This window comes from Azonexus hydrophilus (assembly GCF_905120355.1).
Taxonomy (GTDB): domain Bacteria; phylum Pseudomonadota; class Gammaproteobacteria; order Burkholderiales; family Rhodocyclaceae; genus Azonexus.
Window position 1 is genome coordinate 53799 of sequence record NZ_CAJHOB010000007.1, and the last position, 55801, is coordinate 109599.

58 protein-coding genes, 1 tRNA gene and 1 pseudogene (2 of these 60 only partly in view) are annotated in these 55801 nt (G+C 61.9%); 26 read left to right on the plus strand and 34 right to left on the minus strand.

Features of this window, described 5'->3' with window-relative positions; all coding sequences use genetic code 11:
* The 19 genes from JYJ39_RS07010 to guaB all read right to left on the minus strand — a co-directional run.
* Positions 1-985: the 5' portion of a hypothetical protein gene (locus JYJ39_RS07010; protein ID WP_205203171.1), read on the minus strand. 1589 nt of this gene lie to the left of the window's left edge; only the first 985 of its 2574 coding nucleotides appear in the window; its start codon is at positions 983-985; the stop codon falls past the left edge of the window.
* Between the two features lie 4 nt (positions 986-989).
* The gene (locus tag JYJ39_RS07015; protein WP_205203172.1) at positions 990-1223 is read right to left on the minus strand and encodes a hypothetical protein; all 234 of its coding nucleotides are present in this window, start codon (positions 1221-1223) and stop codon (positions 990-992) included.
* On the minus strand, positions 1198-1716 hold the full coding sequence (locus tag JYJ39_RS07020) for a hypothetical protein (RefSeq protein WP_205203173.1): 519 nt from the start codon (positions 1714-1716) through the stop codon (positions 1198-1200). Before JYJ39_RS07020 ends, JYJ39_RS07015 begins: the two co-directional genes overlap by 26 nt.
* Positions 1713-2228, minus strand: a complete 516-nt coding sequence (locus tag JYJ39_RS07025; protein ID WP_205203174.1) for a virion core protein, T7 gp14 family — start codon at positions 2226-2228, stop codon at positions 1713-1715. The genes JYJ39_RS07020 and JYJ39_RS07025 overlap by 4 nt, the downstream gene beginning before the upstream one ends.
* Before the next feature lie 10 nt (positions 2229-2238).
* A complete protein-coding gene (locus tag JYJ39_RS07030) occupies positions 2239-2445 on the minus strand; it encodes a hypothetical protein (RefSeq protein ID WP_205203175.1) in 207 nt (68 codons plus the stop codon).
* A 2-nt stretch (positions 2446-2447) separates the two neighbouring features.
* Positions 2448-2672 (minus strand): helix-turn-helix transcriptional regulator, encoded by a 225-nt coding sequence (locus tag JYJ39_RS07035; protein WP_205203176.1) that lies wholly within the window; start codon positions 2670-2672, stop codon positions 2448-2450.
* Between the two features lie 524 nt (positions 2673-3196).
* The gene (locus JYJ39_RS07040; RefSeq protein ID WP_205203177.1) at positions 3197-6067 is read right to left on the minus strand and encodes a hypothetical protein; all 2871 of its coding nucleotides are present in this window, start codon (positions 6065-6067) and stop codon (positions 3197-3199) included.
* Positions 6064-6255 (minus strand): helix-turn-helix transcriptional regulator, encoded by a 192-nt coding sequence (locus JYJ39_RS07045; RefSeq protein WP_205203178.1) that lies wholly within the window; start codon positions 6253-6255, stop codon positions 6064-6066. Before JYJ39_RS07045 ends, JYJ39_RS07040 begins: the two co-directional genes overlap by 4 nt.
* A 108-nt stretch (positions 6256-6363) precedes the next feature.
* Positions 6364-6546: a hypothetical protein gene (locus tag JYJ39_RS07050; protein ID WP_205203179.1), complete on the minus strand. Its 183-nt coding sequence runs from the start codon at positions 6544-6546 to the stop codon at positions 6364-6366.
* A 380-nt stretch (positions 6547-6926) separates the two neighbouring features.
* The gene (locus JYJ39_RS07055; protein WP_205203181.1) at positions 6927-7184 is read right to left on the minus strand and encodes a helix-turn-helix transcriptional regulator; all 258 of its coding nucleotides are present in this window, start codon (positions 7182-7184) and stop codon (positions 6927-6929) included.
* A gap of 117 nt (positions 7185-7301) precedes the next feature.
* On the minus strand, positions 7302-7673 hold the full coding sequence (locus JYJ39_RS07060) for a hypothetical protein (protein ID WP_205203182.1): 372 nt from the start codon (positions 7671-7673) through the stop codon (positions 7302-7304).
* A gap of 19 nt (positions 7674-7692) precedes the next feature.
* Entirely contained in the window at positions 7693-7914 is a 222-nt protein-coding gene (locus JYJ39_RS14185) for a DUF4224 domain-containing protein (RefSeq protein ID WP_205203183.1), read from the minus strand.
* Positions 7914-8168: a DUF4224 domain-containing protein gene (locus JYJ39_RS07070; protein WP_205203184.1), complete on the minus strand. Its 255-nt coding sequence runs from the start codon at positions 8166-8168 to the stop codon at positions 7914-7916. Before JYJ39_RS07070 ends, JYJ39_RS14185 begins: the two co-directional genes overlap by 1 nt.
* 14 nt (positions 8169-8182) lie before the next feature.
* A complete protein-coding gene (locus tag JYJ39_RS07075) occupies positions 8183-8782 on the minus strand; it encodes a hypothetical protein (RefSeq protein ID WP_205203185.1) in 600 nt (199 codons plus the stop codon).
* A 79-nt stretch (positions 8783-8861) separates the two neighbouring features.
* Positions 8862-9197, minus strand: coding sequence for a type II toxin-antitoxin system HicB family antitoxin (locus JYJ39_RS07080; protein WP_205203187.1), 336 nt, complete (start codon positions 9195-9197; stop codon positions 8862-8864).
* Positions 9194-9448 (minus strand): type II toxin-antitoxin system HicA family toxin, encoded by a 255-nt coding sequence (locus JYJ39_RS07085; RefSeq protein WP_205203189.1) that lies wholly within the window; start codon positions 9446-9448, stop codon positions 9194-9196. The genes JYJ39_RS07080 and JYJ39_RS07085 overlap by 4 nt, the downstream gene beginning before the upstream one ends.
* A gap of 95 nt (positions 9449-9543) precedes the next feature.
* Positions 9544-10899 (minus strand): tyrosine-type recombinase/integrase, encoded by a 1356-nt coding sequence (locus JYJ39_RS07090; RefSeq protein WP_205203191.1) that lies wholly within the window; start codon positions 10897-10899, stop codon positions 9544-9546.
* Between the two features lie 217 nt (positions 10900-11116).
* Entirely contained in the window at positions 11117-12751 is a 1635-nt protein-coding gene (gene guaA, locus JYJ39_RS07095; RefSeq protein ID WP_240189579.1) for a glutamine-hydrolyzing GMP synthase, read from the minus strand.
* A gap of 77 nt (positions 12752-12828) precedes the next feature.
* A complete protein-coding gene (gene guaB, locus JYJ39_RS07100) occupies positions 12829-14292 on the minus strand; it encodes an IMP dehydrogenase (protein ID WP_205203193.1) in 1464 nt (487 codons plus the stop codon).
* Between the two features lie 65 nt (positions 14293-14357).
* Here guaB and JYJ39_RS07105 point away from each other — a divergent pair, with 65 nt between their 5' ends.
* From JYJ39_RS07105 to JYJ39_RS07115, 3 genes are all read left to right on the plus strand, one after another.
* Entirely contained in the window at positions 14358-14873 is a 516-nt protein-coding gene (locus JYJ39_RS07105; protein WP_205203195.1) for a DUF4124 domain-containing protein, read from the plus strand.
* A 95-nt stretch (positions 14874-14968) separates the two neighbouring features.
* Positions 14969-15319, plus strand: a complete 351-nt coding sequence (locus tag JYJ39_RS07110; RefSeq protein ID WP_205203197.1) for an ArsC family reductase — start codon at positions 14969-14971, stop codon at positions 15317-15319.
* Positions 15316-16218 carry an Hsp33 family molecular chaperone HslO gene (locus tag JYJ39_RS07115; RefSeq protein WP_205203199.1) on the plus strand — a complete coding sequence of 301 codons (903 nt, stop codon included), beginning with the start codon at positions 15316-15318 and terminating at the stop codon, positions 16216-16218. The genes JYJ39_RS07110 and JYJ39_RS07115 overlap by 4 nt, the downstream gene beginning before the upstream one ends.
* 19 nt (positions 16219-16237) lie before the next feature.
* Here JYJ39_RS07115 and JYJ39_RS07120 read toward each other — a convergent pair whose 3' ends face one another.
* Both JYJ39_RS07120 and JYJ39_RS07125 read right to left on the minus strand, forming a co-directional pair.
* Entirely contained in the window at positions 16238-16747 is a 510-nt protein-coding gene (locus JYJ39_RS07120) for an OmpA family protein (RefSeq protein WP_205203201.1), read from the minus strand.
* Positions 16744-17262 carry a MarR family winged helix-turn-helix transcriptional regulator gene (locus JYJ39_RS07125; protein WP_240189580.1) on the minus strand — a complete coding sequence of 173 codons (519 nt, stop codon included), beginning with the start codon at positions 17260-17262 and terminating at the stop codon, positions 16744-16746. Before JYJ39_RS07125 ends, JYJ39_RS07120 begins: the two co-directional genes overlap by 4 nt.
* Positions 17263-17533: 271 nt before the next feature.
* Between JYJ39_RS07125 and JYJ39_RS07130 the strand changes: the two genes are divergently transcribed.
* Positions 17534-18331 carry a 4-hydroxy-tetrahydrodipicolinate reductase gene (locus JYJ39_RS07130; protein WP_205203203.1) on the plus strand — a complete coding sequence of 266 codons (798 nt, stop codon included), beginning with the start codon at positions 17534-17536 and terminating at the stop codon, positions 18329-18331.
* Here the strand turns inward: JYJ39_RS07130 and JYJ39_RS07135 are convergent.
* The 5 genes and pseudogenes from JYJ39_RS07135 to istA all read right to left on the minus strand — a co-directional run bounded on the left by JYJ39_RS07135 (position 18279) and on the right by istA (position 23810).
* On the minus strand, positions 18279-19685 hold the full coding sequence (locus JYJ39_RS07135; protein WP_205203205.1) for an FAD-binding oxidoreductase: 1407 nt from the start codon (positions 19683-19685) through the stop codon (positions 18279-18281). The two genes, JYJ39_RS07130 and JYJ39_RS07135, sit on opposite strands and share 53 nt — an antisense overlap.
* Complete coding sequence (gene rimO / locus JYJ39_RS07140; protein WP_205203207.1) at positions 19669-20988, minus strand: 30S ribosomal protein S12 methylthiotransferase RimO; 1320 nt, start codon at positions 20986-20988, stop codon at positions 19669-19671. Before rimO ends, JYJ39_RS07135 begins: the two co-directional genes overlap by 17 nt.
* Positions 20989-21206: 218 nt before the next feature.
* A pseudogene (locus JYJ39_RS07145) lies at positions 21207-21530 on the minus strand (IS3 family transposase); the annotation flags it as partial.
* A 56-nt stretch (positions 21531-21586) separates the two neighbouring features.
* A complete protein-coding gene (gene istB, locus JYJ39_RS07150) occupies positions 21587-22321 on the minus strand; it encodes an IS21-like element helper ATPase IstB (RefSeq protein WP_014236597.1) in 735 nt (244 codons plus the stop codon).
* The gene (gene istA, locus JYJ39_RS07155) at positions 22311-23810 is read right to left on the minus strand and encodes an IS21 family transposase (protein ID WP_205203209.1); all 1500 of its coding nucleotides are present in this window, start codon (positions 23808-23810) and stop codon (positions 22311-22313) included. The genes istB and istA overlap by 11 nt, the downstream gene beginning before the upstream one ends.
* 496 nt (positions 23811-24306) lie before the next feature.
* Between istA and JYJ39_RS07165 the strand changes: the two genes are divergently transcribed.
* The 9 genes from JYJ39_RS07165 (at position 24307) to JYJ39_RS07205 (ending at position 37379) form a co-directional block, all read left to right on the plus strand.
* Entirely contained in the window at positions 24307-24876 is a 570-nt protein-coding gene (locus tag JYJ39_RS07165) for an Hsp20/alpha crystallin family protein (RefSeq protein ID WP_205203212.1), read from the plus strand.
* A 92-nt stretch (positions 24877-24968) separates the two neighbouring features.
* Positions 24969-27818 (plus strand): heat shock survival AAA family ATPase ClpK, encoded by a 2850-nt coding sequence (gene clpK / locus JYJ39_RS07170; protein ID WP_205203214.1) that lies wholly within the window; start codon positions 24969-24971, stop codon positions 27816-27818.
* Between the two features lie 16 nt (positions 27819-27834).
* A complete protein-coding gene (cls, locus tag JYJ39_RS07175; RefSeq protein ID WP_205203216.1) occupies positions 27835-29265 on the plus strand; it encodes a cardiolipin synthase in 1431 nt (476 codons plus the stop codon).
* Positions 29266-29292: 27 nt separating this feature from the next.
* Complete coding sequence (gene ftsH / locus JYJ39_RS07180) at positions 29293-31176, plus strand: ATP-dependent zinc metalloprotease FtsH (RefSeq protein ID WP_240189581.1); 1884 nt, start codon at positions 29293-29295, stop codon at positions 31174-31176.
* The gene (gene trxC, locus JYJ39_RS07185) at positions 31173-31613 is read left to right on the plus strand and encodes a thioredoxin TrxC (RefSeq protein WP_205203218.1); all 441 of its coding nucleotides are present in this window, start codon (positions 31173-31175) and stop codon (positions 31611-31613) included. The genes ftsH and trxC overlap by 4 nt, the downstream gene beginning before the upstream one ends.
* Positions 31614-31768: 155 nt before the next feature.
* A complete protein-coding gene (locus JYJ39_RS07190) occupies positions 31769-34576 on the plus strand; it encodes a sensor domain-containing protein (RefSeq protein WP_205203220.1) in 2808 nt (935 codons plus the stop codon).
* Positions 34577-34759: 183 nt separating this feature from the next.
* Positions 34760-35260: a phosphate-starvation-inducible PsiE family protein gene (locus tag JYJ39_RS07195; protein WP_205203222.1), complete on the plus strand. Its 501-nt coding sequence runs from the start codon at positions 34760-34762 to the stop codon at positions 35258-35260.
* Positions 35238-36203, plus strand: a complete 966-nt coding sequence (locus tag JYJ39_RS07200) for a zinc metalloprotease HtpX (protein WP_205203224.1) — start codon at positions 35238-35240, stop codon at positions 36201-36203. The genes JYJ39_RS07195 and JYJ39_RS07200 overlap by 23 nt, the downstream gene beginning before the upstream one ends.
* 24 nt (positions 36204-36227) lie before the next feature.
* Positions 36228-37379 carry a S1C family serine protease gene (locus JYJ39_RS07205; protein WP_205203226.1) on the plus strand — a complete coding sequence of 384 codons (1152 nt, stop codon included), beginning with the start codon at positions 36228-36230 and terminating at the stop codon, positions 37377-37379.
* 18 nt (positions 37380-37397) lie between these two features.
* Here the strand turns inward: JYJ39_RS07205 and JYJ39_RS07210 are convergent, their stop codons facing one another.
* Complete coding sequence (locus JYJ39_RS07210; RefSeq protein WP_240189582.1) at positions 37398-37802, minus strand: lysozyme; 405 nt, start codon at positions 37800-37802, stop codon at positions 37398-37400.
* Positions 37803-37916: 114 nt separating this feature from the next.
* On the opposite strand from JYJ39_RS07210, the gene JYJ39_RS07215 reads away from it, so the two are divergent.
* Complete coding sequence (locus tag JYJ39_RS07215; RefSeq protein ID WP_205203228.1) at positions 37917-38201, plus strand: hypothetical protein; 285 nt, start codon at positions 37917-37919, stop codon at positions 38199-38201.
* A 307-nt stretch (positions 38202-38508) separates the two neighbouring features.
* Here JYJ39_RS07215 and JYJ39_RS07220 read toward each other — a convergent pair.
* A tRNA-Met gene (locus JYJ39_RS07220) sits at positions 38509-38585 on the minus strand.
* Between the two features lie 139 nt (positions 38586-38724).
* On the opposite strand from JYJ39_RS07220, the gene miaB reads away from it, so the two are divergent.
* From miaB to lnt, 5 genes are read left to right on the plus strand one after another with little or no spacing between them, the layout of a single operon-like run.
* Entirely contained in the window at positions 38725-40074 is a 1350-nt protein-coding gene (gene miaB, locus JYJ39_RS07225) for a tRNA (N6-isopentenyl adenosine(37)-C2)-methylthiotransferase MiaB (RefSeq protein WP_205203229.1), read from the plus strand.
* 1 nt (position 40075) lies between these two features.
* Complete coding sequence (locus JYJ39_RS07230; RefSeq protein ID WP_205203230.1) at positions 40076-41083, plus strand: PhoH family protein; 1008 nt, start codon at positions 40076-40078, stop codon at positions 41081-41083.
* Positions 41058-41501 carry an rRNA maturation RNase YbeY gene (ybeY, locus tag JYJ39_RS07235; RefSeq protein WP_205203231.1) on the plus strand — a complete coding sequence of 148 codons (444 nt, stop codon included), beginning with the start codon at positions 41058-41060 and terminating at the stop codon, positions 41499-41501. Before JYJ39_RS07230 ends, ybeY begins: the two co-directional genes overlap by 26 nt.
* Positions 41502-41543: 42 nt before the next feature.
* Positions 41544-42377, plus strand: a complete 834-nt coding sequence (locus JYJ39_RS07240; RefSeq protein WP_205203232.1) for an HlyC/CorC family transporter — start codon at positions 41544-41546, stop codon at positions 42375-42377.
* 22 nt (positions 42378-42399) lie between these two features.
* Positions 42400-43896: an apolipoprotein N-acyltransferase gene (lnt, locus tag JYJ39_RS07245; RefSeq protein WP_205203234.1), complete on the plus strand. Its 1497-nt coding sequence runs from the start codon at positions 42400-42402 to the stop codon at positions 43894-43896.
* Here the strand turns inward: lnt and JYJ39_RS07250 are convergent.
* Together JYJ39_RS07250 and JYJ39_RS07255 are read right to left on the minus strand one after the other, a co-directional pair.
* Positions 43876-44598 (minus strand): transglycosylase SLT domain-containing protein, encoded by a 723-nt coding sequence (locus JYJ39_RS07250; protein WP_240189583.1) that lies wholly within the window; start codon positions 44596-44598, stop codon positions 43876-43878. The two genes, lnt and JYJ39_RS07250, sit on opposite strands and share 21 nt — an antisense overlap.
* A 303-nt stretch (positions 44599-44901) precedes the next feature.
* The gene (locus JYJ39_RS07255; RefSeq protein WP_205203236.1) at positions 44902-46413 is read right to left on the minus strand and encodes a YiiX/YebB-like N1pC/P60 family cysteine hydrolase; all 1512 of its coding nucleotides are present in this window, start codon (positions 46411-46413) and stop codon (positions 44902-44904) included.
* Positions 46414-46618: 205 nt separating this feature from the next.
* Here JYJ39_RS07255 and glyQ point away from each other — a divergent pair, with 205 nt between their 5' ends.
* From glyQ to JYJ39_RS07290, 7 genes are all read left to right on the plus strand, one after another.
* Positions 46619-47563: a glycine--tRNA ligase subunit alpha gene (gene glyQ / locus JYJ39_RS07260; protein ID WP_240189584.1), complete on the plus strand. Its 945-nt coding sequence runs from the start codon at positions 46619-46621 to the stop codon at positions 47561-47563.
* Positions 47564-47626: 63 nt separating this feature from the next.
* The gene (gene glyS, locus JYJ39_RS07265; RefSeq protein WP_205203238.1) at positions 47627-49738 is read left to right on the plus strand and encodes a glycine--tRNA ligase subunit beta; all 2112 of its coding nucleotides are present in this window, start codon (positions 47627-47629) and stop codon (positions 49736-49738) included.
* 6 nt (positions 49739-49744) lie between these two features.
* Positions 49745-50308: a D-glycero-beta-D-manno-heptose 1,7-bisphosphate 7-phosphatase gene (gene gmhB / locus JYJ39_RS07270; RefSeq protein WP_205203240.1), complete on the plus strand. Its 564-nt coding sequence runs from the start codon at positions 49745-49747 to the stop codon at positions 50306-50308.
* Positions 50305-51051, plus strand: a complete 747-nt coding sequence (locus tag JYJ39_RS07275; RefSeq protein WP_205203241.1) for a lysophospholipid acyltransferase family protein — start codon at positions 50305-50307, stop codon at positions 51049-51051. Before gmhB ends, JYJ39_RS07275 begins: the two co-directional genes overlap by 4 nt.
* Positions 51035-51745, plus strand: a complete 711-nt coding sequence (locus JYJ39_RS07280; protein ID WP_205203242.1) for a M48 family metallopeptidase — start codon at positions 51035-51037, stop codon at positions 51743-51745. The genes JYJ39_RS07275 and JYJ39_RS07280 overlap by 17 nt, the downstream gene beginning before the upstream one ends.
* 11 nt (positions 51746-51756) lie before the next feature.
* The gene (gloA, locus tag JYJ39_RS07285) at positions 51757-52137 is read left to right on the plus strand and encodes a lactoylglutathione lyase (protein ID WP_205203243.1); all 381 of its coding nucleotides are present in this window, start codon (positions 51757-51759) and stop codon (positions 52135-52137) included.
* Positions 52138-52159: 22 nt separating this feature from the next.
* The gene (locus JYJ39_RS07290) at positions 52160-52903 is read left to right on the plus strand and encodes a DsbA family protein (protein ID WP_205203244.1); all 744 of its coding nucleotides are present in this window, start codon (positions 52160-52162) and stop codon (positions 52901-52903) included.
* Between the two features lie 13 nt (positions 52904-52916).
* On the opposite strand, the gene JYJ39_RS07295 is transcribed toward JYJ39_RS07290, so the two are convergent.
* The 4 genes in view from JYJ39_RS07295 to ppa are tightly spaced (at most 30 nt apart) and all read right to left on the minus strand, a layout consistent with a single transcriptional unit that may run on beyond the window.
* Complete coding sequence (locus JYJ39_RS07295) at positions 52917-53672, minus strand: Smr/MutS family protein (RefSeq protein ID WP_240189585.1); 756 nt, start codon at positions 53670-53672, stop codon at positions 52917-52919.
* Between the two features lie 30 nt (positions 53673-53702).
* Positions 53703-54041 (minus strand): P-II family nitrogen regulator, encoded by a 339-nt coding sequence (locus JYJ39_RS07300; protein WP_205203245.1) that lies wholly within the window; start codon positions 54039-54041, stop codon positions 53703-53705.
* A gap of 19 nt (positions 54042-54060) precedes the next feature.
* The gene (locus JYJ39_RS07305) at positions 54061-55644 is read right to left on the minus strand and encodes an NAD+ synthase (RefSeq protein ID WP_205203246.1); all 1584 of its coding nucleotides are present in this window, start codon (positions 55642-55644) and stop codon (positions 54061-54063) included.
* Positions 55645-55650: 6 nt separating this feature from the next.
* A protein-coding gene (gene ppa, locus JYJ39_RS07310) for an inorganic diphosphatase (protein ID WP_205203247.1) crosses the window boundary here: on the minus strand, positions 55651-55801 show its 3' portion. The gene runs 389 nt beyond the window's last position; the window shows 151 of its 540 coding nt (coding positions 390-540); the start codon falls outside the window, past its right edge; it ends in the stop codon at positions 55651-55653.

The following is a 55801-nucleotide window of genomic DNA, read 5'->3' on the forward strand; positions in this document are numbered from 1 at the left end:
CCATGGCACGGATGCCGGCCTCGGGCGTGGCGAAAGTCGCATAGCGCGGGTCGTTGCCCTGCACCTCGCCCTGCCAGTTGTCGCCGCCCTTCATGATGTTACCAGGATTATTGTTTCTTACACCACGGGGCGCCGTGGGGTCGGCAACACCTTGCGCCGAAGGCACCACGCCGGAACCACCGGCCGCGTTGTACTGCGCAGCCAGTACCGGCGCGGCGGCATGGAACAACTGACTGCCGATCTGTTCGCGCGCCAGCGGGCTGATTTGCTCGGCATTGCGGCGGAAGTGCGCGAAGGCGGCGGCCGGGTCGGTAATGCGCCAGGCTTCATATCGCATCTTGAAGCCGTGGTCCTGGTACTTGGTCGCCTGCAACTGCGCCGTCGCCTCGTCCCAGCCATTGAGGCGGGCCAGCGTGGCGGTTTCCTCGCGGGCCACGGCAACGGCCTGGGCGAAGCGGCTGTCGTCGGCGTAGTTCATCGCGGCATCTTGCAGGCTCACGGTGGCGCGCGAGTCGGCGGTCTGGATCTGATACTTCCGGCTTTCCTGCCCGGAATGCCGGGCCACGGCATCGAGGGCGTGCTGCATGCGGGTGTTGAGTACCGGCTCGACCATCTGGCGCACGGCCGGGCTTTGGATGCCGTCCAGGGCCTTGCGGCGGATGTCCTGCAAGCCCTGGACGGTCTGCTCGAAGCCCAGCACCGCGTTCTTGCCCTGCTGCACCATGTAGCCGCTTTCCGGGTTGTACAGCGCCTCGCTGTAGGACGCCGTGACCTGGGTGTCGATGTCCTTGGCGACGGTGGCGTTGGCTTCGCGCTGCATGTCGGTGGCGATGGCCGTGAGGTGCTGCCCAAGGTTGGACATACCCCGGCCCATTTGCTGCGCCTGCTGGCCTGCCACGTCGGGCATTTCCGGCATGCCGATGCGGGCCTGCGGCAAGGTGTTGGGCGTGGCCTGGAAGTTATCGTAGGTCGGTACGGTGGGCATTTGTTTATTCCTCTATCGTTTTCCAGTTGGTCGGGCGTTGCGCGCGGCGCTCATATCGGCAAATCCGTCCAATGCACCACTTCGACACCTCGAACTTTTCGGCCAGTGCTTTGTAGGTCATGCCGTCAAACTCGTGCAGGTCGCGGATGCGTTCGACCTCGGCATCGGTCAGCTTGGCGTTCGGATGCTCTTCTCCGATGCGAAGGCCGGCGTCATTGATGGCTACAGTTCGCTGCACGGTGCTTCCTCGCCCACTCTCGCCCCCTGGCCCGCATGCACTCCTTGCACGCCTGGGTGCCGTTCTTTCTCACCATCAGGTTGGCGCCGTCGAGCGCGTGGCCTCGCTTGCAATGCGTGCGCTTCTCCTTGCGCCGGTTGCCGTCCCAGGCAATCCCGGCCTTCTGCATAGCGCTATAGGCCGACCCGATGGTGGCGCAGGCCTTCTTGGCGAGTAGTGTTTTCCCTTCGCCAGCAGATAGCTGGGCCACGTCCTCGGCGTCCAGTTGCTGCATCATCCGGGCGATGGGCACCGCCCAGGTTTGCCCCCTGATGGCGCTCGATGCTGTCTTTCTATGCACGCCGAAGCGCTTGCCGATTTCGGTATAGGTGAGGCCGCCCTCGATGTGCAGGCGGCGCATTTCCTCCACCTTCGCAAACGTCAGCTTCGCAGCCGGCACGAACTCGCCGACAGGACGCCCAGCAGCCGAAACGCCGATAGTTCGCACGGTCATTTCTCCTTGCTGTACTGGTACCAGGAACTCGCCACGCTGCCCGCGCTGCCCAGCAGCGAGGAAAACGCCGACATGCCGGGGCTGATTGCGCCGGCCGTGGCGCGTGCAGCCAGGGCTTCGTTCTGGTAGTTGGTGGCCTGGGTGCGCATCCCCCATGCAGTGCGCACGGCGTTGGCTTCCAGGGTGTTGGCGTCAATCGTTTTCATGATGTCGGTCGACGCCTGAATCTCGGCAGCACTGCCGACGCCCAAATCCACCCCATTCGCCGCAAGCGCGGCCCGCTGCCGGCTCTTCAAGCGTCCGGCGTTGAGCGTGAGGGCGCCGACCTGCTGCTGGCCCTGCAATAGGGCCGACTGCGCGCCGAGTTCGGCAATCTTCGCGTTGATGTCGGCGAGGTTGGCCTGGGTTTTCAGGTTGATTTTTTGCGTGGCCGCGCTGTAGTAGCTGCCAATCGCCGAAGATGCCGCCCCGCCGATTTGCAGGAACAGGCCGCCAAGTCCTAGTCCACTCATAGTCTCCCCCTCAAACTGCCCGCAACGGCGGGCGGTGGAAGATGCCGGCGTTGACCTCGGCCTGGCGCAGCAAGCCCCACCACGCCAGCGGGAGCGGCGGGGCGTTCTTCATCGCCTGCCGAAGGCCCGGCCGCCGGGCAAGGTAGCGCGCCACCAGTCGCTTCTCGGCGGTGCTGGCGTGCCGCGGTGCCGGGGCGTTCATGAGGTTGTGCCGCATGGCTATTGCTCCTGTTGTCCTTGAGCGGTTTGTGGTGCTTCCTTCTGTTGGCTGTCAGTACGACGTGCCCCCAGCCACTCGTTGAGGTCGCACTCATCACAGCGCAAGTGGCCGCCGGGCAACTCGTAGAGGGCGACAAACTGCCCCTGCTCGATGTAGCGCCCCACCGTCCGGCGCGAAACGCCTATCCGGTCGGCGGCTTCCTCAAGGGTTATCAGCTTGGGCATGTCGTGATTTGTCCAGGGTTGTCGTGGGGTGACTGTGTTTGTCATGTCGCACGGTACGCGCACCCCAAATCGGTACGTGCACCATGCTCTTCGTGGCTCGAAGTACGGGCACCGGGCAGGTGATGGCGGTAAATGCGGCGGTATCGCGTCACGAGCAAAGCCCGAAAAGCCCATACGTCAGGGCTTGCGGATTGCCGTTGATGATTCGCTATGGAATGAATCGGGGAAATTCGACGGATTCGGCGGCTGGGCTATCTGCAATTTATTGCGGATATGCGCTCACGCGCACCACCGCATTTCCACCCTTCTGCCCCATTCGTGCAGTTTGTTACCTGTTCGCCGCCTCCACATAGCCTTGCGTGGTGGGTTTGGTGGATTATTCGGGACAATTTCCCTACGATGACGGGCCAAGGTCTTGAATTTCTATTTCATGGTTTCTACCAAGTAGCGAGTAGAAAAGAGCCTTGGAAATCCACCAAACCCACCACAGCCCGCTCAACGCATCGAGCGAACGGCGGCGGGCTTTAAGCCTCGGCGTCCTCCACCGAGTAGAAAGATTCGCCGCGTGAAGTGCTCTTGTGCAGCCGCACCGCGCGCCGCGCATCGTCCGGGCCGATGAATCCGACACGCCCTTCAAGCCCGGCCAGCGCCCTGCCCACCGACCGGGTGCTGCGCACGTCCCTGACGCGCAGGTTCTCAAGGGCTGCCGCCAACCTGGCGACGACGGCTACCGCCTCGCCCACCGCGAACTCGTAGTCGCTGCGAATCACGGCAACGACATCGGCGGCGAGGAACTTCTTGCCACCGAAGGCCATGTCCAGGCCGGTAAGCAGACTTTCGAGCGCGAGCACGTGCTCGGCGGATTCGGTATTTCGGCTGAACACGTCGGCCACGTCCGAAGCCCCGGCCCAAAGCATCGGCTGCCGCACCATGCGATCCCACCGCGCGAACCGGCTGCGGGTAGCCAGGGCCGCGCCGCTGGTCAGGTAGCCGGCGACGATTCCCACCACGTCGCGCAGGACAGCCGCGCGCATGCGCATGGCGTGGCTGACGACATCCGGGTGCTTGAATGTCCGCTCTTCCGGGCGGGCCGTGCCCGGCGCGAGGCGCGCCACCATCCAGCGCGTCACCTCGTCAGGCCCAAGCCCCAGGTTGTTACCGGTAATGACGAACAGCACATTGGTGAGGCAGTTTGCATCCCGCGACAGCCCCAGCACGCGCTGCTCGATGGACGGCCCGGTCATCGCAGCCGCAATCGAGCCCGACCGGAACGTCGTGCCGTCCGTGATGTTGTCGAAGCACACCATGGCAGGCGAGCGCAGCAGCAGGGACAGCAGGCGTTTTTGCACCTCGGCTTCGTCGCCTTGGGGGAATGTGCTAACCGGCATGTCGCGGCCGGTCAGCAGCACGTGAATGCGCCGGGCAAGTGTCGTTTTGCCGCTGGCCTGAGTGCTCGCCAGAATGCCAAGGCCGGGCGCCATGTCCAGCACGCGGCGCTGCACGCCGGTAAAGAGGCCGGCGACGGCCACGTCGGTATCCAGGTCGGTGTAGAACTCAAAGCCTTCCAGGAAGTCAGCGCGCAGCCGCAACAGTGCGGCCCGTGCCTCGTCCTGGCTGTACGGCTTCACGTCCGCCACGGCAGCACCGGACAGGAACAGCCCGGTGCCGGCGTGCAGGCCATCATCGGCCAGAATCTCGCCCGTGCGCAAGACAATGGGGTGCGTCACCAGGCCGCTCACCTGGGGCGCCCGGTGTTCTGCCTTGTCGATGAGAATGTCGACGATCTTGTCCGGCACGGCAATGATGGCTGGCACGCCGTCGCGCACCTCGCAAAAGGCCGCAACCTTTTCGACCATGCCCAGCACTGCCACCTTGCCCAGCGGCTCGATCTGAGGCACTGGCGGCGCCACACCTTCCGCGTCGTCAATCAGGTGCGTGTAGGGCAGCGGCTTGAGGGCGACGTGTGACAGCAGGCCGCCGAAGGCGATGTACTCGCCGGGCCTCGCCACCTTGATAATAGCCGCCTCAACCTCCTGGGCCTGCTTCGTGCGGTCTTCCGGCCTGTAATAGAGGATCTGGCGCTTCCCTGCCCGCTCGCGCATTTGCTCGCGCTTGCGCTCCTGGGCAGCTTCGGCCCTGGCCTCGGCCAGTTCGGCGCCGAGGATGCGTTTGCCCTTGCCGGTCAGCCGGGCGACTTCCTCGACGACCTCATGCGCAGCACCCTTTCCAAGTTGCACAGCATTCGCCAGCCAGGTGGCGAGCACGTCGTCGGCATCCAGCTTGCGCAGTTTCTCGATGATCTCGGCAGCGGTCGGCGCCTTCGGTTTCTTCCACGGATTTGACCAGCCACCGCGCTCGGCCTTGGCGAACACGGCACGGTAGTCGGTGCGGCTCGGGTTGAACCCCGGCCACTTCGCTTCCATGTCCTGATCGCCATTGAAGAAGCTGGCGTCGAAGGCCAGCCAGTTGAGCCACAGGGATTGGGCTTCATCCTCGCGGCCGACTTCGGCCAGGCTCTTGAGCGCTTCGCCCACGGCGACGCAAACGACGTAATCGCTTGCGTCAATCCAGGGCGCGTCGGTTGCCGGGTTGATCCCCAGGGCTGAGCGCAGGTGCTCGATGGTTTCGTCGGTAACAGCCTGCAGCGCTGCCTCGCGGTCAAGGTCGATGTCTTCCGCATCTACGGTAGGCTTTGCGGCCGGCCGTTTTTCCTCGGCAGGGTATGTTTCTCGCAGTACCAGGCTGAGGTCGACGGGCTCGCCCTGAACGTGCCGGACGCGGTACGGTACTCCCTGCACCCGGCCGTAGTAGTACGTTTGGCTCGCGGTGAAACTCTCGCGCGACAGGATGCCGCCCACGGCATCATTCAGCATCGCTACCATCCTGCGCCGGTCGGCCGCCGTATGGGCTTGTGAAAGCGGCGCCAGGACGCGCCAGCGCGGGCGCTCGTCGGTATGTCTCGGGCTGGTGTAAATCAGTGCCTCGACCCCATGAATGGCCAACATATCACCGGCACGTTCGACGCTGACCTCTTCGCCGTCGTAGTCGCCCTCTACCCCATAGATGGACAACAAGTTGTCGTCGTGGCGTAGTGCTCCCTTGTCTGTTCGCTTATCGCCGAAGGTCGCTAACTTGATAAGCGGGCATTGGTGCTTGCTCGGGTGCGCGTTTGGTGATTGCAGAACCTTTACAATCTCGCCCCAGGTTGCGCGGTGCTGCTTTACCTGAGTGGCGCTGGTGTCCGGGAAGATGCTGAATTCGATGGGCAGCGATGCACATCCCGCGCCTTCGGTCTTGGTAGTCTCGCAGTTCGTCATATGGTTTTCTTCGTGCGCCTCGCTCGCAGTTGCGGCCGGGGCGTTTTCTTTTTCGGCGTTCGACAAAGGGCGGTTCATTGCTTGCCCCCTTTGCGTTTCTCGATCCAGGCGTCGACCTCAGATTCAATGAACATCACACGCCGTGGCGTGATCCGCACCGGTTGAACGAACTCGCCACGCTTCACCATCCGCTCGACGGTTCTGCGGCATGGTGGCTTGTTGGCATCCAGCTTGTGCCGGGTCGCCTCATAGTTGATTAGTTTCACTGCACACTCCTTGGGCATGGCGCGCGGTGTCGCGCTCTGTCGCACAGTGTCGCGTCGTGTCGCTTGAGTACGTGCACCACAGTTCGCCGACCGCCCAATGCCTCAAAGTCAGTGCAGGTTCAGCGATGGCGGGGTTTGCTCTTGATCGCCATCGCTGGCAAACAGAAGCGCGGCCGACACATTCAGATTCATTTGTTCGCGGGAATCAACCATGGCCGGCTCCGTCATCGGCAAGCTCCACCCCATTGAACTGGTGGGGATATTTGAGCCTACACAGGACACGTCGACCATCGCTAAAATTCCACCACGTTCCGCCACTATCGCCGGGGGCGCACCGCACCCACACGCGCCCGTGGTTGTCCTCGAAACCTCGGCGCAAATCACGCTCAACGCCCAAACTGCTTACCTTCCCGGCATTCATCGCCCGTTCCCTCCCGGTCCTGTGCTCGAATACCCCCACGCTTGGCGAATGGCATCAATCTGCGCCTGTTTCAAGGCGCTAGCGGTGCTCCGATTCCAGTACGGTTCCCCGAAGGCTTCACCGTCAGGCGCGGGGATTAGATGATCGCGTCGCGCGGCCTCGAAAGCTTCTAGGTTCGGATATTGAAGAAGCGCAGCGAGTTGCACCGGATTGAAGCGCAGCAACTCAACACTGCTTGGTGTCCATGGGCTCATGCTGCCACCTGGCGCACGGGATTCCACTTGCGCAGCAGGATGTCCGGCCCCGAGGCGGCGGCGATAGCCTTGGCTCGGCGATCTTCCAACCATGCGTCGATTTCATCCTCGAACCAGACGGCGCAACGCGGTGTCAGCAGGAAGTGGCGGGGAAAGTCGCCGGCCCTTTCCAAGCGGAAAATTGACGCCTGAGAAAGGCCGGTTTTGTGAATCACCTGGGCGCGGCGCAGGGTGCGGCGGTTCTTGTGTTCCATGTCGTTTCCTGAATAGTTATTGAACGACGTGAATAGTTAGCCACCGCGCTAACAAAGTCGTCCGGGGGATTTGTTGCACATTCCCTGGACGTAAAGGCCTGGATTGCCCCGGCCTCTCTATTTCCGCTTGCTGCGGATGTACTCGATTTTCCGCTTGATCTGGTGAGGCTTGGCTTTGCCAACATCCACAACCAAGTCGGCAACCACGGCCAACTCAGCGGCGGTTACGTCAGGATGACGTTCCGCCAGTTCCCGAAGCTGCCAGTTGGTGTCGACACGCCCTTCCAGGCCCAGCGCCGCGCGCGCCAACTCGGCGCGCCGGTTTGCCGGGGTTTCGGGGTTCAGCACCTTGGCGGCCACATGCTTGGCAACATCGCGCGCCCAGGCCGCCGTAATGACGTCGTCGGCTTTGCCCTCGGCAATGGCTCGCCACAGTTCGGCGGCGGCTGTGGCATCGCCCCCAAGGGCTCGTTGTAGAAGTTCCTGCATGGAAAGCATTGCGCAGCCCCTACCCGTTTCGCAGCCGAAGTCGTGGCTCGGGGATCTCTGCCTCGACCTTGGGCTGAACCATGCCACCGCCAAGAATGGCCTCCACCACCGCTCGCAGGACTACCACGCTACCGTCTGGCCGTCGCCGGCACTCGATTCCCATACTTTGCAGTGCGCGTGCCTGGGCGCTCGGCCGCTGCATGCCGGTAAGTTCGCGGACTTCTTGGGCGGTGAGCAGCATCACTTTTTCTTCCGAGGGGTGCGGGTGGTGATTTCATCCAGCGCGGCCCAATTGGGTTCCCACCGCTCGGGCAGTGTGGCCGGCTTCTCTGTCTGAACGCCCCCGAAGACCTTCTCGACATGCGAGCGCAACACCGCTGGCGTGCCATTGGGGCGTAGCTTGAACTCGATGCCCATCATGCGAAGTGCGCGGATTTGCGTGTCTCGGCGCTTCGCGTGGGTCAGTTCGACAAGCTCTTCGGGGGTGAGGAACACAGGGGATATGCTCTCTAGTGGGCGGCTGCCGTGCTGTACTCAGCACACGCGGCAAGCACTTTTTCATAATTGCTGGGATGAACGTCCGCTAGCTTTGAGGCACCAAATTGCAAAAGCACCGCTTTAATCGCCTCGCGTCCTTTGGTGCCACACCCCACGGCTGCGCCCAGCCTGCATAAGGCATCCGTCACCGGCTTATGGTCGGGAACGGCGAGTGCGGGATCGATGGTGGCAGGGGTACTTGCAGAATTCTCGCGGTCATTTTGGTTCGGGGCTCGCCGGGTGGCCTGCTTGGGGGCGTAGTACTTAACCCCGTATTCATCGAGCCAGTCCATTGCGTGACGCGCTTCGGATTGAAGAGCGTCGGCGGTAGCAATTACCATGCGTTGAAGAACCCCGCACTGCCCTCCGCTGAGCATCGGGCTTCTGCCCTCTTCATCCTCACAGAGTTGGGTATCTTCAATCATCTCCATGATCAGGCTGATGCCTTGGGCGATGTCGAATGTTTTTGCGGCAAAGCTTGCCAATGGGAGGTACTGCGCGTCTGCGCTCAACCAGGAAAACGGCTTGAACATTGCAACGGGTTGGTCACTGCTAGAATTCACATTAGCCATCGTTGACTCCTACTTAGTCGATTGTGGTTAGGGTCGTGTCGGTGTTCCCGCACCTTCACGGCCCGCTTGCCTGAAACCGTCAGGCGGCGGCGATACTCCTTTCAATTGCGTCAGAAACCCAAGTGTTCAAGCTCTTGCCCTTCGTCTCTGCCACCATCGCGGCACGGGCATGCAACTCCGGCGACAGCCGCAAGCGAAACTGCCCGGAATACGGATGGTTCGGTTCCTGGTTCAGCTTCTTGCAGGTTTCGAGGTAGTCATCGACGGCTTCCACGAAAGCAGATCGCAGTTCTGCAACGCTTTCGCCGTGAAAGCCGATCACGTCACGGATGCCGGCGATGTGCCCAACGAAGCAGCCGTCTTCCTCGCTATATTCCACGCGGGCCGCATAGCCCTTGTGCGTCATCGTGTTCATGGTTTCACTCCAAGATTCTCCAGAAATTGCCGCGCATCGCGCACCTGATAGGGCTTCGCTTCCTTCGCTGGGTGCGGGCGGTGGAAGGTGCCGATGATGCCGTCCTTCTCGAACCGCACCCGCGAGCCGTTGCCCTCGATTACCTGGCAACCAATCGTCACCAGTAGCGCCTCAATGCGCCGCCACTCAAGGGATTTGGAAACCGGGTCAGTGAAGATGGCAATCAGGGTTTTACGGTGCGTGGCGTTCATGGATTTATGGTATCAAAAAATGGAACCACGTCAAGCGGTCTTTTTCAGCGGCACAACTTTCGCCATTGGGATCAGACCGCCAGCCCCTGGAGGCTTCAAAGATCCATGTCTGCATCGTCGTGGGCCGCTTCGTCGATCCTAACCTTCGTGGCTGCAATAACCTCCTTGGCGCTTTCACCGCGCAGCCAGCAGTCGACCATATCGGCCCACCCCTGCATGATCGCCCGGCGCGGCCCTGGTAGTTTGGCGTGGTTGTACGCGGCCGCCACCTGATCCTTCTTCTGGTGGGCAAGGCACGCCTCGACCAATGCCTCGGGGAACAGCGCCTCGTTAAGCCGGGTTGAGGCGGTACGGCGCAGATCATGCACGCTGAAAGTCTCGAACGGCTCGGCACCTTCCGGCAGTGCTTCGTTGATGCGTGCCACCGTAGCGTCGATTACCCGGTTTAATGTGGCGTTACTGATCGTCTCGTCGGATTCGTACCGGCTCGGGTGCAGGTATTGGCTCGACGGAAAACACGCCTTGAACGTGGTCAGGATGTCGAGTGCCTGCTCGCTGAGATAAACCGTGTGCGCCCTGTCCGCCTTCATCCGTGCGGCCGGTATCGTCCAGGTGGCGCGGTCCCAATCAATTTCCTTCCAGGCGGCGCCGATGAACTCGCCCTTGCGAACCATGGTCAGCAGCATGAATTTCACCGCTAGGCGCAGCGTGGGAAGCGTGGCCGTGTGCTGCAAGGCGTCAAAGAACGTCTTGATTTCCCTGCGGTCAAGGTTGCGCTCGCGCGGTTGGAAGGTGGCGATGGTCTTACGCTGAATCGAATCCACCGGGTTGGTGACTTCCACGCCTTTGCCAATGGCGAAGCGATATACCAGCAACACCAATTCCCGCGCATGGACGGCCGGCCCCGGCCCCCGTTCGGCCTTGGCCTTGTCGAATAGCTCGGTGAGCACCTTCGGCTTGATGTCGCCGAGGTTCTTCTTGCCAAGGGGCTTTTCCAGCAGGCGCCGGTAAATCGACTTGCGCAGCGCCAGGGTGGAGTCGGCCAGTTGCTCGCCCCCGCTCTTGGGGTCGGCCTTGAACTCGAAGTATTTGTCGGCCCAGGCGCCGAATGTCTGCGCATCTGCGGCCCCGGTGCGCTTCTCGATCTTCGCCTTTGAAGGTGAGACGCCGGCTTTGACCATGCGCCGGGCGCGATCATGCAGCGCCCGAGCATCGGCCAAGGACAGCACGTTGCCAAAGTCCAGGCCGTTGAGTTCGTCGGCTGCCCGGCTGGGCGTGCCTTCCTCGTAACGGCCAATGGTGAGAGTTTCCCGTTTACCGTCGAGGCGGTAGTCGTACCGGAAAGACCTGGTGCCGGAAGCGGCGACGGTAACGTAGAGGCCGAGGGCGTCGGCGATTTTGTACGCCTTGCCCTGGGGCTTGAGGCTTCTGAGTTGGGTATCGGTCAGCATATCGGTTCCTTTCTGCTGCCTCTCGATACCGTCAGAAGGGCCTGACGGTATCGACTCGGGCAGATTCGAGACACCGAAAATTTACCGACCTAAATACCGTCGCTCAAATAAACCGCCTATGAATTGGCCTGAATAGATATGAACAGATAGGCCGCTAATTTACTTGAACTAAATCGGATTTTTGAATCGTTCTGAAACGGTGCGAACCGATATTGCTTTATTCCCACTCGATCGTCGCCGGCGGTTTGCCGGAAACGTCGTACACCACCCGGTTCAGCCCGCGCACTTCGTTGATGATGCGGTTCGACACCCGGCCGAGGAGTTCATACGGCAGGTGCGCCCAGTGGGCGGTCATGAAGTCGCTGGTGACGACGGCGCGTAGCGCGACGACGTTCTCGTAGGTACGGCCGTCGCCCATCACGCCGACGCTCTTGACCGGCAGGAAAACGGCGAAGGCCTGGCTGGTCAGGTCGTACCAGGTCTTGCCGATATCGGCTTCAGTGCAGGCTCCGGCGGCAACATCGCGTTCGGTGGCGACGGTGGCACGCAGTTCGTCGATGAAAATGGCGTCGGCGCGTTGCAGCAGGTGCGCGGCCTTCTGCGTGACCTCGCCGAGAATGCGCACGCCCAGGCCGGGGCCGGGGAACGGGTGACGATAGACCATTTCGCGCGGCAGGCCGAGGGCGACACCGAGTTCGCGGACCTCGTCCTTGAACAGCTCGCGCAGCGGTTCGAGCAGCTTCAGGTGCATGTCTTCCGGCAGGCCACCGACGTTGTGGTGGCTCTTGATGGTGTGGGCGCCCTTCTTGCCCTTGCCGGCCGATTCAATCACGTCCGGATAAATCGTGCCCTGGGCCAGCCATTTGGCCGACACCAGCTTCTTTGATTCGGCCTGGAAGACTTCGACGAATTCCTTGCCGATGATCTTGCGCTTCTGTTCCGGATCGGAAACGCCGGCCAGCTTGCCCATGAAATCATCCACCGCATCGACGCGAATGACTTTGACACCAAGATTGCGTGCGAACATGTCCATCACCATGTCACCTTCGTTGAGGCGCAGGAGGCCATGGTCGACGAAGACGCAGGTGAGTTGGTCACCGATGGCGCGGTGGATGAGCGCTGCGGCCACGCTCGAATCAACACCGCCGGACAGGCCGAGGATGACATCATCGCTGCCGACCTGGGCGCGGATCGCCTCGACGGCTTCAGCGATGTAGTCGCCCATCACCCAGTCGGTACCGCAGCCGCAGATGCCATGCACGAAACGTTCGAGGAGCGCCCGTCCCTGCACGGTGTGGGTGACTTCCGGATGGAACTGGACGGCATAGAACTTGCGCGCCTCATCAGCCATGCCCGCAATCGGGCAGGACGGCGTAGACGCCATGATCTTGAAGCCGGGCGGCAGTTCCATCACGGAATCGCCGTGGCTCATCCAGACCTTGAGCATGCCGTGGCCTTCGGCCGTGGTGAAGTCGGCAATATCCTTCAACAGCGCCGTCTGGCCGTGCGCACGCACTTCCGAGTAGCCGAATTCGCGCGCCTTGCCGGCCGCCTCGGCGGTCATGACCTTGCCGCCCAGTTGCTGCGCCATGGTCTGCATGCCGTAGCAGATGCCGAGCACCGGAATGCCCAGCTCGAACACGATCTTCGGCGCGCGCGGCGTGTCGCCCTCGGTCACAGAGCTTGGGCCGCCGGACAGGATGATGCCCTGGGCGCCGTAACTGCGGATGAAATCATCCGAAACGTCGTAGGGGTGAATCTCGCAAAACACCTTGGCCTCGCGCACGCGACGGGCGATCAGCTGGGTAACCTGGGAACCGAAATCGAGAATGAGGATTTTCTGGTGGGACATGGTCATCGAGAGAGATAAGCAGAAAAATTCATGCATGAAAAAGGCGGCCTGCCAGCCGCCTTCGCGAATCAGTCACCTCAGCCGAGGTGATAGTTGGGCGCTTCCTTGGTGATCTGCACATCGTGCACATGCGACTCACGCATGCCCGCCGAGGTGATCTCAACGAAACCAGCCCGTTCGTGCATTTCAGCGATGGTGGCGCAGCCCAGGTAGCCCATGGAAGAACGCACGCCGCCCATCAGCTGGTGGATCACCGCCAGCACCGACCCCTTGTAAGGGACCCGGCCTTCGATGCCTTCCGGCACATATTTATCGACGTTGGCATTGTTTTCCTGGAAATAGCGGTCGCTCGAACCCGCCTGCATGGCGCCCAGCGAGCCCATGCCACGGTAGGACTTGTAGGAACGTCCCTGGAACAGCTCGACTTCACCCGGAGCTTCTTCGGTACCCGCCAGCAGACCACCCAGCATGACGGTGTCGGCACCCGCCGCAATCGCCTTGGCGATATCACCGGAATAGCGGATGCCGCCGTCGGCAATCATCGGCACCCCCGTCCCCTTGAGTGCCTCGGAGACGTTATGGATGGCAGTGATCTGCGGCACACCCACACCGGCCACGATACGGGTGGTGCAGATCGACCCGGGGCCAATACCGACCTTGACGCCATCGGCACCGCAATCAACCAGCGCCCGCGCCGCGTCGGCGGTAGCGATATTGCCGCCGATGACTTCCACTTGCGGAAAATTCTTCTTCACCCAGCGTACGCGATCGAGCACGCCTTGCGAGTGGCCGTGCGCGGTATCCACCACCACCACGTCCACACCCGCTTCCACCAGCAGTTCAACCCGTTCCTCGGTGCCGGCACCGACACCGACTGCCGCACCCGCGCGCAGACAACCGCTCGCATCCTTGTTCGCCAGCGGATGCTCAGTGGATTTGAGGATGTCCTTGACGGTAATCAGGCCGCGCAGTTTGAATTCGTCATCAACTACCAGCACCCGTTCCAGGCGGTGCATGCGGATCAGTTCCTTGGCCTCTTCGATGGCCGCACCTTCCTTGACGGTCACCAGACGCTTCTTGGGTGTCATGATGGCCTTCACTGGTTGATCGAGATTGGTCTCGAAGCGCAAATCGCGGTTGGTGACGATCCCCACCACCGTGCCATCACGATCAACCACCGGCATACCGGAAAACTTGTGCTGCCGGGTAATTTCCACCACATCGCGCACCGTCATGGTCGGCAACACGGTGATCGGATCCTTGAGGATGCCGGATTCGTGGCGCTTCACCTTGGCCACCTCGGCCGCCTGGGCACGCGCCGACAGGTTCTTGTGAATGATGCCGATCCCACCTTCCTGGGCCAAGGCAATGGCCAGGCGTCCTTCCGTCACGGTATCCATGGCGGCAGACAACAACGGCAGGTTGAGCGTGATGTTGCGACTCAGACGGGTGGCGAGACTGACGTCACGCGGCAGAATCTGGGAATGAGCGGGGACGAGCAGAACGTCGTCGAAGGTCAGGGCTTTTTGCAGCAGGCGCATGGCTTTGATCCACGGTCACAAAATCGTATTATACAGAAATCTTTGTCATATCCGTCAGGCCAACCATGAACACGTTCGCTCGCCAGTCCTGCTGCCTCGCCCTCTCCTCTGCGCTCCTCATTTGCTGCGGCTCGGCGCAGGCGCAGACCTATCAGTGGAAAGATGCCAGCGGCAAGACCATCATTTCCGATACACCGCCGCCCAGCAATGTGCAGAAAAAACGCTCAGTCGGTGTGCAGCAGCCAAAACTGACCACTGGCGCCCCTGCCTCGGAAACGGATGAAAGCAGCACGGAACAAGACGCCAGCCCAGCCGTGCAGCCCTCCACACCCGCCACCATGGCGGAAAAGGATCTCGAATTCCGCAAACGGCAGCAGGAAGCCAAGGAAAAGGCCGACAAAGAAGCCAAGGAAGCTGCCGCCACCCGTGCCCGCCGCGACAACTGCGACCGTGCCCGCGCCAATTACCGCATGCTGCAATCCGACATACCGGTCGTCGTCGGCGACAAGGACATGTCGCAAAAGCAGCGCCAACAGGAAATGGAGCGCACCCGGCGCATCATGCAGGAAAGCTGCAAGTAACACGCATTGCTCTGTCCGCTGCTTGGCCCGTAGCTCGCTGCGGGCCATTTTCATTCATAACCTGCGACAATCCCCCCCCGACTCAGGAGCCCAACATGACCGGATTACGCATCTACGGCATCAAGAATTGCGACACCATGAAAAAAGCCATGCGCTGGCTGGAAGAACGCGGCCTTGCCTATGAATTCATCGATTACAAAAAGGCGGGCGTGGTGACAAGCCACCTGCCTGACTGGATGGCCAGAGCTGGCTGGGAAACCCTGCTCAACACGCGCGGCCTGATGTGGAAAAAACTGTCGGAAGAAGAGCGCAACCATGTTGACGCAGCCAAAGCCGCAGTGCTGATGCAGCAGTACCCTGCCCTCATCAAGCGGCCGGTGCTCGACACCGGCGACAGTCTGCTGATCGGCTTCAGCCCGGAACGCTACGCCGAGGTGCTGCAATGAGCGGCGGCACGCTCACCCGTTTCCTGTTCGACAGCCTCGACATCCGCGGCGCTTTCGTCCGGCTCGATGCGGCCTGGGAAACACTGCAGGCGAATCGCAACTATCCGCCCGCAGTCAGTGATCTGCTCGGCCAGACGGCAGCCGTCACCGCCTTGATCGCTGGCCAGTTGAAGCAAGCCGGTCGACTGACCCTGCAACTGCGCGGCGATGGCCCGATCAGCATGCTGGTCCTCGATTGCCAGAGCGACGAAGACAGCACCCAGCCCCTGCGCCTGCGCGGCATGGCACGCAACCAGCCGGTGGTGCTGCCGGCGGCGACGCCGGAACTGCTCGGCGCCCACCTCGGCGGACGACTGCTGATGAGCCTGGACCTGCCAACAGCCCGGGAGCCGTACCAGAGTTTCGTGCCACTGGAAGGGACGACGATTGGCGAAATTTTCGAACACTATCTGACGCAATCGGAACAGCAGCCTTCGCGCCTGTTCTGTGCAGCCGATGCCCACCGCAGCGGTTGCCTGTTCCTGCAGAAAATGCCTGACGCCGATACGCGCGACCCGGATGGCTGGGCGCGCATCAGTCAGTTGGCAGCCACGGTAAAAACGGAAGAATTGCTCACACTGCCGGTGGAAACCCTGTTGCAGCGTCTGTTCCATGAAGAAATCGAACATGGCGATGGCGTACGTGTTTATCCGGCACGCCCCATCGAACACCACTGCCCGGAAAAATGGGAGCAAATCCGCGCCATGGTGCTTTCCCTGGGGCGCTCAGAAGCCGAGGCCATCCTTGCGGAACAGGGTGAAATCCTGATTCACGACGACATCTGCAATCGCGATTACCGTTTTTCCGCCGAAGAAGTGGACGCCCTGTTCGCGACCTACCCGCCCGAAGCCAGACACTGACACGGCCGCGGCCGGCCAGCTACTCGCCGAAGACCAGTTCCACCCGCCGCATCAGCCGCCGACACTGCACCGAGCGGCAGGCGGCGGGTACCCGCTCGCTGCCCACGGCATTACGGCGTATCTGTGTCGCCGCAATGCCGTTGCGGCGCAAGGCCGTCGCCACGGCATTCACCCGTTGTTCGGCGATGGCCAGATTGTAAGACGGGCTCCCCAGATGGTCGGTATAGCCATGCAGGGTCACGATACCCTCCTCCATGGCCTTCAGGCGCTCGGCCAGCGCAGCTAAACGTTTCAGGCTGGCCGCATCAAGCTCGGTCCCGCCAGCAGGGAAAAAGACGCTGTTGTCCAGATTGACCTGCGCCATGATCTGCGCCTCACTCGGTTTGTCTGCAACCGGCGGCAGAGCTTTTTCCTCCTGCGCCACCGGTGAGACAGCATCGGCCTGTCCCGTTGTGCGGACGGGAGCCTGACCGCAGGCCGCAAGCAGCAAAACAGTCGCGGCGATGCCGCAACGCTGTATGAACTTCATTCTGATTTCCTTCCCTGTTCTTCTTCCCGCAGCATGTCGGCGAGCGGCATGCTGGCATATTTATCTTCCTTACCCGGTAGATTGCGCAGCAACTCTTCCAGATTGATGTGCAAGGTCTTCAGTACGACACCGGGCAGATTGGACAAGGCATCCGCCAGAATGCCGGCCGCCGGTTTGGGAATGCACGCCAGCACGTTCTCTCCCTTGTCGTTCAGATGCAGACCGACGCGCCGGTGGTCGGCTTCGCGCCGATGCTTGCTGAGGTAGCCCTGACTGACCAGCTTGTCCACCATCAGACTGCAGGTTGATTGGTGAATCCCCATGCGCAACGCCAGTTCGCTGATACCCACGCCCGGTGAATGACAGACCTCCTGGATCAGCCAGACCTGGGAGCCGGAGATGCCGCACAACTCCTCGACCCGACGGAAATGCCGGCGCATCGAACCGTAGATCAGGCGGAACTGCTGCAAGACATCGAGCACGGTTTGCGGATCGGAATGTGTTTGGCGCTGCACGCGGCACCCTGTAAATAATGTTGCACAATGGTTAAGGGTAAATTATATTTGCCGCCAATGGAGTTTTGCGAGATTTCTTGCTCCATTTTTTCAATGCTGGCCTCCAGGGGTCTTTCCCTGTTCTTGCAGGCCACTTTCCGGCAGCGTCAGACGCCCTGCCGGCGCTTGGGAATCTTCATGCCGGGTTGCGTGTTGCACCCCCTGGAGCGAACCGTTCCAGTTGCAGAAGCCCCGGATAACACCACGCCTGAACTGGCGAAGGAGGATGACAATGATCCGATTGGGACTGATCGGTTATGGCAAGGCGGGACAAGCTGTCGCTGCCGTACTCAACGATGATCCACGATTCGATTTGCGCTGGATTGCACGGCGCTCGACACAGCGGGAAGCCGAAGGCCTGCGCTCGGTCATATTGGATGGTAATACATTTCCGGATTGGCTGGATCAACATCCAGTCGACGCGGTCATCGATTTCTCGCATGCGGATGCCGTCCTCAGCTACGGCGAAGCCCTGCGCCAGCGAGGCATCCGGCTGGTTTCCGCAGTCTCCAGCTATCCAGACGCAACCCTGGCGTACCTGCACGAACTCAGCCGCGACATTCCCGTCATGGCCTCACCCAACATCACCCTGGGCATCAACTTCCTGATGCTGGCGGCCCGCCTGCTCAAGCGGATCGCACCGGCGGCGGATGTCGCCATCCTGGAGCAGCACTTCCGGGAAAAACCGGAAATTTCCGGCACGGCAAAGAAAATTGCTGCCACGCTTTCCATGGAAGATGAAGAAATCACGTCGTTGCGCCTGGGCGGCATTGTCGGCCAGCACGAAGTCATCTTCGGCTTCCCGCACCAGACTGTGCGCCTCGTGCACAATTCGATCCGGCGCGAAGCCTTTGGCACCGGCGCGGCTTTTGCAGTTGAACAGCTGATGGGGCTGGGCAAGGGGTTCTACACCTTCGAACAGCTGCTGCAACGTATTGTGCTGGAAGAGCTGCAGCACGAAGACATTGCGCCGCCCGCTAAACTGACTTACCAGGATTCATCAGGCCGGATACGTCAATTGTCTTCTTGAGCGAGCGCATCAACTCGATTTCCACCGGCGATTTGTAGCGCAGGATCTCGCTGCGCTTCAATTGCCCCAGCCCATGCTCGGCTGAAATCGAGCCGCCACAGGCATGCACCAGGTCGTACACGACGCGGTTGACAAAATCTTCCTGGGCAAGCAGCGCGGCATTCGCTGCCGTTTCCGGGTGCGACAGGTTGTAGTGCAGATTGCCATCGCCGACATGCCCAAAAGCCACCACACGGCTACCGGGAAATTCTGTCGCCAGCGCGGCACCGGCACGATCAATGAATTCAGCAATACGCGACAGCGGCAGCGAAATATCGTGCTTGATGCTGATCCCTTCGCGCTTCTGTGCCTCAGAAATGTTTTCACGCAACGCCCATAGCTTCTGCGTCTGCGCCTCACTGGCGGCGACGGTGCCGCCACGCACCGCACCAGCGCCCAGGCACTCGGCCAGCCAGTCTTCAACCTTCCGCGGATCGACCGCAGAAAACTCGGCCAGTACGTACCAAGGGCTGGTCGCACCCGGCCGCTGAGCCCCCGGAATGTGCCGCACCACCAAGCCGAGTGCAATCTCGGACACCAGTTCGAAGGCCGTCAGCGCCGCATCGAAAGCGTGTTTGGCCCGGTTCAGCAAGGCCACCGCCTGGTCGGGCGACTCCACCTCCAGCCAACAGGTCGTTCGCGTTTCCGGCAAGGGATAGAGCTTGAGCACGGCCGCGGTGATGATGCCGAGCGTGCCTTCGGCACCGATGAACAGCTGTTTCAGGTCGTAGCCGGTATTGTCCTTGCGCAGACCGCGCAAGCCATCGAACAACTCACCGTTGGGCAACACAACCTGCAGGCCCAGGGTCAGGTCGCGCGTGTTGCCATAGCGCAGCACCTGCACGCCCCCCGCGTTGGTCGATAGATTGCCGCCAATTTGACAACTGCCGGCCGAGGCCAGCGCCAGCGGGAACAACCGCCCGGCCGCCTGCGCCGCTGCCTGGGCTTGCGCCAGCGTGCATCCGGCCTCAAGCGTCAACGCATCATTGGCCGTATCGACTTCCAGAATCCGGTTCAACCGCCCCAGACTGATGACCACGGCCTCACCGGAGCCATCCGGCGTGGCCGCGCCGCAGAGGCTGGTGTTGCCTCCTTGCGGCACCATCGGCACACCGGCCGCCGCGCACAGGCGCACCACGCCCTGCACTTCTGCCACCGACCCCGGCCGCAGTACCGCCAGCACCGCGCCCCGGTAGCGGCCGCGCCAGTCAGTCAGATAGGGCGCCGTATCGGCTGCCGCCGTCAGGACATACGCCGGCCCCAGCAGCTGGCGCAGGCGCTCGAGCACATCGTGTCGTTCAGACAGGCTCGGCATACAGATCGTGGTGGTCGGCATCGATCACACGCACCTGGAGGAAATCGCCCGGCTGCGCGTCGAAGTGCCCATCGAGATAGACCAGTCCGTCAATTTCCGGCGCATCGGCCTTGGAGCGGGCAATTGTGCCGTCTTCATCGACTTCATCGACCAGCACCTCGATTACCGAATCGATTCTGGCTGCCAGTTTGTCGGCAGAAATATCCTCCTGCACCTGCATCAGCCAGCGGCGACGATCCTCGCGCACGTTCTCCGGCGGCAGACCGGGCAAGGCATTGGCGCGCGCGCCCTCGACCGGCGAATAGGCAAAGCAGCCGACACGATCGAGCTGCGCATCTTCGAGAAATTGGATCAGCTGATCGAAATCTTCGTCAGTTTCCCCCGGGAAACCGGTGATGAAAGTGGAGCGAATCACCAGTTCCGGGCAGATTTCCCGCCACTTGCGGATGCGTTCCAGCGTGTTTTCGCTCGACGCCGGACGCTGCATGGCCTTGAGGATTTTCGGGCTGGCATGCTGAAACGGCACATCGAGATACGGCAGGATCTTGCCCTCGGCCATCAACGGAATCACGTCATCCACGGAAGGGTAAGGATAGACATAGTGCAGGCGCACCCAGATGCCGAAAGACGACAAGGCGTCGCACAACTCCTTCAGCCGCGTCTTGACCGGCCGGCCGCCCCAGAAGCTGGTGCGGTATTTCAGGTCGACACCATAAGCGCTGGTGTCCTGCGAAATCACCAGAATTTCCTTGACGCCCGCGCGGGCGAGATTTTCCGCCTCGGCCAGCACATCACCCACCGGCCGCGACACCAGCTGACCGCGCAGATCGGGAATGATGCAGAAGGTGCAGCTATGGTTGCAGCCTTCCGAAATCTTCAAGTACGCGTAATGCGCCGGCGTCAGGCGAATGCCCTGCGGCGGCACCAGATCGGCGTAAGGATCGTGCGGCTTGGGCAAATGCCGGTGCACATGCCCCATCACCTCCTCCAGCGCATGCGGCCCGGTAATCGCCAGCACCGACGGATGCGCCGATTCCACCACCCCACTCTTCGCGCCCAGACAACCGGTCACGATCACCTTGCCATTCTCGTTCAGCGCCTCGCCAATGGCGTCCAGCGATTCTTCCACCGCCGCATCAATGAAACCGCAGGTGTTGACGATGACCAGATCGGAATCATCGTAACTGGGCGAAATCTCATACCCTTCGGCACGCAGCCGGGTCAGGATGAGTTCCGCATCGGCACTGGCTTTCGGGCAGCCCAGACTGACAAAACCGACGGTAGGAGTGGATGTGTGTAACATGCAATGAACCTGGAAAAAAGTCGAACGCAGCAGGCCGCGCACGGCAACCTGATCGAAGGCGCGTATTCTACGCCGCGCGCAAACACCGCAGGCCAATCTTGCGCAAGAATGGCCTGCGGTGTTGTATCTGGCTCGCCACGGTCAGCGCAGATACAAAAAGGACACATCGTTTGAGGTGCTGAGCTTCCCTCGTTTTTTCGTCTGCCAACGGGCGGGTTTCATGCTACCAATTTTTCCTGATTCTGCCTGCTGATCCAGTTGGCCAGAAACTGCACAGGCGACTTGCAGCCGAGGGTTGAGTGCTGCCGTTTCCGGTTGTATAAAACCTCGATGAATTCGAAGCTAGCGGCCTGCATTTCGGCATGCGTGGCGTAGCGAATGCCATGCACACGCTCGTTCTTGAAGCTATTGAACCAGCTCTCCGTCGGTGCGTTATCCCAGCAATTCCCCTTTCGGCTCATCGAGCAGGTCATGCCGTATTCCTTGAGTTTGTCCTGAAACGCCTGGCTGGCGTATTGGCTGCCCCGGTCAGAGTGGTGCAACACATGTCAATCAGCGCGCAATTTTGACCACCTGTCAGCGTTGAATTTTGACCAGGTCAGCGGGGGGTATTGCGGTGCTTGAAACGGTAGGAATCGTTACCGGTTTCGAGGATGTCGCAGTGATGGGTGAGACGATCCAGGAGGGCGGTGGTCATCTTGGCATCACCAAAGATCTGAACCCATTCGCTGAAGGCCAGATTGGTGGTGACGATGAGGCTGGTCCGTTCGTAAAGCTGGCTGATCAGGTGGAAGAGCAAGGCGCCCCCGGCCTCCGGGAAGGGGAGGTAGCCCAGTTCATCGAGGATGACCGCATCCATCTGGGTCAGGTGCCGTGCCAAGTGGCCGGAGCGGCCCTGGGCTTTCTCCCGCTCCAGTTGATTGACCAGATCCACCACGTTGTAAAAGCGCACCCGCTTGCCTGCGTGGATGGCAGCCACCCCCAAGGCAATGGCGCAGTGGGTCTTGCCTGTCCCCGTCCCGCCCACCAGGATGAGGTTGTGGGCACTATCCATGAAGGCCCCCGTGGCCAGTTGCTGAACCTGGGCTTCCTGTAGGGCGGTTTCCCGCCAGTCAAAGCCGGTAAAGTCCCGATGCAGGGGGAACTTGGCCACCCGCAGCTGATACTTGAGCGAGCGGGTCTGGCGATCCACCTGCTCCGCTTCGATGAGCCGCTTGAGCCAGATTTCCGGACTGGGGGCGTGACGGGGACGCTCAGCCTGGAGTTCAGAGAGCGCCGTTGCCATGCCGTACAGGTGCAGGGCTTTCAGGGTCTGGGTGAGTTCAGCGAGCATGCGGCACCTCCAGCAGGGCGTCGTAACGCTGGCAGTTGGCCGCTGGCGCCGTCTGAAGGGTCAGGGTGGTCGGTACCTGGCTCACCGGTCGTACGGGGCTGGCGAGTCGGTGCACATGGTTGAGAATCACCGGGGCAGTGACGGTGCGGTGTTCCAGCGCCAGCTCACAGGCCACACTGACCCGTTCCATGCCATGCTCCTGCAGCGCCAGCAGAATCTCCACAAAGGCCCGATCCCCCTGGGGGGTTTGCATGAGCCGGGCTTTCACTGCGGCAAGGGGAGCGGGTAATGCCCAGTGCTGGAAGGGTGCTCCATGGCGCAGGGCTCCCGGCTTCTTCTCCAGGACCGACAGGTAGTGCCAAGGATCAAGCAGCAGCCGCTCCCGACTGAAACAGCGGGCATGTTCCGCCACGACCCTCCCATCCGCCACCACGCCGATCCGGTCGGCCCAGGCCCGTAGTGACACCCGCTGCCCCGCAAATTCAGCCGGGACGCTGTAGCGGTTCCGGTCATAGGCCACTAGGCAGGTGGAAGAAACCCGGCAAGGCTGCTCGAAGTAGCCATCAAAGGGAGCGGTGATGACCCGTAATCGAGGCTGTTCCTCCGCAAACATCTGGGCGATGCTGCGCGCCTTCTCCACCGGGTGGGGCCGCTCGGCCAGTTCCCGGCATCGGGCCTCCAGCCAGACATTGAGGGCAGCCAGGTCAGCAAAGGCCGGACGGGGGGTGAAACACCATTCCCGGACATTGCCCACCTGATTCTCTACTTGCCCCTTCTCCCACCCTGAAGCGGGCGTACAGGCCACCGGCTCAAACAGGTAGTGATTGGCGAGCGCCAGAAAGCGCGGATGAAACTCCCGTGCCTTCCCTACCAGGACCGTCTGCACGATGGTCTTGGGATTATCGTAGACCATGCGCTCCGGCACCCCGCCAAAGAAGGCAAAGGCTCGGTTGTGGGCATCCAGCACCATTTCCTGGGTTTCCCGGGGGTAGGCCACCAGGAACATCTGCCGACTGTAGCAAAGCCGGAAATGGGCCAGCTTTACGGTCTGGACGACCCCCCCCAACTCCACCTGTTCGTGACTCCAGTCAAACTGGCAGGTCTCGCCCGGGGGAAAGGCCAGCGGGATGAAGGCCTCTGTTCCTCCTCCTGGAGAGGCGGCCTTCCACTGTTTCACGAAGCGCTGAACGCTGTCATAGGCCCCGGCATAGCCCGCCTGCTGCAGGTCCTCAAAGAGCCGCTTGGCACTGCGCCGTTCCCGCTTGGGGCGCAGCCCATCTTGTACGAGCCAGCGCTCCAGTTGCTCGGCAAAGGCCCCCAGCTTCGGACAGGGCTGCTGTTGCCGACGATAAGCCGGCCCCACATCCGCCTTCAGGTATTTCTTCACGGTATTGCGCGACAGATTCAGGTCGCGGGCGATGGCGCTGATCGACTCCCCCTTCACCAGGTGACGCCGACGCAGCTTGGCAAAACTTTCCATGCTGATCACTCCAGGTTGCTCCAGCCAAAAAAAGCCGGAATCATCACTCAAACAGCGATAGTCCGAGCGGCCTCGGGGAAATCGTCGGCTGGGCGCGCCCGGATGAGTTTCCACCAAGGAACATGCGGACGAGCAAGGGGCTGCGGGCGCTCGGTTACAACGTGAGGATCGGCGTTTGATCTGCGGCTGCCCGCAGCACTTGTAGGTTCCCGATCAAACCTTTGCCTATCGCCGGATCGGACCGCCCCAGCACACCCTCACTGGAAATTTGACTCACATCAATCGCCCAGCAGATCGCGGGGTGTTGACACTTGATTTTCTGCATGTTAGGCGCAATATATTACAAAGTCTTGCATCAGACCCAAGCAGGCAGAAAGAAGGAGGTGATACGTACAGATGAGCAACCGAAGTCAGCGGAACACTCCGTGTCGTCTGGGCGCGCTGTCCGTCGCCGCAGGCAAACGGAGTGAGCGAGAGTCTTCAATTTTTCTTCTGGAGGTGTGACATGGACATTGATTTCAAGAAATTGGCTCCCTGGAACTGGTTCAAGAAGGAGCAGGAAGAACAACAGAGCACTGCCTCGCTGCCGGTGCAGCGCAATGACCTGCCGGTGTCGGGTGGGCCCGTCAGTCCCATCTTGCAATTGCACCGCGAGATCGACCGCCTGTTCGACGACACGTTTCGAGGCTTCGGTTTCCCGACGCTGGCCATGCCACGCTGGCCGTCGGACTGGCCGGGCCTGCTGAAGCCGGCGCTGGACATCCAGGAGACCGACAAGCAGTACAAGATCGCCCTGGAAGTGCCCGGCGTCGAGGAAAAAGACATCCAGATCACGCTCGACAACGACGTGCTGCTGGTGCGCGGTGAAAAGCGTCAGGAGCAGGAAACGAAAGACGGCGGTTTCCACCGGGTGGAGCGCTCCTACGGCAGCTTTCAGCGCGCTCTGAACCTGCCGGTCGATGCCAACCAGGACACGATCAAGGCCGCTTTCAAGAACGGCGTGCTCACGATCACGATGGAAAAGCGCGAGGCCAGTGCGCCCAAGCAGGGCCGCTCGATCCCGATCAACGGCTGACGCTGGTCGGCTCGCTTTTCTCAAAACCACAAAAGGATGAGGCGCCGTGATCGGCGGCGTCTCATCAAATCAATCTTTACAGGAGCATGAGCATGGCCAGAAAACAATGCCAGGTCTGCGGCCAGCCCGCCACGGTGCGGGTGGAAGCCAATCTCAATGGTCGTCACAGCACCATGCTGTTGTGTGACGATCACTATCGCCAACTGGTGCGCCAGCAAAAGCGCACCGTCTCGCCGCTGGAAGCCTTGTTTGGCTCGCGCAGCGGCTTGTTCGAAGACTTCCTCGGCAGCGACTTCTTCCGCATCGGTGACGATTCGCCGTCCATGGCGGCCGATACCGACGAGGTAGTCGACGCCTCGTTCGGCGAACCCGCCCCGGCTGCTACGGGTACAACGCGCCGGCGCGGCAGTGGGCTCGCCAGCCGCATCAGCGAACAGTCCGAGGCTTTGTTGCAGGAGGCCGCCAAACATGCCGCCGAATTTGGCCGCCCCGAAGTCGATACCGAACACCTGCTGTTGGCGCTCGCCGACAGCGACGTGGTGAAGACCATCCTGGGCCAATTCAAAATCAAGGTCGATGACCTCAAGCGACAGATCGAATCCGAAGCCAAGCGTGGCGATAAGCCGTTCGAGGGCGAGATCGGCGTGTCGCCCCGGGTCAAGGACGCGCTCAGCCGTGCTTTCGTGGCCTCCAACGAACTCGGCCACTCTTATGTCGGGCCGGAGCATTTCCTGATCGGGCTCGCCGAGGAAGGCGAAGGTTTGGCGGCCAACCTGCTGCGCCGTTACGGCCTCACGCCGCAAGCGCTGCGCCAGCAGGTAAGCAAGGTGGTCGGCAAAGGGGCCGAGGATGGCCGCGCCGAGACGCCGACCAACACGCCCGAGCTGGATAAATACTCGCGAGACCTCACCAAAATGGCGCGCGAGGGCAAGCTTGATCCGGTCATCGGCCGCGCGCAGGAGATCGAGACCACCATCGAGGTGCTGGCCCGGCGCAAGAAAAACAATCCGGTGCTGATCGGCGAGCCCGGCGTCGGCAAGACCGCCATTGTCGAAGGACTGGCGCAGCGGATGGTCGCCGGCGAAGTGCCCGAGACGCTGCGCGACAAGCGCCTGGTGGAACTCAACATCAATGCCATGGTGGCCGGCGCCAAGTACCGCGGCGAGTTCGAGGAGCGCGTGCAGAAGGTGCTCAAGGAAGTGACCGAGCACCAAGGTGAGCTAATTCTCTTCATCGACGAGGTGCACACCATCGTCGGTGCCGGCCAGGGTGGCGGCGAAGGCGGGCTGGACGTGGCCAACGTGTTCAAGCCGATGATGGCGCGCGGCGAACTGAACCTGATCGGCGCCACCACGCTCAACGAGTATCAGAAGTACATCGAGAAGGACGCCGCGCTGGAGCGTCGCTTCCAGCCGGTGATGGTGCCCGAGCCGACCGTGGCGCAGACCATGATGATCCTGCGCGGCCTGCGCGATACCTTCGAGGCGCACCACAAGGTCAGCATCACCGAGGATGCGATCATCGCCTCCGCCGAGTTGTCGGACCGCTACATCACCGCGCGCTTTTTGCCGGACAAGGCCATCGACCTGCTCGACCAGGCTGCCGCACGCGTGAAGCTGTCGGCCACGGCCCGCCCGGTGGCGGTGCAGGAGCTGGAGTCCGAACTGCACCAGTTGCGGCGTGAGCAGGACTATGTGGCCTCGCGCAAGCAATACGACAAGGCCGCCGAGCTGGGCAAGCACATCGAGGCCAAAGAGTCCGAACTCAAGAAGCTTATCGAGGAATGGGAACGCGAGCGCGCCTCGGGCAGCGCCGAAGTCAAGGCCGAGCATGTCGCGCAGATCGTCTCGCGCCTGACCGGCATTCCGGTCAACGAGCTGACGGTGGAAGAACGCGAGAAGCTGCTGCATCTGGAGCAGCGGCTGCACGAGCGCCTCGTGGGCCAGGACGAAGCGGTGCGCGCGGTGGCCGATGCCGTGCGGTTGTCGCGCGCGGGCCTGCGCGAAGGCAGCAAGCCGGTGGCGACTTTTCTGTTCCTCGGGCCGACCGGCGTGGGCAAGACCGAGCTCGCTAAGGCGCTGGCCGAGTCCATCTATGGCGATGAAGGTGCGCTGCTGCGCATCGACATGTCCGAGTACGGGGAACGCCATACCGTGGCACGCCTGGTGGGCGCGCCTCCGGGTTATGTGGGCTATGACGAGGGCGGCCAGCTCACCGAGAAGGTGCGTCGCAAGCCCTACAGCGTGTTGCTGCTGGACGAGATCGAAAAAGCGCACCCCGACGTCTACAACATCCTGCTGCAGGTGTTCGACGACGGGCGGCTCACCGACGGCAAGGGCCGGGTGGTGGATTTCACCAATACCATCATCATCGCCACCTCGAACTTGGGCTCGGACATCATCCAGCGTCGGCTGAAGGCCCGTGGCGCCGCCGTCGAGGAATACGAGAAGACCAAGTCCGAGGTGATGGACGTGCTGCGCGGACACTTCCGCCCCGAGTTCCTCAACCGCATCGACGAGATCATCGTCTTCCATGCGCTGGGCAAGGAGGAGATCCGCCATATCGTCGGCCTGCAGCTCGATCGTGTGGCCCGCAACGCCGCCAGCCAGGGCGTGACGCTGACCTTCGATCAGACCTTGATCGATCACTTCGCGGAGGAAGGCTACAAGCCCGAGTTCGGCGCGCGTGAGCTCAAGCGGCTGATCCGCAGCGAGCTGGAGACGGCACTGGCGCGCGAGATGCTGGGTGGCGGTATCGGCAAGGGCGATCACGCCAGCGCCCGCTGGGATGACAAGGCCGAACGGGTGGTCTTCGAGCACCAGGAGCCACCTGCGAAGCCGGCCGAACCTGAAAAGCCCGATGCCGCGAACGTGGCCGAGGCACCGCCTAGCGACGCGAGCAAGCCTGCGCGCAAGAAGAAGTCAGCGGGCGGCGAATCTTGAGCGATGGGAGGCTGTCGTGTCCGACCCCAACGGGCTGACATGGGCAGCCACCCTCGTGTCGCTGGCGGTCGCTATCCCCACAGCGGGGCACGCGGTCATCTACAAGCGTGACCCTCGATCGGCCACGCTGTGGGTACTGCTGATCGCCTTGTTGCCGCTGGGCGGTTCGCTGCTGTATGGGCTGTTCGGCATCAACCGTTACCAGCGGCGGGCGCGGCGGCTCTTCCCGGGGGCAGATCCTGCTGTTCGGCAGGACCTCTCGCCCACGATGCCCGAGGCTGTATCGCCGCCGCTTGCCGGTCTGGCCCACCTGGTGGGACGCGCCACCGGCCAGTCGCTGACCGGCGGCAACCGCATCGAGCCGCTTGTCGATGGCGAGCAGGCCTACCCGGCCATGCTCGCCGCCATCGAATCGGCGCGGTACAGCGTCGCCCTGGCCTCGTACATCTTCGACGGCCAAGGCATCGGGGCGCAGTTCGTCGATGCGCTGAGCCGGGCTCATGCGCGCGGCGTGCAAGTGCGGGTGCTGATCGACGATGTCTATGCCCGCTGGACACCCAGCAGCGCCTACCGCGCCTTGCAACGCGCCGGCGTTCCGGCGGCGACGTTCAACCCGACGTTGATTCCCGCGCGCCTGCATGGCGCGCATCTGCGCAATCACCGCAAGCTGCTGGTGATCGATGGCAAGACGGGTTTCACCGGCGGCATGAACATCTTCGGTCCGTATTGGCGGCCCGATGCGCCGGGCCAGGCCTGTCACGATTTGCACTTTCGTCTGCGCGGGCCGGTGGTAGAGCATCTGATGCGGAGCTTCACCGATGATTGGTGCGATACCACGGGCGAGCGGCTCAGCAAGGGTTTCTGGCGCGAATCTCCCGCAATGGCTGATGAGCAAGGAACCTCTTGGGCGCGCGGCATCGAGGCCGGTCCCGATGAGGCCCTGGACAGGATGCGCTGGACCTTCATGGGCGCTTTGAGCGCGGCGAAGCATTCGGTGCGCATCTGGACACCTTACTTCGTCCCCGATCAGCCGATGATCGCGGCGCTAAGCACGGCCGCGTTGCGCGGCGTGCGTATCGACGTGCTGACGCCTGCGAACGGTGACCATCCCACGGTGCAATGGGCCGCGCGCGCCCACTACTGGCAGGTGCTGGAGCACGGTGTACGCATATTCGAACGACCTGGCCCGTTCGACCACAGCAAGCTGATGCTGATAGACGGCCAGTGGTGCTGCCTGGGTTCGGCCAATTGGGATGCGCGCAGCCTGCGCCTCAACTTCGAGTTCAATGTGGAGGTGTACGACACCGCGCTGTCTACGCGGCTGGAATCCCTTTTTGATGCCGCCCGTGATGCATCGAACGAGATATCGGCCATGGCGTTGCGCGCCCGTCCGCTGGCCATCCGCTTGCGCGACGGGGTGGCCCGTCTGTTCACCCCCATTCTCTAGCGGCACGACTTGCGAGGAACATTGCCCATGGAAAAGAAAGATCAATGGAACATTGGCTACTGGATCGTCGCCGGCCTGTTGCTGCTGACGCTGCAGAACTACTGGCAGGCGGCCAAGACCGTCGAGCCCGTGCCCTACAGCGAATTCGAGAAGGCGCTGGCCGAGGGGCGCGTCGCCGAAGTGCTGGTGGCGGACCGCACGGTCACCGGGCGCCTGAAATCGCCGGACAGCCGGGGCAAGACCACCATCGTGGCCACCCGTGTCGAACCCGACCTGGCCGAGCGGCTGTCCAAGTACGACGTGCCCTATGCGCGGGTGGTGGAAAGCACCTGGCTGCGTGATGTGCTCTCCTGGATTCTGCCGGCGGTGGCCTTCTTCGGCGTCTGGTTCTTCCTGTTCCGCCGCTTCGCCGAGAAGCAGGGCATGGGTGGTTTCCTGAGCATCGGCAAGAGCCGTGCCAAGGTATTCATGGAGAAGAACACTGGCGTGACCTTTGCCGATGTCGCTGGCGTCGATGAAGCCAAGGCGGAGTTGGTTGAGATCGTCGATTTCCTCAAGAATCCGCAGGAGTATGGACGGCTCGGGGCGCGCATTCCCAAGGGCGTGTTGCTGGTCGGCCCACCGGGCACCGGCAAGACATTGCTGGCCAAGGCTGTTGCCGGCGAGGCGGCGGTGCCCTTCTTCTCCATCTCCGGATCAGAGTTTGTCGAGATGTTCGTCGGCGTGGGTGCGGCCCGTGTGCGCGATCTGTTCGAACAGGCGCGTGCGCAGGCGCCGGCGATCATCTTCATCGATGAGCTGGATGCTTTGGGCCGCGCACGCGGTGTCGGAGGACCGATCGGTGGACACGACGAGCGTGAGCAGACGCTGAACCAGTTGCTCACCGAAATGGATGGCTTCGACAGCTCGGTCGGGCTGATCATCCTTGCAGCCACCAACCGGCCGGAGATCCTCGATCAGGCCTTGCTTCGCGCCGGTCGCTTCGACCGTCAGGTGCTGGTGGACCGTCCCGACAAGAAAGGTCGCCTGGATATCCTGAAGGTCCATGTCAAGAAGATCACCCTGGCCCACGGTGTAGATCTGGAACAGGTGGCGGCGCTGACCACCGGCTTTTCCGGCGCTGATCTGGCCAATCTCGTGAACGAAGCAGCGCTGAACGCGACGCGGCGCAAGGCGCAGGCTGTGGAACTGCAAGACTTCACCGCCGCCATCGAGCGCATCGTGGCCGGCCTGGAAAGGAAGAACCGTGTGCTCAATCCGAAGGAGCGGGAAACCGTGGCCTATCACGAGATGGGGCATGCGCTGGTGGCGCTGGCGCTGCCCGGCACCGATCCGGTACACAAGATTTCAATCGTTCCGCGTGGCATCGGTGCACTCGGCTACACCCTGCAGCGGCCCACCGAAGACCGATTTCTGATGACACGTGCCGACCTGGAGCACAAGATCGCCGTGCTCCTGGGAGGGCGCGCGGCTGAGAAGCTCGTGTTTGGCGAGCTGTCCACAGGGGCTTCAGACGATCTCGCGCGGGCCACCGACATCGCCCGCGACATGATTACGCGCTTCGGCATGGATGAGGGCTTGGGGTACGTTGCTTTTGAGGCACAGAGGCCGCGTTTTCTTGATGCGCCTGAACTGGTACAGGGTGGCTGCCGGGTAGCCGAATCGACTCAGACACGCATCGACCAAGCCATCCGTGACATCGTGATGGGTGTGTTTGATCGTGCATACCGAATTCTCGAAATTAACCGAGAAGTACTGGAGCGATGCGCGCGCGAACTGCTCGCACGGGAAACGCTGGATGAATACAGCATCCGGCAACTGACGCAAGGGCTACAGCTCGAATCCCCATGTCACAGCGGCCCAACTGCCGGAGCCATTACTTCCTCTGTGTCCCAAGGAGCCACCTCATGAGTGACAGCATGCATATCGTCTGCCCACACTGCCAATCCATCAATCGCGTGCCAGCCAACAAGTTGGCAGAGAAGCCCAATTGCGGGCGGTGCCAGCACCCGCTGTTCACCGGAGAACCCATTGATCTGACCACAGCGACCTTCGCCCGTCATCTGGAGCGCAGTGACCTGCCGCTGCTGGTTGACTTTTGGGCGCCGTGGTGCGGACCGTGCAAGATGATGGCGCCGCAGTTCGAGCAGGCAGCCTCCCTGCTTGAACCCAAGGTGAGGTTGGCCAAGGTAAATACCGAGGCCGAGCCTGACCTGGCCGCCCAGTTCGGTATTCGCAGCATTCCAACCCTGATTTTGTTCCGAGGGGGACATGAGGTTGCACGTCAGGCGGGCGCCATGGGCGCGCAGGACATTATGCGCTGGGTGACATCCCGCTTGCCGCAATGACCCGGCGCGAACCACCCTGCTTATCAGTTGTTCGATCCTTGAAGAAAGTGCGTAGCCGCGATGCATAGCGACCCCAACCACACAATCTTTGACGAAATACGCTCCGAGTTGCAGAAACTTTGGAACCTCTGTTTCACCCATAAGGAGCGTCACCTTTGAACGAGACGCCTCAAATCTCAGCCCGACACTGTGACCAGATTAACCAGAATGCCCATTCTGGCAGTTGGCATCTCGATCTTGGCTCGCAACTCCTCACTTGCTCCGATGAAGCCTGCCGCGTGCTCGGCCTGGATGTTGGTGCGCCAATAGCCTTCGAGCGATTCCTGCAGTGCATTCACCCTGAAGACCGCCCCCTCTTCGATAGGGCATGGGATGCTGCCATGTGCGGAAAGTCCCTTGATCTGCGGTGTCGCATCGTCAGCGGAGGGCAGGTTCGCTGGATACACCTGCGGGCAACATTCAAGGGCGACGCCTCTGGTCGACCCAGAGCGGCAGACGGGACGGTAGAGGAGATCACCGATCTCAAGAGGGTCGAGCAGGCGCTGAACTCTATGCGGCGACAGCGAGAAGAGTTGGCCAGCCACGTTCCCGGTATGCTTTACCAATACCGTCTTCGTCCGGACGGCAGCTCGCACTTCCCTTATGCCAGCGCGAGGATACAGGAAATATACGGGGTTGCACCGGAGGATGTTCTTGAAGATGCCACTCCTGCGTTCGCTGCGCTCCATGCTGAAGACCGCGACCGTGTGCATGAAACCATACGGGCGTCGGGGCAGTCACTCGCGCTTTGGCATGACGAGTACCGAGTGCAGTTTCCAGACGGTCGGGTGATCTGGGTCGAAGGTGAGGCGTCGCCTGAAGCCATGCCTGATGGGAGCATCCTCTGGCACGGCTATATCCATGATGTCACCTCACGCAGAAGATCCGCGGAAGAGCTTCGCCTTGCGGCTAAAGTTTTTGAGCACGCAGGAGAGGGTATCCTCGTTACGGACGCTCAGGGCCACATTGTCAACGTCAATCGGGCGTTTTCCGTGATCACTGGTTATGCGCGGGAGGAAGTAATGGGTCAGACACCTCGTCTGCTCGAGTCCGATCGCTATGACGATGAGTTCTATCAGACCGCTTGGCAGGCTCTGCGTGAGCACGACTATTGGCACGGAGAGCTCTGGTGCCGACGCAAGAACGGCAGTCAGTTTGCCGCGCTGCTGACGATCAGTGCAGTCCCGGATATGCGGGGCAATATCGAGCATTACGCAGCCATGTTTTCCGACATCACAGCGCTGAAGGAGAACCAGCAACAGCTTGAACGCGTTGCTCACTACGACCTGCTCACCGGCTTGCCCAATCGACTATTGTTTGGAGACCGCCTTAAGCAGGCCATTCGTCAGACACGTCGGCGTGGCATGCACCTGGCGGTTGTCTTCATCGATCTGGATGGATTCAAGAAGGTCAACGACCAGCACGGCCACGGAGTCGGCGACAAATTGCTTTCCGTCCTGTCCAGGCGTATGACGCAGGTGTTGCGCGAAGACGATACCTTGGCCCGTCTTGGTGGTGATGAGTTTGTCGCTATTCTGGTCGACCTGCCGGATATTTCCATCAGCGTACCGATTCTCGATCGCCTGATCGAGGTGGCTGCACAGCCCGTACCGATTGGTGACGCACTGTGCGAGGTGAGCGCGAGTATCGGTGTGAGCTACTACCCGCAAGGCGAAGATATCGACGCCGACCAACTGCTGCGGCAGGCAGATCAGGCTATGTATCGTGCCAAGCAAGCCGGCAAGAATCGATATCACGTTTTCGATACGGAGAAGGATCGTACGCTGCGCACCCGTCACGAAGGATTTGACAGCATAGAGAATGCACTTGCCAATGGGCAGTTTCTGCTTTATTTCCAACCTAAGGTCAACATGCGCACCGGTGAGGTGCTGGGCGCCGAAGCCTTGATCCGCTGGCAACATCCGACGCGTGGCTTGTTATCTCCTGCCTCCTTCATACCCATCATTGAGAACCATCCGCTCGGGATTGACGTGGGGAAATGGACCATCGAGGCTGCGCTGACCCAGATCGAAGTTTGGCGCAAGGCCGGCCTTCATGTCCCGATCAGCGTGAATATCGGTGCGCGGCACTTGCTGCAACCGGACTTCATCATGCATCTACGGGGTATGTTGTCACGACATCCCGACGCCAAGCCGCAAGACCTTGAACTGGAAATCCTCGAAACCAGCGCCGTGGAGGACTTCGTTCAAGTGTCTCAGTTGATGGCGCTGTGCGAGAGGATGGGATTGCGTTTTGCCCTCGACGATTTCGGCAGCGGCTATTCATCGCTGACCTATCTGAAGCGCCTGCCCGCGCACCTGCTCAAGATCGACCAAGGTTTTATACGCGACATGCTCGAGGATCCGGACGATATCGCCATCCTGGATGCGCTACTGGCACTGGCAAGGTCGTTTGGCAGGAACTGCATCGCGGAGGGAGTCGAATCCATTAAGCATGGTGAAATGCTGCTGCGTATGGGATGCGAGTGGGGCCAGGGTTATGCCATCGGGCATCCGATGCCGGCGCATGAATTCGAGCAATGGCTACACACCTGGCAGGTACCCTTATCCTGGAAGGGATTCAAACCTGACAGTCGCTCCGCGCTGCCCGTGCCGTTCACATACGCCGACCACCGGGTCTGGATTTCCCAGATGATCGACTATCTGTCAGGTAAGACCCAAGTGCCGCCTCAACCCGAAGCACTCCAATACTGGCGGGATCAAAGTGGCCGCCCTACGTTCTTCGGCAAGGATCCTGATGATCAGGTCGATGTCCTGCATCAGAGCATCCAGCAGTTAGTGCACACCCTGAGTGAAATGAAAAATGCCGGCCGTGTCGAGGCATTGAGGGCTGGCATCGATAAGTTGCAACATTTGCAGGCGGATCTGCTGGGATTGCTGCCGCCAGACCAGAAGCCAGATTGATGCCATGCATGGGACAAAGGGTTGACGTGCAAGAGGCTGATCCACCCATCGGCGGCGCCACGGGCGCGCAGGACATTATGCGCTGGGTGGCTTCGCAATTGCCTCGGCAATCCAGGTGTAATCGAGTCGTCTTCTCGGACTCCCCGTTCCATTAACGTTTCATTGAAAGAGAGAGCAACGCTTATGCATAAAGAATCTGGCCACACGGCCCTTGACGAGATGCGCTCCCAGTGGCGGTTGATGACGGTTTACGAGCGCTTCGAGCAGGTTGTTGTCATCACGCTGTCGGGCGTCATGTCGATGGTGATTGTGATTTCGCTGATTCAGTTGATTCGGCTCGTCTTCACGCTGCTCGTCATGGATGCACTGAATCCACTGGATCATAAGGTTTTTCAGCTGGTATTCGGTGCCACCATGACGCTCCTGATCGCGATGGAGTTCAAGCATTCCATCGTGCGCGTGGCGCTGCGTCGGGACAGCATCATCCAGGTCAAGACCGTAATCCTCATCGGCCTGATCGCGCTGGCGCGCAAGTTCGTGATCCTCGACCCCGAGGCGAGCCCTGGCAAGATCGCCGCGCTTGCAGGAGCCACACTGGCGCTCGGTGCCACTTACTGGCTGCTGCGCGAGCGCGACGACCGCGCCGCCGAGACATCTGAGCATGATCCGTCATCATCCCAATGACCCGCGCGCGGCGTTGTTGCAACACCGCTGGCTCAACCGCCTGCAGACCGGGCTGTTGATCCTGACCCTGGTCGGGATCGCAGCCGCCGCAGGAAGCCTGCTGTTCGGGGAAAGCGGCCTGTGGCTCGCGCTGTTTGCAGTTGCAGGCACGCTGTTGCTGGAACCGGCAGCCGCATCCGTCTTGACCTTGCGCCTGTACCGCGCACGGGCTTTGTACCCGCACGAAGCCCCCGAGATTTGGGCCCTGTTGCGCGAGCTGTCCGCCCGTGCCGGTTTGCCCGCCACGCCGGTGCCGCACTACGTGCCCAGTGCCGTCGTCAACGCCTTCGCCACCGGCTCGAAGCAGGAGGCATCGATCGCCCTCACCGATGGCCTGCTGCGCAGCCTGAGCCCACGCGAGCTGGCGGGTGTGCTCGCGCATGAAGTCGCGCACATCGCCAATGAGGATCTGCGCGTCATGGGTCTGGCGGATTCCGTCAGTCGCCTCACGAGCCTGCTGGCTATGGTCGGACAGATCGCTATTGTGTTCAGCTTGCCCGCGTTGCTGGTTGGCGCGGCGGAGGTCTTTTGGCCTAGTCTATTGTTATTGGCCGCATCGCCCCAGCTGGCCCTGCTCGCACAGCTCGGCTTATCTCGCGTGCGTGAGTTCGACGCTGACCGCCTCGCGGCGGAACTGACTGGCGACCCGCAGGGGCTTGCGTCAGCGCTGGCGAAAATCGAGCGGGTCAGCCGCTCCTGGCGTGCCTGGCTGTGGCCGGGATGGGGCAATCCCGAGCCCTCCTGGTTGCGCACGCATCCGGCAACGCAAGAGCGCATCTCACGCCTGCTGACGTTGGCGCCCAGGCCAGCATCAGCGTTGCCGTTTCACGAGATCCATTTCTTGCCGGAATCCGCTGTGACGCCGCGCCCGCCGCGCTGGCGCCCGAGCGGGCTATGGCGCTGATTGCCTTTCAACAGGAGACTTCTCATGGCCTACCCTAACCCGTATCCACGCCCTGCACCGGATCCCTTCATCCGGCGCTGGCTCTTCATCACCGCCTGCATTGCTGCGCTCATGCTGCTGTGGCAGTTCCTGCCTGCCATCGAGGCCTGGTTCAGTCCGCGCGAGGCGGCAGAGCGCACCGTGACGGCGCGCGGCGACTTGGCGGCGGACGAAAAGGCCACCATCGAACTGTTCGAAAAATCGCGCGCCTCGGTGGTCTACATCACCACCGCGCAATTAGTACGCGATGTCTGGACGCGCAACGTGTTCTCCGTGCCGCGCGGTACAGGCTCGGGCTTCATCTGGGACGACGCCGGCCACGTCGTCACCAACTTCCACGTCATCCAGGGCGCGTCCGAAGCCACCGTCAAACTGGCCGACGGCCGCGACTACCAGGCCGCACTGGTGGGGACGAGCCCCGCGCACGACATCGCCGTGCTCAAGATCGGCGTCGGTTTCAAGCGCCCGCCGGCCGTGCCGGTCGGCACCAGCGCCGACCTCAAGGTGGGACAGAAGGTGTTTGCTATCGGCAACCCCTTTGGCCTGGACTGGACGCTCACCACCGGCATCGTCTCCGCGCTCGACCGATCGTTACCGGGAGAAGCGGGCGGCCCGGCCATTGATCACTTGGTTCAGACCGACGCCGCCATTAATCCCGGCAACTCGGGCGGCCCCCTGCTCGATTCGGCAGGGCGGCTTATCGGCATCAACACGGCGATCTACAGTCCCTCTGGCGCCTCGGCCGGGATCGGTTTTGCCGTGCCGGTGGACACCGTCATGCGGGTAGTGCCGCAACTCATCAAGTCCGGCAAATACATCCGCCCGGCGCTGGGCATTGAGGTGGACGAACAGCTCAATCAGCGCCTGCTTGCGCTGACGGGAAGCAAGGGCGTGTTCGTGTTGCGTGTCACCCCCGGCTCGGCAGCGCACAAAGCCGGGCTCGCTGGGGTCGAGATTACCCCACAAGGCATCGTGCCCGGCGACCGCATCGTTCGCATCGACGGCACGGCGATCGACGATGTGGCCAAGCTGCTCGCGCGGCTAGACGACCGGATGGTCGGCGATGTGGTGGTCCTGTCAGTGGAGCGGGCCGGCAAATCGCGAGAGGTGCAGCTGGAGTTGCAGCCCGGGATTTGATTCAGTTGAATCTCTGGTTCATGCGGCGTTGAGCAGCCAAGCGGCTTCAGCCTCACGCCGTGTGACCAGTCCCGGCAGTACTTTTCCACCGCTATAGACCCATCGCCGCAGTTCCTGCCCAGCAGAAGACCAGTCCCGCTGGTTAATGCGCCGTCGCAGCGTCGACGTCTGCAACCGCCCCGCGCCAAGGTTGAACGTGAAGTCAACGATGGCCGCGAGCCGCGCCTCCGGCTCAGTGGCCAGTACCGGGCAGTAGCGCAGCGTCGCCGTCAGTGCCGTCTGCAGATCGCGCGCCAGATAGACCTCGGCTTCTGCCTCCGTGATCGGCGGATGCTTGGGGTCGCAGAGATGGCCGTACCCAATCGTCCAGAACCCTGCCGGGCAGATGTAGGGGACGGCAGTGATCTCGATTCCGCGTTTCACTGTAAAACAGCGTGCAAAACTTTCCAGATTTCTGGGGTGATCAGCGTCCAAAAGTTGCCACCCTGGGTTGTGTAACCTTCCGGCGTTTTTGCCGGGGAATCTGGGGTGTTATCCATGGAAGTCATAGCCGAAATCCGGCGCCGTCATTTGGTCAGTGGCGAGAGCATCAGTTCGATTGCGCGAGATCTGAAGCTGTCCCGCCCGACGGTGCGCAAGCACCTGCGAACCGAGAGCGAAGTGGTCTATCTTCGTACGCATCAGCCGGTGCCGAAGCTGGGGGCTTTCCGGTCTGTACTGGAAGGTTGGCTGAACACAGAGCGTCAGCTCCCCAAAGCGCAGCGCCGCCCCTGGCCCAATGCCTGGGGCGACCAGATGCGCGTGCTTGCGTCACCCGGGTGAGCGCGTCGCGCCCAGCACCAGCAACCGCCTGCGGGCGGTTTTTTTGTGGCTACTCGGCACTCGGTCGCCACCGCTACAGGAGTTGCCAACCACAACCGACCGCCTCTAAACCCGCGTCAGCAAAGGAAGTAGCCTCGAGAACGCTCGCGTGACCACCAGAGAAAACGGAGAACAGAGAGGCGTCAGCGGGGGCGAAAACGCCGACTTCGCAGGCGTGGCGCTCGCGAGGCCAGGCCCGAAAACCGCGCCAACACTGGGGGAACGGGCAAAAAAATCCCAACCGGATAATGGTTGGGATTTTGGGTATTGGTGGTGATGGGCAGAATCGAACTGCCGACCTATGGGTTATGAATCCATCGCTCTAACCGTCTGAGCTACATCACCACGTTTGAGGGCGCGAATTATAGGGGCGGGCGAGTGGGTGGTCAACCGGGTTATAATTCGCCCCCTCAATTTCGCAACTTTCTGCGGCGCCGCGTCGACTCGTGGCGCATTTTTTTCCAGCATTTTCAAGAAATCACTCATGGCGAAAAAATTATTCATCCGTACCTTCGGGTGCCAGATGAACGAGTACGACTCCGAGAAGATGATCGATGTTCTCCATGCCAGCGAGGACATCGTCAGAACAGACAATCCGGAAGAAGCCGACATCATTTTGTTCAACACCTGCTCAGTGCGCGAGAAGGCGCAGGAAAAGGTGTTTCATGACTTGGGGCGGGTACGCCCTTTGAAGGAAAAAAATCCCAACCTGGTCATTGGTGTGGGCGGCTGTGTGGCCAGCCAGGAGGGCGAGGCCATCGTGCGCCGGGCGCCGTATGTGGATGTGGTGTTCGGGCCGCAAACCCTGCACCGCCTGCCGCAGTTGATTGCTGAACGCAAAAGCAAGGGCAAGGCGGCGGTGGATGTGTCGTTCCCGGAGATCGAGAAATTCGACGCCCTGCCCCCGGCCGAGATCAAGGGGGCGACAGCCTTCGTGTCGATCATGGAAGGCTGCTCCAAGTTCTGCACCTACTGCATCGTGCCCTACACGCGCGGCCAGGAAATTTCGCGGCCATTCGCCGACGTGCTGACTGAAGTCGCCGATCTGGCCACGCACGGTGTCAAGGAAGTCACGCTGCTCGGGCAGAACGTCAATGCCTATCGTGGCGACATGGACGACAGCGAAGAAAAAGCCGACCTGGCACTGCTGATCGAATACATCGCCGAGATTCCCGGCATCGAGCGCATCCGCTACACCACTTCGCACCCCTGCGAGATGAATCAGCGCCTGATCGATGTCTACCGCACCGTCCCCAAACTGGTATCGCACCTGCATCTGCCGGTGCAGGCGGGTTCGGATCGTGTGCTGGCAGCGATGAAGCGCGGCTACACGGCGCTGGAATACAAGTCGGTGGTGCGCAAATTGCGCGCAGCGCGGCCGGACATCGCCTTGTCGACCGATTTCATCGTCGGTTTCCCCGGCGAGACCGACGCCGATTTCGAAAAGACCATGAAGCTGATCGACGAAGTCGGCTTCGATGCGTCCTTCAGTTTCATCTACAGCCCGCGCCCGGGCACTCCGGCGCTCGATCTGGTCGATGACACACCGGCAGAAGTGAAATCGGCGCGGCTGATGCGACTGCAGAAACGCATCGACGAGCTGGCACAGGAGGTCAGCCAGGCCATGGTCGGCACAGTGCAGCGGGTACTGGTGGAAGGCCCGTCGAAGAAGGATGCCAACGAGCTGGCCGGGCGCACCGACAACAATCGCATCGTCAACTTCGCCGGCGGGTCTGCCAACAGCGCGCGCCTGATCAACCAGTTCGTCGATGTGCGCATCCTGCAGTCCCTGTCGCACAGCCTGCGCGGCGAAATCGTGACGCGGGAAATCTGAGATGGGCGCACAGGTGAACGACACGACCACAGGCCAGCGCCGCAATGCCGCACGCCCCATCGAAATCGCCCTGACGCCGCTGGACAACGCTCAGCTCGCCAATCTGTGCGGGCCACTGGACGAGAACATCCGGCAGATCGAAACCGGCCTCGATGTCAGCATCCGCCGGCGCAACGAGCGCTTTGCCATCAATGGCGGCAATGCCCAGCTGACCGCCGATGCCCTGCGTCACTTCTACGCACTGGCGCGCCAGCCTCTGTCGGTCGATGAAATCCAGCTCGGCCTGATCGAACTCACCAACGCACCGATCCGGCGCCTCAGCCGCGCCGCCGAGAGTCCGGTAGACGGGCCGCAGCTGATCACGCGCAAGAACGAACTGCACGGACGCACGCCGCGCCAGGTTGAATACCTCAAGCACATCCAGGCACACGACATCACCTTCGGCATCGGTCCGGCCGGCACCGGCAAGACCTATCTGGCGGTCGCGAGCGCGGTGGATGCCTTCGAACGCGACCTAGTCGAGCGCATCATCCTCACCCGGCCGGCAGTGGAAGCCGGCGAACGACTCGGCTTTCTGCCCGGCGACCTGACGCAGAAGATCGACCCCTACCTGCGCCCGCTGTACGACGCCCTGTACGACCTGATGGGGGCCGAGCGGGTGGCCAAGCTGTATGAAAAGCGCGCCATTGAGATCGCGCCGCTCGCCTTCATGCGCGGGCGCACGCTCAACCACGCTTTCGTCATTCTCGACGAAGCACAGAACACCACGCCGGAACAGATGAAGATGTTCCTCACCCGGATCGGTATCGGTGCCAGGGCGGTGGTGACCGGCGACATCACCCAGATCGATCTACCCAAGGGGCAGAAAAGCGGCCTCAAGGAAGCGCTCGATATACTGCACGATGTGCGCGGTATTGCCTTCACCCACTTTCGCAAGGAAGATGTCGTGCGTCACCCACTGGTCGCCCGCATCGTCGAAGCTTATGAAAACCACCAGCACACGTCTTGATCTTTCCGTGCAGTACGTCTGCCCGCGCGCCGGCCTGCCCGTGCGCGCCGATTTCCTGCGCTGGGCGCGCGCCGCACTCGATGGCGGTGGCAGCATCACCATCCGCCTGGTGGAGAACGAGGAAGGCCAGGCCCTGAACCGCGATTACCGGGGCAAGGATTACGCCACCAATGTCCTCTCCTTCCCCTACGAGTACGAACCGCGCACTGTCGGCGATCTCGTCCTCTGCCCGGAAGTCGTCGCCCGCGAAGCCGCCGAACAAGGCAAGACGCTTGCCGCCCACTACGCGCACCTCACCGTGCATGGCATCCTCCACCTGCAAGGCTGGGACCACGAGGAAGACGAGCATGCCGAAGCCATGGAAAACGAGGAACGGCGCATCCTGGCGGCGCTCGGCATCGCCGACCCCTACGCCTGATCAACCCGCCGCAAGAAAGGATAAAACCTGACGCCTGCAGCCATGGATAAACCTTCTTTCATCGAACGCCTTTCTTCACTCCTCCTGCGCGCACCGGAAGACCGGGCGCAGCTGCTGCAGATCCTGCAGACAGCCCACGAAAAGAACCTGCTCGACGCCGATGCCCTGGGCATCATCCAGGGCGCACTGGCCGCATCGGAAACGCCGGTCACCGAGGTGATGATTCCACGCTCGCAAACCGATGTCATCGACGCCAGCGCACCTTTCGACATCATCCGCAAAACGGTCATCATCTCCGGCCACTCGCGTTTTCCGGTCATCGAAGGCGATCGTGACAACGTGCTCGGCATCCTGCTGGCCAAGGACCTGCTGCGCCAACCCGCGCCGGAAGATTTCAACCTGCGCCAGTGGCTGCGCCCGGCCGTGTTCATTCCCGAATCGAAGCGCCTGGATGTGCTGCTGCGTGAATTCCGCGTCTCGCGCAACCATATGGCGATCGTGGTTAACGAATACGGCGGCATGGCCGGGCTGGTCACCATCGAAGACGTCCTTGAGCAGATCGTCGGCAACATCGAAGACGAATACGATCTCGACCAGAGCCACGACAACATCCGCCGCGATGCCGGCGGGCGCTTTGTGGTCAAGGCCAGCACCAGCATCGAAGATTTCAACACCGCCTTCTGCTGCGATTTTCCTGCTGACGAATTCGACACCATCGGCGGCTTCCTGCTCGGCGAACTGGGCTATGTCGCCAAAAGAAACGAAATCATCTCCCTCGCCGGCATCCGTTTCCAGGTCCTGCGCGCCGATAGCCGCCGCCTGTACACCCTGCTGGTTGATCTGCTGCCTCCTACCGAAGAGCAAGCAGACGACTGACGTCTGACTTCTTTATTGCGCCATGCCGCTATCCGCACTGCGTCACTTGCCACCGACCTGGCTGCTCGCGCCCGTACTGGGGGCGGCCGCGGTACTCTGCTTCGCGCCCTTCTCGCTATTCTGGGCGGCACCACTCGCCTGGCTGGGCCTTTTCCTGCTGTTCGAGCGCAGTCACAACCCCCGCCAGGCTGCGGTAACAGGCGGGCTGTTTGGCCTGGGTTTCTTTCTCGCCGGGGTGTCCTGGGTCTTCGTCAGTCTCTCGGTGTTTGGGGGCATGCCGGCCTGGCTGGCCGCCCCGGCCACTTTCCTGTTCTGCGCCGTACTCGCCCTCTACCCGGGGCTCAGTGGTTTCCTCTACCGCCGCTGGCGCCCGCCAGCCTTCTGGCAGCGCAGCCTCTTCTTTGCCGCCTGCATCGCCGGCGCCGACTGGTTGCGGGCCTGGCTATTCACGGGCTTTCCCTGGCTGGCCCTGGGTTACAGCCAGACACCACCGAGCCCGCTGGCGGGTTTTGCTCCGGTTCTTGGCGTCTTCGGCCTGTCCTTCCTGCTCGCCTGGCTGGCCGCTACCCTGGCCCGCCCCCGTCTTGGCCTGCCGCTCGCCGCCCTCCTCGCCCTGAGCGGTTTCGGCTTGCAGCAGATCCACTGGAGCGAGGCACACGGGCCGGCATTACGCGTGGCGCTGGTCCAGGGCAACATCCCGCAGGAAATGAAATTCGACCGCACCGCCTTTGTGCAAACGCTGCAACTGTATCGCGAGCTGATCGCCAGTCACCCGGCCGATCTGACCATTCTGCCGGAAACTGCCCTGCCCACCTTTGTCGATTACCTGCCGAGAGAGTATCTCGACGAACTTGCCTCACTCGCCCGCCAGCAGGGCGGCAACATCCTGTTCGGCACCCTCACCGGCGACCCGGACGGCGCCTACTTCAACAGCGCCGTCAGCCTGGGCGCGGCACCGGCGCAGGTGTACAGCAAACAGCATCTGGTGCCGTTTGGCGAATTCATCCCGCCGGGATTTGCCTGGTTCATGGCCCACGCCCACATTCCCATGTCGAGTTTTTCCGCCGGCGCCGGCGGCGGTGAAACGCTCACCTTCGGCAGCGACGCTGCGCGCTATCAAGTGGCGGTCAATATCTGCTACGAAGACGCCTTCGGCGAAGAGATCATCCGCGCCCTGCCCGCTGCCGGCTTGCTTGCCAATCTCTCCAACACTGCCTGGTTCGGCGATTCGCTCGCACAACCGCAACACCTGCAGATCGCCCGTCTGCGCGCGCTGGAAACCGGCCGCCCGATGCTGCGCGCCACCAACACCGGCATGACTGCCCTGATCGACGCCCAAGGCCAGATCCAGGCCCAACTTCCTCCCTTCACCCGTGGCGTACTGCAGGTTGAAGTCAGGCCCCACCGGGGAGCGACCCCCTATAGCCGCAGCGGCAACTGGGGCGCACTGGCGCTGATGCTGCTGGCTGTGGTGCTGAGCAGAATCAAGTCAAGCCGCTCAGGCGCGGCGCTTCACTGACTGCAAAGCTGCTTCCAGACGTCGGCGTTCGGTCATGACCTTGCTGGCGTAGCGTTGTTCCGGATCGTTCAGGGCACCGCCGAACTGCTGCAACCCGGGCACCAGGCCGCCGTTGCGGGCAATCGATTCGCGCAGGATGCGGGCGCCGATCTGGACATTGATGATGGGGTCGAAGAACGGCAGCGAGCCGGCATCTTCCGGCAACTTGTCGCTGTGAAAGCGCGGCATCACCTGCATCAACCCCTGAGCGCCGACCACACTTTGCGAAAAAGGATTGAATCCGGATTCAACACCAATCACCGCAATGATCAGCAAGGGGTCCAGACCAAGCTCCTGGCCGCTTTCCTGTGCCGCCAGAAAGATCGGCTCCAGCACTTCGTTCGATACCCGGTAGCGGCGGGCCACTGAATCGAGCGCCAGCTGCATGCTGGGCAACAAGCGCCTGTCCCCGGTCAGGGACATCGTGGACGACGGGCTGTCCGGGGTGTTTTCCGCGTCATCCACGCTCGCATTGACTGCGGCCGGAAACATCGCCCGTACCCCATCGATGAAGCCTGAATGCCCTTGATAGGTCCCGGCCAGACCAAGAACGAAAATGGCGCCGGCCAGCATCAGCCCTTTGCGCACGGCATGCGACAGAAATTCAAGTGCGCGCAGAACTGCGGGCGAAGCCAAACGTGAAACCGCTTGAGAAGCAAACATGCGTCCTCCTTTACTGATCACCGACAGAGAAAAAACTGCCCGGCGATGGTTTAAGTCGGTACGGCACCGGGGTTTTCAGTCGATGAAAACAGGCAGGCATCCCTGCCGGATGGCGCTTGCAAATAGATTATCGGTGCGCCAGAAATCCGGTGCTGCACTGCAGCAATCGGCGCATTCTATTGATTTACTTGGAGAAGTCAATAAACCGTCCGTAACGAATGGTGTTCACTCTTGCCTGAATTCCCGCCCGTACCCCTACCGGGTCAAGAGAAGGTGCTGCAGGGCAGCACACTCACCCAGACCTCAGTCGTCGCTGGACACCTGGTTCTCAACCAGTTGTAGAGCACGCGGTTGCAGCAGCCTGGAAATAACTTCTTCCGGCTGCTCCGTAATTTCCTGACCGTCGCGATAGAGCAGCGCAACTTTGAATTTCCCGCCAGGAATGGCCTGCGCAGCCACATTGTCCGGACTGATGGTCACCCGCCCCAGCTGGCGCTGGAGCGGCCAGCGCACATCACCGTAGGCGTGATACACCAGCTCCGAACACACGATGCGGTCTGTGGTTTCGACATCGAAATTGAAGTCATAGGCCTTGCCCACCTGACGCAGGGTTTGCAGGATGACTTCTGCGCGCTGCGTGTCGTTGATGTCGCGGGGGCGCATCAGGGCCAGATCATCGATGTTCATGAACTGGCGCAGCGTGTTCATTTTGACCCCGGAACGCAGGGCCTCAACCACGCCACGCCCGGCGCGGATGCTGTCCTGATGGGGCTGCACCACCGGGTGCTCCCAGAGGCCCAGCGCCCGCAGTTCAGTCTCATCGCCCACCCAGACTGCGACATGACCGTAGTGACCGGGGATGAAACTATCCGTCAGGCGAAAGGGCGTTTTCTCCAGCAGCACATCACCTGCACGCACCTGCTGCGTCAGCTTGTGCAAGGCATCGGCATCGCCGTCGAGCTTGCCCCGCCGCAATTCCACCAAGCCAACCGCATTGCCGAAAAACAGGCTGGACAAGTTCACGCCTTCTTTCTTGAGCTTGTTCAGGGTATCCAGCGTGAACACACTGAAAAATCCGAGTTGCCGTCCGACATAACCCAGCGGCCGGAAACGGCGCACCATCTGGTAGGCCGGACTTTGTTCAATCAGCTGCGCCACGTAGCGCTCGGCGTCATTTTCCGACAGGGCCAAGAACTGCCCGTGCTGCTCGTACCAGCTGACGGCCCGCTGCGTCCGGGCCCGATTGAGTGCCGAATTGAACGACATCGCCATGCGCGTCAGCTCTCCGCTTGGCAGGGCAAACCCCTGGTCGCGGCTGTTCAGGTGCTGACGCAGGGAGGGGATGGCACGGTACAAACCGACCGCAGACAGATAATTGTCGTACAGCATCAGAGCCGACGACAGCCCGAGCGCAATGCCGCTCGCCTGTATGCGCGCCTGCTGAGCGTCTTCCGGAAGCGGCAGATCGAGCCAGCATTCATGGTCATTAACAACCTGCAGGAGCCGGTCGCGTAGAGCCAGCATGGCAGCCGCACCCTGATTCAGGCGCCGCAGATCGCCGCCGCTCAAAGCCTCCTTGCGAGCCTCCTTCTCCTGCAAGGAGTATAGAAAATCCACTGCCCGCGCCCGCAGGCTCAGCACTTCCTCGCTCAATATCTGGTGCTTGGCCAGACGATCCTGCAATTCGGCCGCATCCGGCAGCACCTGCTGCGCTACCGTACAGCGCAGTTCCGTCAGACTGTCTGCCATGCCTTCCTCAGCATGCGCCCCGGCAACAAGCAGTAGCAAAGCACAGCACACAGAAAGAATGCGCATCTCGATCATCCGTCATGAAAAACAGGAGCCGCATCTTACATGACGGCCGGGATCACAGGGAGCAAGCAAGAGGAAAACGCCGGCCTGGAGCAGACAACCGCCATGCAGTGGCGCCAGCCACCATGCCAGTTCCTGACCAAAGCCCGGAAAAAAAGTAGAATCGGGGGTTTCCGCTTCTCTGCGCTTCTCTGCGCGCGCACCTCACATGACCACCATGCAAAAACCGAGTTTTCAGGAAATCATTCTGCGTCTGCAGCAATACTGGGCCAAACAGGGCTGTGCGCTGTTGCAACCGTACGATATGGAAGTCGGCGCCGGCACCAGCCACACTGCCACTTTCCTGCGCGCCATCGGCCCGGAGCCCTGGAAAGCGGCCTACGTGCAACCGTCGCGCCGGCCCAAGGACGGTCGCTATGGGGAAAACCCGAACCGCATGCAGCACTACTACCAGTATCAGGTGGTGTTGAAACCTGCCCCAGAAAATATCCTTGAACTCTACCTCGGCTCCCTGGAAGCCCTGGGATTTGATCTGAAGAAGAACGACGTGCGCTTCGTCGAGGACGACTGGGAAAACCCGACGCTCGGCGCCTGGGGCCTGGGCTGGGAAGTCTGGATGAACGGCATGGAAGTGACGCAATTCACCTACTTCCAGCAGGTCGGCGGCATCGACTGCAAGCCGATCACCGGCGAGATCACCTATGGTATCGAGCGTCTGGCGATGTATCTGCAGGGCGTCGAGAACGTCTATGACCTCGTCTGGACCGACGGCCTGACCTATGGCGACGTGTACCACCAGAACGAAGTCGAACAGTCCGCCTACAACTTCGAGCATTCGGATGCCGACTTCCTGTTCACCGCCTTCTCCGCGTACGAAAAGCAGGCCCAGCACCTGATCGCCGCACAACTCGCCCTGCCCGCCTACGAGCAGGTACTGAAAGCGGCCCATACGTTCAACCTGCTCGATGCCCGCGGCGCCATTTCGGTGACCGAACGCGCCGCCTACATCGGCCGCATCCGCAATCTGGCCCGTGCTGTCGCGCAAAGCTACCTGGATTCCCGTGCCCGCCTCGGCTTCCCCATGGCCCCACGGGAGTGGGCAAGCGAAGTGATGAGCAAGCTCGCTGAGCAGAGTGCCAAAAAACCCGCCTGATCCCCGCCCTGCGGCGCAAATGCGCCACGCTGGCCGCCTCCTTCAAGCTTTCCGAAAAATGCCATGACTCAAAATCTCCTCGTTGAACTCTTCGTTGAAGAATTGCCGCCCAAGGCGCTGAAAAAACTCGGCGAATCCTTTGCCCATTCCCTCCTGGCTGCATTGCAGAAAGAAGGGCTGGCCGCCGCTGCGGCCCAGGTCACCGCCTTTGCCACGCCTCGCCGCCTGGCCGCCCACATCACCTCGGTGCTTGCCGTAGCGGAGGACAAACCAGTTGTGCAGAAGCTGATGCCGGTCGCGGTCGGTCTCGATGCCAGCGGCAACGCCACGCCGGCACTGTTGAAGAAGCTGGCCGCACTCGGCGCCGATGCCTCCTGCGTACCGCAACTGCGCCGCGAAAATGACGGCAAGGCCGAGGTTCTGTTTTATGACAGTCTGGCCAAGGGCGCCAGCCTGAGCGAGGGTTTGCAACGGGCCATCGAAACCGCCCTGGCGGCACTGCCGATTCCCAAGGTCATGAGCTATCAACTCGCCGACGGCTGGGACACGGTGCATTTCGTGCGTCCCGCCCATGGCATCGTGGCCCTGCACGGCGAACAGGTGGTGCCACTTGCCGTACTCGGCCTGAGTGCCGGCAATACCACCCGCGGTCACCGTTTCGAAGCCCAGTGCGATCCGGTACGGATTGCCAGTGCCGATGCCTACGCAGAAACACTGCGCCGCGATGGCGCCGTGATTGCTTCCTTTGCCGAGCGTCGCGCCGAAATCGAACGCCAGCTGGCAGCCGCCGCCGCGCGCGCCGGTTCGGCGCTGCAACCAATTGAAGACGACGCCTTGCTCGATGAAGTCACCGCTCTGGTCGAACGCCCCAATGTACTGATCGGCGAATTTGAAGAGGAATTCCTCGCCGTGCCGCAGGAATGCCTGATCCTGACCATGAAGGCCAACCAGAAATACTTCCCGCTGCTTGATGCCGAAGGCAAGTTGAGCAACAAGTTCTTGGTCGTCAGCAACATCAGCCCGGACGACCCCTCCGCCGTCATCAGCGGTAACGAACGCGTGGTGCGGCCACGGCTCGCCGATGCCAAATTCTTCTTCGATCAGGACCGCAAAAAATCGCTCGAATCGCGCGTTCCCGGCCTGGCCAAAGTGGTCTACCACAACAAGCTGGGCACCCAGAGCGAGCGCCTGCAGCGGGTCACCGCCATCGCCCGCCTCGTCGCCGAGCAGATCGGCGGTAACGAACTGGCTCTGCGCGCCGAACGTGCCGCGCTACTGACCAAGGCGGACCTGCTCACCGACATGGTCGGCGAATTCCCCGAGTTGCAGGGCATCATGGGCCGCTACTACGCCCTGCATGGCGGCATCCTGAACGACATCGCCGATGCCATCGAAGACCACTACAAACCGCGTTTTGCCGGCGACAGCCTGCCACGCGGCCCGGTCGGCACCGCCGTGGCCATGGCCGACAAGCTGGAAACCCTCGCCGGCATGTTCGGTATCGGCCAGACGCCAACCGGCGACAAGGACCCCTTTGCGCTGCGCCGGCATGCTCTCGGCGTGATCCGCATGCTGGTCGAAGGCAAGCTCAACCTGCCGCTGGACCGCCTGCTGGCGGAAGTGTTCGCTCAATTTACCGGCATCGACGGCTTCAAGCCCAACCCGCAAGCCCTGGCCGATTTCATCTACGACCGCCTGGCTGGCAGCCTGCGCGAACAAGGCTACAGCGCCCAGGAAGTCGATGCCGTGGTCAGCCAGCGGCCGCAACGCCTGGGCGACCTGGTGGATCGCCTGGCTGCCGTGCGCGCCTTCTCCAACTTGCCTGAAGCCGCTGCCCTGGCCGCTGCCAACAAGCGGGTCGGCAATATTCTGAAGAAAGCCGACGGCCCGGTGGAAGCCCATGTCGACAGCGCACTGTTGCGCGAAAGTGCCGAAAGCGCGCTGCACAACGCGCTGGTCGATGTCGTGCCGCAAGCCGATGCCGCCTTCCTCACCGGCGATTACACCGAATCACTGCAAGTGCTGGCGCGCCTGCGGGCTCCGGTCGATGCCTTTTTCGACCAGGTCATGGTCAATGCTGATGACCCGGCGCTCAAAGCGAACCGTCTCGGCCTGCTCGCCACGCTGCATGCCGCGATGAACCGGGTGGCCGATCTGTCGCGCCTGTCTGCCTGAACGATCATGGCCGGCAAACTCGTCATCCTCGACCGCGACGGTGTCATCAATCACGACTCGGCGCAGTACATCAAAAGCCCTGAAGAGTGGAAAGCCATCCCCGGCAGCCTGGAAGCCATCGTGCGCCTGAAGCAGAACGGCTACCGGGTGGTGGTGGCGACCAACCAGTCCGGTATCAGCCGTGGTCTGTTCGACATGGACACCCTCAACCGCATGCACGTCAAGATGCAGCGCGCGCTCGGCGAGCTGGGCGGACGGCTGGATGCCATCTTTTATTGCCCGCATACGGCAGACAGCAAGTGTGACTGCCGCAAGCCGAAACCCGGCATGCTCCACCGCATCGCCAGCACCTTCAATGTCGACCTCACCGGCATTCCCGTCATCGGCGACTCCCTGCGCGATTTGCAGGCAGGTGCCGCCGTCGGCGGGCAACCGATTCTGGTACTGACCGGCAAAGGTGAAACAACCCGGGACGAGCCGGACCTGCCGGCAGGCACCCTGGTGTTTGCCGATCTCGCTGCCGCAGTCGACCATCTGCTGCAAGCGCCCGCCAGCAAGGGGAAAAAATGAAACTGCTCCGCTCTGCCCTGTTCATGTTCTACGCCATCCTCTGGTCGGTGCTGTCAGCGCCGCTGGTAGTGCTCGCCGGGCCGTTACTGGGCGGCATCTGGGCCTACCGCTTTGGCAAGTTGTGGCGCCTGGGGACGCAATGGGGCGTAGAACACATCCTGGGCATCCGCGCCCGCATCATCGGCCGCGAAAACATGCCGGCCGAACCTTGCGTCATCATGTCCAAACACCAGTCGGCCTGGGAAACCATGACCCTGCAGGACTGTGTTCCCAACGGCAGTTATTGCGTTTTCGTGCTGAAAAAGGAATTGCTCAAGGTACCTTTCGTCGGCTGGGGACTGGCGGCGATGAAAATGATCTCGATTGACCGCAACGCCGGCAAGAACGCGCTCGAACAAGTCGTGAGCCAGGGCCGGGAGCGCTTGCAGCAAGGGTACTACGTGATCATCTTCCCGGAAGGGACACGCGTCGCGCCGGGTGAAAAACGTCGCTACAAGGCAGGAGGCGCTTATCTCGCCAGCCAGGTCGGCTGCCAGGTCGTGCCGGTGGCGCACAATGCGGGCGAACTCTGGCCGCGCCAGGCGTTCCTGAAAACACCGGGTGTCGCCACCATCAGCATCGGCCCTGCTTTCTCGGCGGCTGGCCTGAGCGAAGCGGAAATCAACCAGCGCGTCGAGCGCTGGATCGAGACCGAGATGCAGCGCCTGTCGCCGCACCGTTATCCGGATGCCCGCACCCCGTAAGGAAAGCCTGCAACGCATCCAGCTGGGCGAGCAGGCAATTGATTACCACCTGCGCCGCAGCACGCGGCGCAGCGTCGGTCTGAGCGTGGATCGCCACGGCCTGCGCGTGAGCGCCCCGCTGCGCACGCCGCTCAGGGATATTGAAGTGCTGCTGCATAAACACGCCCCCTGGGTGCTGGAGAAACTCAGCACCCGGCAAAGCGGCCAGCCCCCGTTTTCTCCCTGCCACGGCACCACCCTGCCCGTGTTCGGCAGCCCATTGACGCTTGCCCATTACCCGGCACGGCGCGCCCGCTGGCGCTTTGCCGGCACCACCCTGGAATTGCATCTGCCGCAGGAAGAGCACGCACCAGCCGTGCTCAAGGCGGCCCTGACCGACGCCGGCCGCAAGTTCTTCCGCCAGCGGCTTGACCACTACGCCCCCCAATTGGGCCTGGCGCCCCCGCCCTTGCGCATATCCTCGGCCCGTACCCGCTGGGGCAGCTGCAGTTCGCGTGGCAACATCTCCCTCAGCTGGCGGCTGACCATGCTGTCCCCCGCTCTGATCGACTACATCGTCTGCCACGAACTGGCCCATCTCAAGGAAATGAACCATAGTCCCCGCTTCTGGTCTATTGTCGAACAACTCTGCCCGGACTGGCGACAACTGCGCCAGGCCTTGCGCAAGCAAGAACCCCTCATCCCCGATTTCTGAAAGGACCTGTCATGCGTATCCTGCACACCATGTTGCGCGTCGTCGACCTCGACCGCTCCCTCGCCTTCTATACCGACGTCCTCGGCATGCACCTGCTACGCCGCCAGGATTACCCGGAAGGCCGCTTCACCCTGGCCTTCGTCGGTTACGGCAAGGAAGAGGATGAAGCCGTGCTCGAACTGACCCACAACTGGGACACCAAGCACTACGAACTGGGTGCCGCCTATGGCCACATCGCGCTCGAAGTCCCCGACGCTGCCGCCGCCTGCGCCCAGATCAAGGCTCGCGGTGGCAAGGTGGTGCGCGAGGCCGGTCCGATGAAGCACGGCAGCACCATCATTGCCTTCGTCGAAGACCCCGATGGTTATAAAGTCGAACTGATTCAACGCTAGGCGCACTGCCAGGAGTCTCCTCATGCTGAACTGCGATCCCGTCACCGGCGTCTGCCTCCTTCCCGAACTTGCCGATGGGGTTGCCGGACGCACGGCCACGCCACAAACGTCACAACCCGTCGTGCGCTATATTGGCGACCCGATGTGCTCCTGGTGCTGGGGCATGGCCCCGGTCCTCGAGCAACTGCTGGACTACTGCCGTAGCCACCAGTACGGTTTCGGAGTTCATGTCGGCGGCCTGCGCCCAGGCGGCGGTGATACTTGGAACGCTGCCTTCAGGTCGTTCCTGCGTAACGAGTGGGCACACATCCATCAGGTGAGCGGCCAGCCGTTCGGCTACACCCTCCTTGAACGCAGTGAATTCAACTACGACACCGAGCCGGCATGTCGTGCCGTGGTCAGTCTGCAACTGCTACGAGCGCAGGAAACGCAGGAAACACCAACCTTGCTGGCGTTTTTTGCCGGCATCCAGAAACGCTTTTATGTGGACGGACAAGACCCGGGCGATAGCGGCTTTTACCGCGAACTCTGCGCCGATTTTGCTGTGCCCTATCAGGAATTTCTCGACATTTTCCTGTCAGAAGAAGCCCGCTCCGCCACGCAACAGGAATTCCAGCGCTGCCGCCGCTGGGGCATCCGCGGCTTCCCCAGCATCATTGTCGACCGGCAGGGAGAAATCACGCCGATCGCGACCGGCTATGCGCCGAGCTCCGTGCTGTTCGAGCAGATCGAAACCGTGTTGGCAACCTCTTCCCCCCGCGCTTAAGGGGAGCAGGACCTCACTGGCGCACGGCACGCAACAGCACCAGCAGCGCCCCTTCGCCACCGTCCTGCGGCTTGGCCTGGCAATAGGCCAGCACTTCCTGGCGCTGGGCCAGCCAGCCGCGCAGCAACTGGCGCAGCACCGAGAGTTTCTGCGGCGACCCCAGACCCTTGCCATGCACGATGCGCAGGCAGCGTTTGCCTTGATGCAAGGCAGTTTGCAGGAAGGCTGCCACCTGGTGCCGCGCCTGGTCCCGATTGAGGCCATGCAGGTCGATTTCACCCTGAATCACCCAGCGTCCCCGACGTAGATCACGCAATACGCTCTGCGCCAGACCGTGGCGCAGATAGACCGGCTCATCGCCACCCTCCAGCCGATCCTGCAAAGTCAGCGGCGCCACCAGACTATCCAGCAGCACCGCCTGCACTTCAGCTGCCTGCTGTCTGGCCTGTGGTACAGGACGAGGTTTCTCCAGACTGGCCAGATTCCGTTCGGGCAAAGGAACCACTCCCAGCATGGCACGCTGCAGGGCGGCAGTTTCCGGATCATCGGCCAGGCTTGTGACGCGGGTTTCACGCTGCCGCCAGTGTGCCGGCAGGCCTGGCTCTGCTCGCTGCTTACCCGCCTTTGCGGACGGCGCCTCGGCAGCGGGGCGCCAAACCGGCCGGGGCTTGCGCAACTCCACCCGATTGCTGGCTGGCAAGGGGGTCACCCCGATCAGCGCAGCCCGCAAGGCGGCGTGATCGGCATCGTCTTCGCTGTGCACAGCCACCCCGCCGGATTGCTTGAATAACGATCAGCCTCAGATGGCCGCTTCGTTCAATTCGCCAGTACGAATACGCACCACCTGCTCCACCGGCAGGACAAAAATCTTGCCATCGCCAATCTTGCCGGAATGCGCAGCCTTGACGATGGCGTCGATGGCGGCATCCACCTGAGCCGTGGGAATCACCACTTCGACCTTGATCTTGGGCAGGAAATCGACCACGTATTCAGCCCCACGATACAGCTCGGTATGCCCTTTCTGACGGCCAAACCCCTTGACCTCAGTCACGGTCAAGCCGGTGATCCCGAGTTCGGACAAGGCTTCACGTACCTCGTCGAGCTTGAATGGCTTGATGATGGCTTCGATCTTTTTCATGCTGTTCTCCGTTGGTGCATCAGAAATCTTCGGTATAACGCTGGGTTACCGGGTAACACCAGTCACTGCCAAAACTGCGGGCGCTCAGCCGCAAGCCTGGCGGCCCCTGCCGGCGCTTGTATTCGGAGCCGCGCAACAGGCTCACGACACGCTTGACGGCAGCTTCCGGCTGACCGCTGGCGATGATCTCGCGCGCGCTTTGCCCCGCCTCGATATAGGCATGGGCAATGGCATCGAGTACGGCGTAATCAGGCAAGGAATCCTGATCGGTCTGACCCGGGCTGAGTTCAGCCGAAGGCGCACGGGTCAGGATATTGGGTGGAATTGGCGCGCCACCGGGCAAACTGTTGCGATAGTGGCCAAGACGATAGACACGCGTTTTGTACACGTCCTTCAGCGTCGCGAAACCGCCCGCCGTATCGCCATAAAGCGTGCAATAGCCGACTGCGGTTTCCGATTTATTGCCAGTCGTCAGCACCAGAGCGCCACTCTGGTTGGACAAGGCCATGAGCAGGTTGGCACGAATGCGCGACTGCAGGTTTTCATGGGTCAGCCCCATGGGCCGCCCGGCCAGAAGCGGGTCGAGCATGCCGGTGAAGGTCTGCATCGCCGGCGCGATGGGAATTTCATCATAACGGCAGCCAAAATGACGGGCCATGGCCCGGGCATCATCCAAGCTCATCTGCGCCGTGTAGGGCGAAGGCATCATCACCGTCTGCACCCGCTCGGCTCCCAGGGCATCGACGGCAATGCACAGCACCAGGGCTGAATCCATGCCACCCGACAGACCCAGCAGCACACCCGGGAATTTGTTCTTGCGCACGTAGCCGGCAACCCCGGCCACCAGCGCACTGTACAGTGCGGCATCCGCGCTCAATGGCGGCACTTGCTGCGCCGATTGCAAGCGAACGCCGGCTGCGCTCAATTCAACATCCACCACGCCCAGCGCTTCGGAAAACTCCGGCAACCGCATGACCAGCCGACCGTCGGCATCGTTCGCGGTGGACGCGCCGGCAAACGCCCACTCGTCCTGACACCCGACCAGTTGGCACACAACCCGGGCCTGTCGCGGCATCGGCGCTGGCGTCTGATCGGCCGTAAAAGGCAGCGCCGAGAGCTGTAACAGCAAATCGCAATCCACAGGCTCCGCTGTCTCGCCGACAGCGATGGCACAGCGCACCCCGTCCAGGATGACCGGCGGCATGGGTTCGCCGGACGCAAAGTAGTGCCGCTCGTCGTAGCCGGCGTGCGTGGTCAGCCTGAGCTTGCGCGCCACCACCGTTGCCTCGCCCGCCAGCAGCTGCGAGGCGGCGTTGTACAGCCGCCCGCCCGCCATTTCCGGGTGACCGACCAACAGGGTCAGGCCCGGTACGCGTTCTGCCGCCTGAGCAGCCAGTTCGCGCAGTGCCCGCGTACTGGCCTGCAGGAAATCACTGCGCAACAGATAATCCAGCGGCGGGTTGCCGCACAATGCCAGCTCAGGCGTCAGGAGAACGCTCGCCCCCTGCGCCCTGGCCTCTTGTGCAGCAAGCAGAATCCGCTCGACGTTCCCTGAGAAATCCCCCAGGATCGGATCAAGCTGGGCAACGGCGATGCGCAGCATGATGTATTACTTGCTGTGTGAAGCGTGGAAACGGGTAACGCCTTCGATGATTTCCTGGCGCGCTTCTTCCAGACCCCGCCAGCCAAGCACCTTGACCCATTTGCCCGGCTCGAGATCCTTGTAGTGTTCAAAGAAGTGCGAAATCTGCTTGAGCAGG

Coding starts and splice junctions, on each gene's coding strand:
- JYJ39_RS07020 (WP_205203173.1), bottom strand. CDS start 1,716: ATGACCGTGCGAACTATCGGCGTTTCGGCTGCTGGGCGTCCTGTCGGC.
- JYJ39_RS07025 (WP_205203174.1), bottom strand. CDS start 2,228: ATGAGTGGACTAGGACTTGGCGGCCTGTTCCTGCAAATCGGCGGGGCG.
- JYJ39_RS07030 (WP_205203175.1), bottom strand. CDS start 2,445: ATGCGGCACAACCTCATGAACGCCCCGGCACCGCGGCACGCCAGCACC.
- JYJ39_RS07035 (WP_205203176.1), bottom strand. CDS start 2,672: ATGCCCAAGCTGATAACCCTTGAGGAAGCCGCCGACCGGATAGGCGTT.
- JYJ39_RS07040 (WP_205203177.1), bottom strand. CDS start 6,067: ATGAACCGCCCTTTGTCGAACGCCGAAAAAGAAAACGCCCCGGCCGCA.
- JYJ39_RS07050 (WP_205203179.1), bottom strand. CDS start 6,546: ATGGTCGACGTGTCCTGTGTAGGCTCAAATATCCCCACCAGTTCAATG.
- JYJ39_RS07055 (WP_205203181.1), bottom strand. CDS start 7,184: ATGGAACACAAGAACCGCCGCACCCTGCGCCGCGCCCAGGTGATTCAC.
- JYJ39_RS07060 (WP_205203182.1), bottom strand. CDS start 7,673: ATGCAGGAACTTCTACAACGAGCCCTTGGGGGCGATGCCACAGCCGCC.
- JYJ39_RS14185 (WP_205203183.1), bottom strand. CDS start 7,914: ATGCTGCTCACCGCCCAAGAAGTCCGCGAACTTACCGGCATGCAGCGG.
- JYJ39_RS07075 (WP_205203185.1), bottom strand. CDS start 8,782: ATGGCTAATGTGAATTCTAGCAGTGACCAACCCGTTGCAATGTTCAAG.
- JYJ39_RS07080 (WP_205203187.1), bottom strand. CDS start 9,197: ATGAACACGATGACGCACAAGGGCTATGCGGCCCGCGTGGAATATAGC.
- JYJ39_RS07085 (WP_205203189.1), bottom strand. CDS start 9,448: ATGAACGCCACGCACCGTAAAACCCTGATTGCCATCTTCACTGACCCG.
- JYJ39_RS07090 (WP_205203191.1), bottom strand. CDS start 10,899: ATGCTGACCGATACCCAACTCAGAAGCCTCAAGCCCCAGGGCAAGGCG.
- guaA (WP_240189579.1), bottom strand. CDS start 12,751: ATGTCCCACCAGAAAATCCTCATTCTCGATTTCGGTTCCCAGGTTACC.
- guaB (WP_205203193.1), bottom strand. CDS start 14,292: ATGCGCCTGCTGCAAAAAGCCCTGACCTTCGACGACGTTCTGCTCGTC.
- JYJ39_RS07105 (WP_205203195.1), top strand. CDS start 14,358: ATGAACACGTTCGCTCGCCAGTCCTGCTGCCTCGCCCTCTCCTCTGCG.
- JYJ39_RS07110 (WP_205203197.1), top strand. CDS start 14,969: ATGACCGGATTACGCATCTACGGCATCAAGAATTGCGACACCATGAAA.
- JYJ39_RS07115 (WP_205203199.1), top strand. CDS start 15,316: ATGAGCGGCGGCACGCTCACCCGTTTCCTGTTCGACAGCCTCGACATC.
- JYJ39_RS07120 (WP_205203201.1), bottom strand. CDS start 16,747: ATGAAGTTCATACAGCGTTGCGGCATCGCCGCGACTGTTTTGCTGCTT.
- JYJ39_RS07130 (WP_205203203.1), top strand. CDS start 17,534: ATGATCCGATTGGGACTGATCGGTTATGGCAAGGCGGGACAAGCTGTC.
- JYJ39_RS07135 (WP_205203205.1), bottom strand. CDS start 19,685: ATGCCGAGCCTGTCTGAACGACACGATGTGCTCGAGCGCCTGCGCCAG.
- rimO (WP_205203207.1), bottom strand. CDS start 20,988: ATGTTACACACATCCACTCCTACCGTCGGTTTTGTCAGTCTGGGCTGC.
- istB (WP_014236597.1), bottom strand. CDS start 22,321: ATGCTCGCTGAACTCACCCAGACCCTGAAAGCCCTGCACCTGTACGGC.
- JYJ39_RS07165 (WP_205203212.1), top strand. CDS start 24,307: ATGGACATTGATTTCAAGAAATTGGCTCCCTGGAACTGGTTCAAGAAG.
- clpK (WP_205203214.1), top strand. CDS start 24,969: ATGGCCAGAAAACAATGCCAGGTCTGCGGCCAGCCCGCCACGGTGCGG.
- ftsH (WP_240189581.1), top strand. CDS start 29,293: ATGGAAAAGAAAGATCAATGGAACATTGGCTACTGGATCGTCGCCGGC.
- trxC (WP_205203218.1), top strand. CDS start 31,173: ATGAGTGACAGCATGCATATCGTCTGCCCACACTGCCAATCCATCAAT.
- JYJ39_RS07195 (WP_205203222.1), top strand. CDS start 34,760: ATGCATAAAGAATCTGGCCACACGGCCCTTGACGAGATGCGCTCCCAG.
- JYJ39_RS07200 (WP_205203224.1), top strand. CDS start 35,238: ATGATCCGTCATCATCCCAATGACCCGCGCGCGGCGTTGTTGCAACAC.
- JYJ39_RS07205 (WP_205203226.1), top strand. CDS start 36,228: ATGGCCTACCCTAACCCGTATCCACGCCCTGCACCGGATCCCTTCATC.
- JYJ39_RS07215 (WP_205203228.1), top strand. CDS start 37,917: ATGGAAGTCATAGCCGAAATCCGGCGCCGTCATTTGGTCAGTGGCGAG.
- miaB (WP_205203229.1), top strand. CDS start 38,725: ATGGCGAAAAAATTATTCATCCGTACCTTCGGGTGCCAGATGAACGAG.
- JYJ39_RS07230 (WP_205203230.1), top strand. CDS start 40,076: ATGGGCGCACAGGTGAACGACACGACCACAGGCCAGCGCCGCAATGCC.
- ybeY (WP_205203231.1), top strand. CDS start 41,058: ATGAAAACCACCAGCACACGTCTTGATCTTTCCGTGCAGTACGTCTGC.
- JYJ39_RS07240 (WP_205203232.1), top strand. CDS start 41,544: ATGGATAAACCTTCTTTCATCGAACGCCTTTCTTCACTCCTCCTGCGC.
- lnt (WP_205203234.1), top strand. CDS start 42,400: ATGCCGCTATCCGCACTGCGTCACTTGCCACCGACCTGGCTGCTCGCG.
- JYJ39_RS07250 (WP_240189583.1), bottom strand. CDS start 44,598: ATGTTTGCTTCTCAAGCGGTTTCACGTTTGGCTTCGCCCGCAGTTCTG.
- JYJ39_RS07255 (WP_205203236.1), bottom strand. CDS start 46,413: ATGCGCATTCTTTCTGTGTGCTGTGCTTTGCTACTGCTTGTTGCCGGG.
- glyQ (WP_240189584.1), top strand. CDS start 46,619: ATGACCACCATGCAAAAACCGAGTTTTCAGGAAATCATTCTGCGTCTG.
- glyS (WP_205203238.1), top strand. CDS start 47,627: ATGACTCAAAATCTCCTCGTTGAACTCTTCGTTGAAGAATTGCCGCCC.
- gmhB (WP_205203240.1), top strand. CDS start 49,745: ATGGCCGGCAAACTCGTCATCCTCGACCGCGACGGTGTCATCAATCAC.
- JYJ39_RS07275 (WP_205203241.1), top strand. CDS start 50,305: ATGAAACTGCTCCGCTCTGCCCTGTTCATGTTCTACGCCATCCTCTGG.
- JYJ39_RS07280 (WP_205203242.1), top strand. CDS start 51,035: ATGCCCGCACCCCGTAAGGAAAGCCTGCAACGCATCCAGCTGGGCGAG.
- gloA (WP_205203243.1), top strand. CDS start 51,757: ATGCGTATCCTGCACACCATGTTGCGCGTCGTCGACCTCGACCGCTCC.
- JYJ39_RS07290 (WP_205203244.1), top strand. CDS start 52,160: ATGCTGAACTGCGATCCCGTCACCGGCGTCTGCCTCCTTCCCGAACTT.
- JYJ39_RS07300 (WP_205203245.1), bottom strand. CDS start 54,041: ATGAAAAAGATCGAAGCCATCATCAAGCCATTCAAGCTCGACGAGGTA.
- JYJ39_RS07305 (WP_205203246.1), bottom strand. CDS start 55,644: ATGCTGCGCATCGCCGTTGCCCAGCTTGATCCGATCCTGGGGGATTTC.